The organism is Micromonospora sp. CPCC 206061 (assembly GCF_036906915.1).
Lineage (GTDB): Bacteria > Actinomycetota > Actinomycetes > Mycobacteriales > Micromonosporaceae > Phytohabitans.
On record NZ_JBAKHX010000021.1, the window covers coordinates 57,672 to 104,384 of the forward strand.

Annotated in this window: 50 protein-coding genes and 1 riboswitch (1 of these 51 cut by a window edge); of the genes, 30 read left to right on the plus strand and 20 right to left on the minus strand. The window is 70.3% G+C overall.

Annotated elements, in window-relative coordinates:
* Together V6V89_RS16910 and shbA are read right to left on the minus strand one after the other, a co-directional pair.
* On the minus strand, window positions 1–498 hold the 5' portion of the coding sequence (locus V6V89_RS16910) for a hypothetical protein (protein WP_334620085.1). 288 nt of this gene lie to the left of the window's left edge; the window shows 498 of its 786 coding nt (coding positions 1–498); it begins with the start codon at window positions 496–498; the stop codon falls past the left edge of the window.
* A complete protein-coding gene (gene shbA / locus V6V89_RS16915; protein WP_334620086.1) occupies window positions 495–1,076 on the minus strand; it encodes an RNA polymerase sigma factor ShbA in 582 nt (193 codons plus the stop codon). Before shbA ends, V6V89_RS16910 begins: the two co-directional genes overlap by 4 nt.
* Window positions 1,077–1,232: 156 nt before the next feature.
* Here shbA and V6V89_RS16920 point away from each other — a divergent pair, with 156 nt between their 5' ends.
* The 12 genes from V6V89_RS16920 to V6V89_RS16975 are packed head-to-tail and all read left to right on the plus strand — an operon-like array spanning window position 1,233 to window position 12,217.
* On the plus strand, window positions 1,233–2,165 hold the full coding sequence (locus V6V89_RS16920; protein WP_334620087.1) for an ABC transporter ATP-binding protein: 933 nt from the start codon (window positions 1,233–1,235) through the stop codon (window positions 2,163–2,165).
* Window positions 2,162–2,914: an MlaE family ABC transporter permease gene (locus V6V89_RS16925; RefSeq protein ID WP_442935156.1), complete on the plus strand. Its 753-nt coding sequence runs from the start codon at window positions 2,162–2,164 to the stop codon at window positions 2,912–2,914. Before V6V89_RS16920 ends, V6V89_RS16925 begins: the two co-directional genes overlap by 4 nt.
* A gap of 1 nt (window position 2,915) precedes the next feature.
* Window positions 2,916–3,704 carry an MlaE family ABC transporter permease gene (locus V6V89_RS16930; protein WP_334620088.1) on the plus strand — a complete coding sequence of 263 codons (789 nt, stop codon included), beginning with the start codon at window positions 2,916–2,918 and terminating at the stop codon, window positions 3,702–3,704.
* A gap of 4 nt (window positions 3,705–3,708) precedes the next feature.
* The gene (locus V6V89_RS16935; protein WP_334620089.1) at window positions 3,709–4,983 is read left to right on the plus strand and encodes an MCE family protein; all 1,275 of its coding nucleotides are present in this window, start codon (window positions 3,709–3,711) and stop codon (window positions 4,981–4,983) included.
* Entirely contained in the window at window positions 4,980–6,008 is a 1,029-nt protein-coding gene (locus V6V89_RS16940) for an MCE family protein (RefSeq protein WP_334620090.1), read from the plus strand. The genes V6V89_RS16935 and V6V89_RS16940 overlap by 4 nt, the downstream gene beginning before the upstream one ends.
* Window positions 6,009–6,022: 14 nt before the next feature.
* Window positions 6,023–7,042 (plus strand): MCE family protein, encoded by a 1,020-nt coding sequence (locus V6V89_RS16945; protein WP_334620091.1) that lies wholly within the window; start codon window positions 6,023–6,025, stop codon window positions 7,040–7,042.
* Window positions 7,043–7,074: 32 nt separating this feature from the next.
* Window positions 7,075–8,250 (plus strand): MCE family protein, encoded by a 1,176-nt coding sequence (locus V6V89_RS16950; protein WP_334620092.1) that lies wholly within the window; start codon window positions 7,075–7,077, stop codon window positions 8,248–8,250.
* A complete protein-coding gene (locus V6V89_RS16955; protein ID WP_334620093.1) occupies window positions 8,247–9,593 on the plus strand; it encodes an MCE family protein in 1,347 nt (448 codons plus the stop codon). Before V6V89_RS16950 ends, V6V89_RS16955 begins: the two co-directional genes overlap by 4 nt.
* Complete coding sequence (locus tag V6V89_RS16960) at window positions 9,590–10,756, plus strand: MCE family protein (protein ID WP_334620094.1); 1,167 nt, start codon at window positions 9,590–9,592, stop codon at window positions 10,754–10,756. Before V6V89_RS16955 ends, V6V89_RS16960 begins: the two co-directional genes overlap by 4 nt.
* 23 nt (window positions 10,757–10,779) lie before the next feature.
* Window positions 10,780–11,436: a hypothetical protein gene (locus V6V89_RS16965; protein ID WP_334620095.1), complete on the plus strand. Its 657-nt coding sequence runs from the start codon at window positions 10,780–10,782 to the stop codon at window positions 11,434–11,436.
* 11 nt (window positions 11,437–11,447) lie between these two features.
* Window positions 11,448–11,921, plus strand: coding sequence for a hypothetical protein (locus tag V6V89_RS16970; protein ID WP_334620096.1), 474 nt, complete (start codon window positions 11,448–11,450; stop codon window positions 11,919–11,921).
* Between the two features lie 20 nt (window positions 11,922–11,941).
* On the plus strand, window positions 11,942–12,217 hold the full coding sequence (locus tag V6V89_RS16975) for a DUF2087 domain-containing protein (protein ID WP_334620097.1): 276 nt from the start codon (window positions 11,942–11,944) through the stop codon (window positions 12,215–12,217).
* Between the two features lie 117 nt (window positions 12,218–12,334).
* Here the strand turns inward: V6V89_RS16975 and V6V89_RS16980 are convergent, their stop codons facing one another.
* Window positions 12,335–13,375, minus strand: a complete 1,041-nt coding sequence (locus tag V6V89_RS16980; RefSeq protein ID WP_334620098.1) for a glycosyl hydrolase — start codon at window positions 13,373–13,375, stop codon at window positions 12,335–12,337.
* A gap of 187 nt (window positions 13,376–13,562) precedes the next feature.
* On the opposite strand from V6V89_RS16980, the gene V6V89_RS16985 reads away from it, so the two are divergent.
* From V6V89_RS16985 to V6V89_RS16995, 3 genes are all read left to right on the plus strand, one after another.
* Window positions 13,563–13,739, plus strand: a complete 177-nt coding sequence (locus V6V89_RS16985; protein ID WP_334620099.1) for a hypothetical protein — start codon at window positions 13,563–13,565, stop codon at window positions 13,737–13,739.
* A gap of 4 nt (window positions 13,740–13,743) precedes the next feature.
* Window positions 13,744–14,877 (plus strand): aminotransferase-like domain-containing protein, encoded by a 1,134-nt coding sequence (locus V6V89_RS16990; protein ID WP_334620100.1) that lies wholly within the window; start codon window positions 13,744–13,746, stop codon window positions 14,875–14,877.
* 286 nt (window positions 14,878–15,163) lie between these two features.
* Window positions 15,164–16,381, plus strand: a complete 1,218-nt coding sequence (locus V6V89_RS16995) for an MFS transporter (RefSeq protein ID WP_334620101.1) — start codon at window positions 15,164–15,166, stop codon at window positions 16,379–16,381.
* Here the strand turns inward: V6V89_RS16995 and V6V89_RS17000 are convergent, their stop codons facing one another.
* Window positions 16,382–17,569, minus strand: coding sequence for a phosphotransferase family protein (locus V6V89_RS17000; protein WP_334620102.1), 1,188 nt, complete (start codon window positions 17,567–17,569; stop codon window positions 16,382–16,384).
* A 46-nt stretch (window positions 17,570–17,615) separates the two neighbouring features.
* Complete coding sequence (locus V6V89_RS17005; RefSeq protein ID WP_334620103.1) at window positions 17,616–18,221, minus strand: alpha/beta fold hydrolase; 606 nt, start codon at window positions 18,219–18,221, stop codon at window positions 17,616–17,618.
* A 343-nt stretch (window positions 18,222–18,564) separates the two neighbouring features.
* On the opposite strand from V6V89_RS17005, the gene V6V89_RS17010 reads away from it, so the two are divergent.
* Both V6V89_RS17010 and V6V89_RS17015 read left to right on the plus strand, forming a co-directional pair.
* Window positions 18,565–18,957, plus strand: a complete 393-nt coding sequence (locus V6V89_RS17010) for a RidA family protein (protein WP_334620104.1) — start codon at window positions 18,565–18,567, stop codon at window positions 18,955–18,957.
* A 180-nt stretch (window positions 18,958–19,137) separates the two neighbouring features.
* A complete protein-coding gene (locus V6V89_RS17015) occupies window positions 19,138–19,404 on the plus strand; it encodes a hypothetical protein (protein WP_334620105.1) in 267 nt (88 codons plus the stop codon).
* 157 nt (window positions 19,405–19,561) lie between these two features.
* On the opposite strand, the gene V6V89_RS17020 is transcribed toward V6V89_RS17015, so the two are convergent.
* From V6V89_RS17020 to ppdK, 6 genes are all read right to left on the minus strand, one after another.
* Window positions 19,562–20,212 carry a DivIVA domain-containing protein gene (locus tag V6V89_RS17020; protein WP_334620106.1) on the minus strand — a complete coding sequence of 217 codons (651 nt, stop codon included), beginning with the start codon at window positions 20,210–20,212 and terminating at the stop codon, window positions 19,562–19,564.
* A gap of 172 nt (window positions 20,213–20,384) precedes the next feature.
* Window positions 20,385–21,617 carry an NAD(P)/FAD-dependent oxidoreductase gene (locus V6V89_RS17025; protein ID WP_334620107.1) on the minus strand — a complete coding sequence of 411 codons (1,233 nt, stop codon included), beginning with the start codon at window positions 21,615–21,617 and terminating at the stop codon, window positions 20,385–20,387.
* 1 nt (window position 21,618) lies between these two features.
* Window positions 21,619–22,854, minus strand: coding sequence for a deoxyguanosinetriphosphate triphosphohydrolase (locus tag V6V89_RS17030; protein ID WP_334620108.1), 1,236 nt, complete (start codon window positions 22,852–22,854; stop codon window positions 21,619–21,621).
* A 37-nt stretch (window positions 22,855–22,891) separates the two neighbouring features.
* A complete protein-coding gene (locus V6V89_RS17035; RefSeq protein WP_334620109.1) occupies window positions 22,892–23,995 on the minus strand; it encodes a mannose-1-phosphate guanylyltransferase in 1,104 nt (367 codons plus the stop codon).
* 63 nt (window positions 23,996–24,058) lie between these two features.
* A complete protein-coding gene (locus V6V89_RS17040; RefSeq protein WP_334620110.1) occupies window positions 24,059–24,412 on the minus strand; it encodes a VOC family protein in 354 nt (117 codons plus the stop codon).
* A 465-nt stretch (window positions 24,413–24,877) separates the two neighbouring features.
* Window positions 24,878–27,565, minus strand: coding sequence for a pyruvate, phosphate dikinase (gene ppdK / locus V6V89_RS17045; protein WP_334620131.1), 2,688 nt, complete (start codon window positions 27,563–27,565; stop codon window positions 24,878–24,880).
* 233 nt (window positions 27,566–27,798) lie between these two features.
* On the opposite strand from ppdK, the gene V6V89_RS17050 reads away from it, so the two are divergent.
* The gene (locus tag V6V89_RS17050; RefSeq protein ID WP_334620111.1) at window positions 27,799–29,616 is read left to right on the plus strand and encodes a hypothetical protein; all 1,818 of its coding nucleotides are present in this window, start codon (window positions 27,799–27,801) and stop codon (window positions 29,614–29,616) included.
* Here V6V89_RS17050 and dusB read toward each other — a convergent pair.
* Window positions 29,613–30,740, minus strand: a complete 1,128-nt coding sequence (gene dusB / locus V6V89_RS17055) for a tRNA dihydrouridine synthase DusB (RefSeq protein ID WP_334620112.1) — start codon at window positions 30,738–30,740, stop codon at window positions 29,613–29,615. The two genes, V6V89_RS17050 and dusB, sit on opposite strands and share 4 nt — an antisense overlap.
* A 24-nt stretch (window positions 30,741–30,764) precedes the next feature.
* Between dusB and V6V89_RS17060 the strand changes: the two genes are divergently transcribed.
* Both V6V89_RS17060 and V6V89_RS17065 read left to right on the plus strand, forming a co-directional pair.
* Window positions 30,765–31,244, plus strand: a complete 480-nt coding sequence (locus V6V89_RS17060) for an XdhC family protein (RefSeq protein WP_334620113.1) — start codon at window positions 30,765–30,767, stop codon at window positions 31,242–31,244.
* Between the two features lie 38 nt (window positions 31,245–31,282).
* Window positions 31,283–32,245 carry a GNAT family N-acetyltransferase gene (locus V6V89_RS17065; protein WP_334620114.1) on the plus strand — a complete coding sequence of 321 codons (963 nt, stop codon included), beginning with the start codon at window positions 31,283–31,285 and terminating at the stop codon, window positions 32,243–32,245.
* Here V6V89_RS17065 and V6V89_RS17070 read toward each other — a convergent pair.
* The 3 genes from V6V89_RS17070 to V6V89_RS17080 form a co-directional block, all read right to left on the minus strand.
* Complete coding sequence (locus tag V6V89_RS17070) at window positions 32,242–33,621, minus strand: glycine--tRNA ligase (RefSeq protein WP_334620115.1); 1,380 nt, start codon at window positions 33,619–33,621, stop codon at window positions 32,242–32,244. The genes V6V89_RS17065 and V6V89_RS17070 overlap by 4 nt on opposite strands.
* Before the next feature lie 106 nt (window positions 33,622–33,727).
* Window positions 33,728–34,204, minus strand: a complete 477-nt coding sequence (locus V6V89_RS17075; protein ID WP_334620116.1) for a hypothetical protein — start codon at window positions 34,202–34,204, stop codon at window positions 33,728–33,730.
* Between the two features lie 25 nt (window positions 34,205–34,229).
* Window positions 34,230–34,568, minus strand: a complete 339-nt coding sequence (locus V6V89_RS17080) for an antibiotic biosynthesis monooxygenase family protein (protein WP_334620117.1) — start codon at window positions 34,566–34,568, stop codon at window positions 34,230–34,232.
* A 23-nt stretch (window positions 34,569–34,591) separates the two neighbouring features.
* Here V6V89_RS17080 and V6V89_RS17085 point away from each other — a divergent pair, with 23 nt between their 5' ends.
* Genes V6V89_RS17085 through V6V89_RS17115 form a run of 7 tightly spaced genes read left to right on the plus strand, consistent with a single transcriptional unit; the run spans window position 34,592 to window position 38,822 of the window.
* Window positions 34,592–34,822 carry a hypothetical protein gene (locus tag V6V89_RS17085; RefSeq protein WP_334620118.1) on the plus strand — a complete coding sequence of 77 codons (231 nt, stop codon included), beginning with the start codon at window positions 34,592–34,594 and terminating at the stop codon, window positions 34,820–34,822.
* 54 nt (window positions 34,823–34,876) lie between these two features.
* Window positions 34,877–35,830, plus strand: coding sequence for a metal ABC transporter substrate-binding protein (locus tag V6V89_RS17090; RefSeq protein ID WP_334620119.1), 954 nt, complete (start codon window positions 34,877–34,879; stop codon window positions 35,828–35,830).
* The gene (locus V6V89_RS17095; RefSeq protein WP_334620120.1) at window positions 35,827–36,591 is read left to right on the plus strand and encodes a metal ABC transporter ATP-binding protein; all 765 of its coding nucleotides are present in this window, start codon (window positions 35,827–35,829) and stop codon (window positions 36,589–36,591) included. Before V6V89_RS17090 ends, V6V89_RS17095 begins: the two co-directional genes overlap by 4 nt.
* Window positions 36,588–37,457: a metal ABC transporter permease gene (locus V6V89_RS17100; protein ID WP_334620121.1), complete on the plus strand. Its 870-nt coding sequence runs from the start codon at window positions 36,588–36,590 to the stop codon at window positions 37,455–37,457. The genes V6V89_RS17095 and V6V89_RS17100 overlap by 4 nt, the downstream gene beginning before the upstream one ends.
* A 29-nt stretch (window positions 37,458–37,486) precedes the next feature.
* Complete coding sequence (locus V6V89_RS17105; RefSeq protein WP_265249529.1) at window positions 37,487–37,786, plus strand: ArsR/SmtB family transcription factor; 300 nt, start codon at window positions 37,487–37,489, stop codon at window positions 37,784–37,786.
* Window positions 37,786–38,187 (plus strand): Fur family transcriptional regulator, encoded by a 402-nt coding sequence (locus tag V6V89_RS17110; RefSeq protein WP_334620122.1) that lies wholly within the window; start codon window positions 37,786–37,788, stop codon window positions 38,185–38,187. The genes V6V89_RS17105 and V6V89_RS17110 overlap by 1 nt, the downstream gene beginning before the upstream one ends.
* A gap of 38 nt (window positions 38,188–38,225) precedes the next feature.
* Complete coding sequence (locus V6V89_RS17115) at window positions 38,226–38,822, plus strand: hypothetical protein (protein WP_334620123.1); 597 nt, start codon at window positions 38,226–38,228, stop codon at window positions 38,820–38,822.
* Here the strand turns inward: V6V89_RS17115 and V6V89_RS17120 are convergent.
* From V6V89_RS17120 to V6V89_RS17140, 5 genes are read right to left on the minus strand one after another with little or no spacing between them, the layout of a single operon-like run.
* Window positions 38,819–40,693 (minus strand): acyl-CoA dehydrogenase family protein, encoded by a 1,875-nt coding sequence (locus tag V6V89_RS17120; protein ID WP_334620124.1) that lies wholly within the window; start codon window positions 40,691–40,693, stop codon window positions 38,819–38,821. The two genes, V6V89_RS17115 and V6V89_RS17120, sit on opposite strands and share 4 nt — an antisense overlap.
* A gap of 39 nt (window positions 40,694–40,732) precedes the next feature.
* Complete coding sequence (locus V6V89_RS17125; protein WP_334620125.1) at window positions 40,733–41,218, minus strand: DUF6328 family protein; 486 nt, start codon at window positions 41,216–41,218, stop codon at window positions 40,733–40,735.
* 36 nt (window positions 41,219–41,254) lie between these two features.
* Window positions 41,255–42,004 carry an SIS domain-containing protein gene (locus tag V6V89_RS17130; protein ID WP_334620126.1) on the minus strand — a complete coding sequence of 250 codons (750 nt, stop codon included), beginning with the start codon at window positions 42,002–42,004 and terminating at the stop codon, window positions 41,255–41,257.
* 7 nt (window positions 42,005–42,011) lie between these two features.
* Window positions 42,012–42,737 (minus strand): TIGR03943 family putative permease subunit, encoded by a 726-nt coding sequence (locus V6V89_RS17135; RefSeq protein ID WP_334620127.1) that lies wholly within the window; start codon window positions 42,735–42,737, stop codon window positions 42,012–42,014.
* A complete protein-coding gene (locus V6V89_RS17140) occupies window positions 42,734–43,750 on the minus strand; it encodes a permease (protein WP_442935157.1) in 1,017 nt (338 codons plus the stop codon). The genes V6V89_RS17135 and V6V89_RS17140 overlap by 4 nt, the downstream gene beginning before the upstream one ends.
* 75 nt (window positions 43,751–43,825) lie before the next feature.
* Window positions 43,826–43,938, plus strand: a riboswitch (TPP riboswitch).
* Between V6V89_RS17140 and V6V89_RS17145 the strand changes: the two genes are divergently transcribed.
* From V6V89_RS17145 to V6V89_RS17155, 3 genes are all read left to right on the plus strand, one after another.
* On the plus strand, window positions 43,938–44,510 hold the full coding sequence (locus V6V89_RS17145; RefSeq protein WP_334620128.1) for an ECF transporter S component: 573 nt from the start codon (window positions 43,938–43,940) through the stop codon (window positions 44,508–44,510). (Overlaps the previous riboswitch by 1 nt.)
* A gap of 9 nt (window positions 44,511–44,519) precedes the next feature.
* The gene (locus V6V89_RS17150) at window positions 44,520–45,866 is read left to right on the plus strand and encodes an ABC transporter ATP-binding protein (RefSeq protein WP_334620133.1); all 1,347 of its coding nucleotides are present in this window, start codon (window positions 44,520–44,522) and stop codon (window positions 45,864–45,866) included.
* Complete coding sequence (locus tag V6V89_RS17155) at window positions 45,863–46,633, plus strand: energy-coupling factor transporter transmembrane component T family protein (RefSeq protein WP_334620129.1); 771 nt, start codon at window positions 45,863–45,865, stop codon at window positions 46,631–46,633. Before V6V89_RS17150 ends, V6V89_RS17155 begins: the two co-directional genes overlap by 4 nt.
* Window positions 46,634–46,713 lie beyond the last annotated feature (80 nt).

Sequence of the window (46,713 nt, forward strand, 5' to 3'; positions counted from 1 at the left end):
CACGTGGGCGTCGGCCTCATCGAGCTGACGCGCCGCCGCGTCGTGCTTGCCGGCGGCCAGCGCCGCGCGGGCGAGCGCGATCGCGTTCTCGGCGGCGCGGATCTCGGCCTGCTGGGGGTACACGACCTCGGTGATGGGCCACAGTGGACCGCCGGGTTCGGACTGGTATGTGGCGACGCCGAGGCCGGTCAGCAGGATGGCGCCCGCCGCGGCGCCCATCACGGCGCGGGCGAGCCGGCGCGGCCGGAGAACGACAACGGTCGCCGCGCTGCCGGCACCGGCTTCGGGGGCGTCGACCGCGACGCCGGGGCCGGCGGCGGCACGGCCCACAACCGTGATGTCATCGGGAGCGTCGGGGTCGAGGTCGGCGCGCCATGCGAACAGCATCTCGGCGACCGGGTCCGCGTCGGCGGGGAGTGAGCCCTGGCCGAGCGCGTCGAGCAGCGCGTCGTCGGCCGCGATGGTGGGCAGGCCGTCGGGCGGGTTGATCGTGCTCATGCCGCCGTCACCTCGTCGAGTGCGCTCCCAGCCAGGGTACGCAGCCGGGCGAGGCCGCGGGACTGCGCGACCCGTACCGCCGCCGCCGACATGCCCATCACGACGCCAACCTCCTCGGCGGACAGGCCGACCGCGACGCGCAACAGGACGATCTCCCGCTGGGCTTCGGGGAGGCGGCTGAGCAGAGCGGACAGGCGGCGGGCCAGGTCGGTGGCGACCGCCTGCTGCTCGGGTCCGGGGGCGCCGTCGGGCCGGTCGAGCACCGCCTCGGTGGGCGTTACAGCCGAGTCGCGGATGGCGGCGCGCTGGGCGTCGGCCACCTTGTGGGCCGCGATGGCGTACACGAACGCGGCGAACGGCCGGCCCTCGTCACGGTACTGGGGCAGCGCCCGAAGGACGGCGATGCAGACCTCCTGCGCGACGTCGTCGGCGGTGGTGTACGCGCCGCCGATCCGGCCGAGCCGCGCCCGGCAGTACCGCACCAAACCAGGACGAAGTTCGGCAAGTAGGGCGGATGTCGCGCGCGGGTCGCGCTGTGCGGCCCGCCGGACCAGTTCCGGCTCTATCGCTGCGGTCATGTCATCGCTGCGGTCATGTCGCGTTCGGCGCATCCTCGTTACTCACCAGTTAACTTCCGCACCGTACCGGTGAGCAGCCGAAACCGCTACCGGGAAAAATCTGGTGTAACACCCGGACGCCGTACCCCGATATCTACCGCAGAGGGAGGGCGGCGGATGGGTGTCGAGGTACGCGTCGAAGGGCTGACGAAGTCGTTCGGCGCTCACGCGGTCTGGTCAGACGTGACCCTGACCCTGCCCGCGGGCGAGATCTCGGTACTGCTGGGCCCGTCCGGTACCGGCAAATCGGTCTTTCTCAAGACCCTGGTCGGGCTGCTCAAGCCCGACCGGGGCTCGATCTGGATCGCGGACAACGACCTGCCACGCCTGTCCGAGCGCGCGCTGTACGAGGTCCGCAAGCTGTTCGGCGTCCTCTTCCAGGACGGGGCGCTCTTCGGCTCGATGAACCTCTATGACAATGTTGCTTTCCCACTGCGCGAGCACACCCGGCGTCCTGAGTCGGAGATCAAGAAAATCGTCTTCGAGAAGCTCGAGATGGTCGGCCTCGTGGGTGCGGAGGGGAAACTCCCGGGCGAGATCTCTGGGGGCATGCGCAAGCGTGCTGGTCTCGCCCGGGCTCTCGTCCTGGATCCCGAAATCATCCTCTTCGACGAGCCGGACTCCGGGCTCGACCCGGTGCGCACCGCCTACCTGAACCAGCTCATCATCGACCTCAACCAGCAGACCGGCGCGACGTTCCTCATCGTCACGCACGACATCAACACCGCGCGCACCGTCCCGGACAACATCGGGCTCATCTACCACGGGCACCTGGCGATGTTCGGGCCGCGCGAGATGCTGCTGTCGAGCACCGAGCCGGTGGTGCGGCAGTTCCTCAACGCGCAACGGATCGGCCCGATCGGCATGGCCGAGGAGAAGGACGCCGACGAGCTCCAGGCCGAGGCGGACTCCGGTGTGGAGCTTGCGCCACTGCCACCGATACCGCTTCAGCTGCGGCCGTCCGACGGCGCTCCGCGCCGCGCGGAGCACACGCCGGGGCTCTGGTGCCGGGAAAACGGGGTCACGCCACCGCCGGGGTCGTTCTCGTGATCAGGCAGTCGGGGCACTTCATCGCGTTCTCTCTGGACACGCTGCGCGGTATGGCGCGGCGTCCGTTTCAGGTGCGCGAGTTCATTCAGCAGGCGTGGTTCATCAGCTCGGTCTCCATCCTGCCGGCCGCGCTGGTCGCCATCCCATTCGGCGCGGTGATCGCGCTGCAGCTGGGTTCTCTGGTACGCCAGCTCGGCGCGCAGTCGTTCACCGGTGCCGCCTCGGTACTGGCGGTGGTGCGCGAGGCGGGACCGATCGTGACCGCGCTCATCATCGCGGGTGCGGGCGGCTCGGCGATCTGTGCCGACCTGGGCGCCCGGAAGATTCGCGAAGAGCTGGACGCCATGCAGGTGCTCGGCATCGACCCGATCCAGCGGCTGGTCGTGCCGCGCGTGGTCGCCGCGATGCTGGTGGCTGTTCTGCTCAACGGTGTCGTGAGCGTCGTCGGCGTCTCGGGCGGCTACCTGTTCAACGTGGTGCTCCAGGACGGCACTCCGGGCGCGTACCTGGCCAGCTTTCAGGCGCTGGGCCAACTGCCCGACCTCATCGTTGGCGAGGTCAAGGCGCTGCTGTTCGGTGCCGTGGCGGCGCTGGTGGCCTCGTACAAGGGGATGAACGCCAAGGGCGGTCCGAAAGGCGTCGGCGACGCGGTGAACCAGAGCGTCGTCATCACGTTCATGTTGCTTTTCGCCCTGAACTTCGTCGTCACTGCCCTGTACTTCCAGCTCGTGCCGCAGAAGGGGTCCTGAGATGCTGCAGAGCCTCGGTGGGCAGCTGGCCTTCTACCTGCGGGCGTTCGCGTGGACCCCGCGCGCGGTGCGGCGGTACAAGCGCGAGGTGGCCCGGCTGCTGGCCGAGGTCAGCTTCGGCCGCGGCGCGCTCGCGGTGGCCGGCGGCACGGTCGGCGTGATCTGCTTCCTGACCTTCTTCACGGGTACGGAGGTCGGCCTCCAGGGCTACCAGGCGCTGAACCAGATCGGCAGCAGCGCGTTCACCGGCTTCGTGTCGGCGTACTTCAACACCCGCGAGATCGCCCCGCTGGTGGCCGCGCTGGCTCTCTCGGCAACCGTCGGGTGTGGATTCACCGCGCAGCTCGGCGCGATGCGCATCTCGGAGGAGGTCGACGCCCTCGAGGTGATGGGCATACCGTCCCTGCCGTTCCTGGTGACCACCCGGATGATCGCGGCGTTCGTCGCCATCATCCCGCTGTACGTGATCGGCCTGCTCTCCAGCTACCTGGCGACACGCACGATCGCGGTCTTCTACTTCGGACAGTCGGCCGGCACCTACGACTACTACTTCGACCTGTTCCTGCCGCCGGTCGACGTGCTGTGGTCGTTCGGCAAGGTGCTGGTGTTCAGCGTGATCGTCGTGCTCGTGCACTGCTACTACGGGTACACGGCGACGGGTGGACCGGCCGGTGTGGGCGTGGCGGTCGGCCGTGCGGTGCGAACGGCGATCGTCTCCGTCAACATCGTCGACTTCTTCCTGTCGCTCGCCATCTGGGGCGCGACCACGACGGTACGGATCGCGGGGTGACGGCGTGAAGCATCGGGTACTCGGCATCGTCTTCATCGCGTTGCTCACGGCGGCTCTGTCGGCGGCGGTCCTCCAGTACAACAAGGCGTTCACCTCCGTCGCCTGGGTGACGCTCCTCGCCGACCGCAGCGGCATGCAGCTCAGCCGCGGCGCCGAGGTGAAGCTGCGCGGCGTCGTCGTTGGTGACGTGCGGTCGATCAGCAGCGACGGCAGCGGCGCGAGGCTGCGGCTGGCCCTCGACCCCGAGGTGACTTCGCAGATCCCGGCCGACGTGACCGCGCGGCTGCTGCCCAAGACGCTCTTCGGCGAGCGGTACGTGGCGCTGGCCGCGCCGGACGGCACGAGCGCCGCGCCGATCCGTGATGGTGCGACCATCACGCAGGACCGCACGCGCAACGGCATCGAGCTGGAGCGGGTGCTCGACGACGCGCTGCCGCTGCTCCAGTCGATCCGCCCGGACCGGCTGGCCGCCACGCTGAGCGCGCTCGCCACGGCGCTGGAGGGGCGCGGCGACCAGGTCGGCGACAACCTGGTGCTGCTGGATGCGTACCTGAAGGCGCTGAACCCCCAGATGCCGGTGATCGCCGAAGACGTGCGCAAGCTGGCCGCGGTGGTCGACGCGTACGACGCGGCGCTGCCGGACCTGATGTCGATCCTGCGCGACGTGACCGTGACCGCCACGACCGTGTACGACCAGCGCACCCAGCTCGCCGCGCTGCTCGCCAGCACGACCGGTGCCGCCGATGTGTCGCGCATCTTCCTGGACCGGCACGGTGACCAGCTGATCCGGCTGGGCGACGTGAGCCGGCCGGTGCTGGAACTGCTCGCCGCCTACGCACCCGAGTACCCGTGCCTGCTGAAGGGTCTGGTCGCACTGGAGCCGCGCGTCGCGGAGTCGTTCGAGAACGGGCGGTTCCACATCACGCTGGAGGTGACCAGGGACGGTGGGAAGTACGTGTCCGGGCGGGACGATCCGGTGTACGGCGCGGACGACGGTCCACTGTGTCACGGACTGCCGAACCCGAAGCGGCCGGCGCCCGGATACCCCATCGCCGACGGATACGACTACGGGGCGAACCGGTCCCCCGTGAAGCTGCCCATCGGCCTGCCGAGCGTGACGCAGAGCCCCGACATGGGCGTCGCCGGCACGACCGAGGAGAAGGACGTGCTCAAGCCGATCGTCGGCGCGGCCACCGGCACGCTGCCGGTGGAGGTGCCCGACATCGCGGTGCTCCTGTGGGGCCCGCTGCTGCGCGGAGCGGTGGTGAACACGCCGTGAAGACCGGAAAACCGCTGCTGAAGCTGCTCATCTTCGCGACCGTCACGGTGCTGCTGACCGGTGCGCTCGCCCAGACGCTCGGGTCGTTCGACTTCGGCGGCACCACCTACCGGGCCCGGTTCACCGACGTCACCGGGCTGCTCGGCGGCGACGACGTGCGCATCGCCGGCGTGCGGGTGGGCCAGGTGCGCGACATCCGGGTGGTCGACAACTCGGTCGCCGAGGTGACGTTCACGGTGGACGACGACGTCCCGGTCGCCGCGAGCGTGCTGGCGAAGATCCGGTACCGAAATCTCGTCGGCCAGCGGTACATCGCGCTGAGCGAAGGCCCTGGCGACGGCGGGCCGCTGCGCCCGCGCGGCCTGATCCCGCTCTCCCAGACGGCGCCCGCACTCGACCTGACCGCGCTGTTCAACGGGTTCCGTCCGCTGTTCACCGCGCTCACGCCGGACGACGTCAACAAGCTGGCGTACGAGATCATCCAGGTGCTGCAGGGTGAGGGCGGCACCGTGGCCAGCCTGCTGCGGCGCACCGCCTCGGTGACGAACACGCTCGCCGACCGCGACGCGGTGATCGGGCGCGTGGTCACCAACCTCAACCAGGTGCTGTCCACTCTGGCCAGTCGCGACCAGGAGCTGGACCAGACCATCGGGTCGCTCCAGCAGTTCGTCAGCGGGCTCGCGGCGGACCGGGTGGCCATCGGCAACGCGGTAGACAGCCTCGCCGACCTCACCGGGGCGACCGCCGATCTGCTGCACGACGCCCGGCCGGCCATCGCCGCCGACGTGGCGTCGCTCGACACGCTCGCCGGCACGCTGAACCGCAACTCAGCCGTCATCGACGAGACGCTCGCTGAGCTGCCGGGGCGGTACGAGGCGCTGACCCGGGTGGCGTCGTACGGCTCGTGGTTCAACTTCTATCTCTGCGACTTCGACGGCCGGGTGACCGTGGGCAGTCAGAGCCTGAACCCGGCGACTTTCAGCTCGCCGGCCGCCCGCTGCGCCGCGCCAGGGGGTGCGCGATGATGCACCCCAGGAAAATGCTCCGCTTCGCTCCACGGTTCCGCAGGGGACCCCGCAAGCCGTTCCGGGAGCGGAACCCGGTCGTGGTCGGCGCGATCGGGCTCGCGGTGCTGGTCGGGGCGGTCGTCACCGCGTTCCGCATCGACGAGATCGCGGCGCTCAGCGCACGCGGCTACCAGGCGGCCTTCCGTGACGCGAGCGGCCTCGCGCCGGGCAACGAGGTGCGCGTCGCGGGGGTGCGCGTCGGCAAGGTGACCGATGTGGACCTGGGCCGGCAGGGCGGCGCCATGTACGTGCGGGTCAGCTTCCGGGTCGAGGACGACGGCATCCGTCTGGGTACGCGGACCGCCGCCACCATCCGCATCAAGACCGTGCTGGGCCAGAAGTACCTGGCGCTGGCACCGGCGGGCGACGGGCGGATGCGGGAGGGCGACGAGATCCCGCTCGACCGCACCGCGTCACCGTTCGACGTGCTGCAGGCGGTGACCGGACTCGCCGACACCGTCGATCAGATCGACAGCCAGCAGCTCGCGACCGCGTTCACCACGCTCTCCCAGGCGTTCGCGGACACACCGTCGAGCGTGGAGTCGTCGCTCGACGGGCTCTCCCGGCTTTCTCAGACGATCGCGAGCCGCGACGCCGAGCTGCGCCAGCTGCTCGACCGGGCGCGCACGGTCACGCAGGTGCTGGCCGAGCGCGATGAGGAGTTCCGCAAGCTGGTAGCCGACGGCGACGCGCTGCTGCGCGAGGTGAGCCGGCGCCGCGACGCCATCCACGAGCTGCTGGTCGGCACCAACGAGCTGGCGGTGCAGCTGTCTGGCCTGGTCGCCGACAACCGCGCGCAGCTTGAGCCGGCGCTCAAGCAGTTGCGCGGCGTCGTCGGGATTCTCCAGCGCAACCGCGACAACCTGGAGCAGTCGATCGAGAAGATGAGCCCGTTCCTCGACGCGTTCGCCAACGTGGTCGGAAACGGCCGCTGGTTCGACTCGTACGTCAGCGGGCTGCTCCAGCCGTACACGCCGACGGGAGGCCGCTGATGCGAGGGCTTCGGTCGAAGGTAGCGGGTGCCGTGGCGCTCCTCGTTGCCGCCGCGGGCGCGACAGCCGTACTGGCCAACGGTGAGCCGCAGCGGCGGCTGGTCGCGCACTTCACCCGCGTGGTGGGTGTCCACGAAGGCTCCGACCTGCGGGTGCTGGGTGTACGGATCGGCGAGGTGACCGCCGTGGTACCGGAGGGGCGCACGGTGCGGGTCGAGATGCGGTACGCCCGCGAGTACGACATCCCAGCGACCGCCCAGGCGGTCATCGTGCCGCCCAGCGTGGTCAGCGACCGGTACGTCCAGCTCACGCCGGCGTACTCGGGCGGGCCCACGCTCGCGGACGGGGCCGAGCTGCCGGTCAGCCGGACGGCGGCTCCCATGGAGATCGACGAGATCTACCGCTCGCTGGACGAGTTCAACAAGGCGCTCGGCCCGGACGGCGCCAACAAGGACGGCGCGCTGCGCGACCTGGTGGCCACCGGCCGGGCCAACCTGGAGGGCAACGGCGAGAACCTGCACGAGACGCTCGACGGACTCTCCCAAGCGCTCGACACCCTCGCCGACGGCCGGCAGGACCTCTTCGGCACCGTCGGCAATCTCCAGCGATTCACGACCGCGCTGGCCCAGAGCGACGCGCAGGTGCGCTCGTTCAACCAGCAGCTCGCCGGAGTGTCCGAGCAGCTCGCCGCGGAGGGCGACGAGCTGACCGCCGCGCTGCGCAGCCTCGCGACCGCGCTCGCCGACGTCACCACGTTTCTCAAGCAGAACCGCACCGAGCTGGTGTCGAACGTGGACGCTCTCGCGGACATCACCGGTGTGCTGGTGCGCCAGCAGCAGGCGGTCATCAACATCCTAGACGTCGCGCCGCTTGCACTGTCCAACCTGAACCTGGCGTACAACCCGCGCTCGGGCACCCTGGACACCCGCGACAACGTGATGGGTCCGTACGACCCGGCGAGCTTCGTCTGCTCTTTGATGGTCGACCTGCTCCCCGCCGCCAAGGTGTCAGACAAGTGCTTCGCGCTCGCGCAGACCCTCAACGCCAAGAAGCTGCCCATGACAGACCAGCTCCGCAAGCTCCTCAAACTGCCGGCCGGCGCCCCTCCACGGAGTACGGTCCCTACTCCGGAGGCCTCCCCAGCGCCGGCCGGTTCCGACCTGGCACCAGACCTCACCCTCGGCGGCATCCTGCGAGGTGGGCGATGAAGGCCCTGATCGCCGCCGCGGCGGTCCTGCTCGCCAGCGGCTGCACCGTTCTCAACATGTCCGATGGCTACCGGGTCACCGTCGAGTTCAACGACGTCCTCGACCTCGTTCCACGAGCGTCGGTCAAAGTGGACGACGTCACCGTCGGCAGTGTCGAGAAGATCTCGCTGTCCGGGTGGACCGCGCGGGTGCGCGTGCGCCTCGACCGGAAGGTGCGGCTGCCCGCGAACGCCACCGCCGCCGTGCGCCAGACCAGCCTGCTCGGCGAGAAGTACGTCGAGGTGGCCGCCCCGACCACCGAGGCGGCGCGCGGCAGGCTGGCAGACGGCGGGGTGATCCCACTGACCCGCACCCGCCGCTCCGCCGAGGTCGAGGAGGTGCTGGCCGCGCTCGGCCTCGTGCTGAACGGCGGCGGACTCGCCCAGCTGAAGACCATCAACCAGGAGCTCGCCACCGCGTTCGACGGCCGCGAGCCCGCCGCGCGCGACGCGCTGCGTCAGCTCGACGAGTTCATGGGCGGGCTGGAGGCGCAGAAGGCAGACCTGGTGCGGGCCATCGAGGCGCTCGACCGGCTCACCGGCCGGCTGGTGCAGCAGCGCGCTGTCATCGGCGATGCTCTCGACGCTCTCGGCCCTGGCATCACCGTGCTGGCCGACCAGAGCGCCCAGCTCACCGGCGCGGTCAAGGCCCTGGGCGAGCTGGGCGAGGTCGGCACCAAGGTGGTCACCGAAAGCAAGGCCGACACGGTCGCCAGCCTGCGCGCATTGCAACCCATTCTCGACCAGCTCGTGAAGGCCGGCGACGACCTGCCACAGTCGCTGGATTTCCTGCTGTCGTATCCGTTCCCGCCGAACGTGACCGGTGCGATCGTCGGCGACTACGTCAACCTCGCCGTCACCGCCGACCTCGACGCCGCGTCCATCCTCGCGAACCTCGTCGCGGCCGGGCCTCGGGTGGGCCAGGCCGGTAGGACGGGAACGACCGCGCCGCGCGACACCACGAAGACCCCGAAGCCGGGGACGGTCGCGCCCTCGCTCCCGGGTCAGCTGCCGCTGGAGTGCCTGCCGCTCGACGGCATCCTGCCGCCTGAATGGGTGCCGCCCAAGGAGTGCAAGCTGCCCGACGGCTGCAAGCTGCTGGCACCTGGCTCAAAGATGCCGCTGGGCGGGCTCCTCATTCCCGCCGACGGCCTGGTGCCCGCCGGCACCGTCTTCCCCGCCGGCACCAAGCTGCCCAAGGGCACCATCCTCACCGCACAGTGCCTGCTCGGCGCCGTCACCGGCGCGGTCGATGGAGTAGTCGGCGGCCTCACCGACGTGCTGACCGGAGGGCTGACGCCGTGATCCGAGCGGGTACCAAGCTTCAGCTCCTCGCCTTTCTCCTGGTGAGCGTGCTCGGCGTCGCCTACGTCGCGGTGCGCTACGTCGGGCTCGGCGGCGGCGGGTACATCGTGCACGCCGACTTCACCGACGCGGGCGGCATCTTCGCCAACGCTCCCGTCACCTACCGGGGTACGCCCGTCGGGCGGGTCACCGGCGTCCGGCTGCACGACGGCGGCGTCCGCGCGGACCTGCGGCTGGATCAAGGGGTACGGGTTCCGAGCGACCTGCGCGCGGTGGTAGCCCAGCGGTCCGCGGTCGGCGAGCAGTACCTGGACCTGCGACCGAACCAGGACAGCGGGCCGTACCTGAGCGACGGCTCGGTGATCCCGCGCGACCGCACCGGCACGCCGATCGCCGCCGAGACCCTGCTGTCCAACCTGGACGCCCTGGTGAAGTCGGTCGACCCCGACGACCTGGCGGTGGTGATCGACGAGCTGGGCATCGCGTTCGAGGGCAACGAGGCGGCGCTGCGCACCATCTTCGACGCCAGCGACGCGCTGCTAACCGACGCCGTTGCCAAGCTGCCGCAGACGGTGGCGCTGATCCGTGACAGCCGCACCGTGCTCACCACTCAGGCGGAGTCTGCGGCTGCGATCCGCCGCTGGGCCAAGGGACTCGCCGACCTTTCCGCCACGCTGAAGGCCGCCGATCCCGACCTGCGCAAGCTCCTCACGACGGCACCGCCCGCGGCCACCGAGCTCGTGGCGCTGCTGCGCGATCTCGAACCCACCGTCGGCACGCTACTCGGCAACCTCGTGACCACGGGCGGCATCGCCGCCCGCCGGCTGCCCGGCATCGAGCAGATCCTCGTCGTGTACCCGCTCGCCGTGGCCGGCGGTTTCACGGTCACGCCCGGCGACGGCACCGCCCACCTTGGACTGGTCGTCAACGCGGGCGACCCGCCCTCGTGCAAGTACCAGGGGTCCACGCGGTGCGACAGCGTGCGCGGTGCCGACAACGCACCACGCCCCGGCGGGAGGGAGCCCGCGCAGCCCGACCCCGAGACCGGTGTCGTCATCGCAGACAGCGGCGCTCCACTGTGGTTCGGGGGCACCGGTGGCCAGTACCAGATCGCGGGCGACCAATCCTGGAAGCAGCTTCTCCTCGCGGGCCTGGCCCCGTGAGTACCAAGAATCCGGAGGCGACCATGCCGACGACACGCGACCAGCGCATGCTGCGTCTCGTCAAGGGAACGGACGCTGCCGCCGTGCGGCAGCGGCGGGCCATCGTCCGCCGGCTCCCTCGCGTGCAGGACGACCCGGTCGCGCTCCTCGCGCACCTTGACGAGGAGCCGGTATCGGACGAGTCGCCACCGAAGCGGCGCTGGAGACTCCCCCTGATCGGCGCCGCTGTCGCGCTCGCGCTGGCACTCGCCGCCGCGGTCGTTTCCGGCTATCACTGGAACCAGGACCGGGCGCTCGACGAGGCGCACCAGCAGGCCCTCGCGGCGGCCAAGCAGACGTCCGTCAACTTCGTGTCGGTCAGCGCCTCCAGTGTGGACCGGGACCTGCAGCGGATCGTCGCGGGCGCCACCGGTGACTTCAAGGACGAGTTCGTGCGCGGGCAGGCTCAGGTGCGCACCGCCGTCGTGGAGAACAAGGTGGAATCGCGCGGCACCGTGCTGCGGGCCGGCCTGGTCTCCGGCGACCGTCGCTCGGCCGTCGTGCTGGTGGCCATCGACGCCACCGTCAAGAACGTGAAGGCGCCGGACGGCCGCGCCTCGCACTACCGCATCCAGGTCGATGTCACGCGGGACGGCAAGTCCGGCGCGTGGCTCGTGTCAAAGCTCCAGTTCGTCGGATGAGGAGGTACGCCGTGCGCGTCCGCATAGTTCCCGCACTCGCCGTGGCGGCTGTGCTCGCCGCGGGTGCCGCGGTCGCCGGCTGGGTCGGCCACCACCGCGCCGACGACCGGTCCGCGGCGGTCAGGCAGTCGCTCGCCGCCGCACCGGCCGCCGCCAAGGCCATCTTCTCGTACGACTACCGCACCTTCGACGCGAGCGTGGCCAACGGAAAGCTCTTCGTCACCGGCACGTTCGCCGACGAGTACGCCGAGACGACGGCCGCGTTGAAGAAGACCGCCACCTCGGAGCAGGCGGTCGTGCTGGCCGAGGTGTCCGCCACGGGCGTCGTGAACGCCGACAGCGACAAGGTGGAGCTGCTTCTCTACCTCAATCAGTACCGGCGCAACGTGAACACGTCGGGCGAGAAGGTCGACCAGAATCGAGTGGTGCTCACGATGGTGCCCGTCGGCGGCGAGTGGAAGGTATCCCAGGCCGCCGCCATCTGATGTGCCGGTAGCGTGAAATGGTGAACGCGGATCAGGACAAGGTGCTGCGAACGTTCCTGCGAGACGGGCGGCTCGTGTCGATACCGGCGAAGGCGAGCAAGCGGCGGGTGCTGCTGGAGCACATCGCCCGCGCCTTCGAGCCGGGCGTCAAGCTGCCCGAGCGCGAGGTCGACGCGGTCCTGCGCGCCTTCTACGAACCGGACTGGGTGTCGCTGCGCCGGTACCTCATCGACGAGGGCCTGATGAGCCGCGAGGGCGGCCTGTACTGGCGCACCGGCGGCCCGGTCGACGTCTAGCTCAAGCCTCCTCGGGGTCGCGGCCTAGGGCGGACCGGCCCAGCCGATCGCGGCTGGGCCGAGCTCGATGGCCACCACGGTTTCTTCGGCGCCCAGCATAGGAACGCGCCATGTCGTTCAGCCTTGCGCGAAGGCCTCCGAGTTGGCGAACTTCCGGTAGGCGTTCTGCTCGGCCGTGTCGGACCTGCCCGCGTCGTCGTACCGGATGCGCAGCCCGCCCTGGTCGTGCGTGCCCGGCGAGTCGAAGATCATGTACGCCTTGAGGCGCGGGAACCGATTTGCCGCGAGCGCGGCCGCCGCCTGCCCGTAGTAGGCGATCGCCGTCGACTGGGGGGCGTCGTGCACGCCCCACTCCACGATGCCCCACGGCTTGGACACCAGGTTACGGTCCGCCGTGGACAGCGAGGTTAGCAGCTTGTAGAACCGGTCGACGTCGGTGACGAAGTTGGCCTTGCTCCCGGAGCCGTACCCGTTGAACATGATCCAGTCCACATAGGCGTCGCCCGGGTAGAGCTGCGGCACCAGACAGTCCCAGCGCTTGTAGTTCATGTAGTCCATCACCCACACGACGTTGCCGACACCCTTGGCGTCGAACCGCGCGCGCACGTTCTTCCACATCTGCCGGTACTCAGCGGCGGTGCCCCCGCTGGCGCCTGACTTGGTGTCGCACGAGCCGGCCGACGTCACGTCGTTCTCGGGCTCGTGGTGCAGGGTCAGGAAAATCTTCTTGGCGCCCAGTGACTTGACGGCGTCGGCCGCCTTGTCGATGAAGGCGTTCGCCTTCGCGTTGCCGCCACCGGCGTCCTTCCACCGGCTGACCGGCTTCCAGTTCTGGTACAGGTAGGTGTCCGCGCGCAGCGCGAAGTACTTGTCGCTGGAGCTCGACAGCGGCAGCTTCCCGACCGGGGCGAAGGTGTGCACGATGTCGACGCGCCGGCCGATCCGCTCCTCGTGGTACTGGAGTTGGGCCTTCATGTCCGACGACACGTCGGGGTAGTCGTTGGCGCGGGCACCGAGCCACGGACGACACGAGTTGACCAAGTTGTCGTCGACCGTGCAGGAGGCGGTTGCCGCGTGGGTGGTCAGAGGCACGGCCGCGCAGGCCGCGGCGGTCGCGAGGACCAGCAACGGACGGGTGAAACGGGGGAACGATGCCATGGGCGTGGACCGTATGGATCACAAGGCACGGCGCACCAGACCGCCAGGGTGACCACCGAACAACAGCCCGTAACCGACTACTCGACGCTTACCGATCTTGCACACATAGTGGCCAGATCGGACACTTCAGTCACATCGGACCCATGGGCCACCGATCGATGCCCCGTGAGATAGGTCACAATGCCTCATGACTGACGAGTCCTACGAGGTTCGGCCCATCGGGCGCGTGGAATCGACCCTTATCGAACGGGCTCTGGCGCCGCGCCAGGGCGACGAGGGTGCGCCGGACGCCTGGATCGTTTTCGACCCTGGTGTCCGGGAAGCGATGCGCGACCTGCACGTCGACCCCATCGCGGACCGGTGACCGCGTGAGGCTGCCCGTCATCCAATACACCGGCACCGAAGGCGTGCTCGACCTCGGTTGGGGCCACCCCGATCCCACGCTGCTGCCCGTCGAGGCGTGGGCGGCGTCGACCTCGGAGGCCGTGCCCGCCGCCGGCTGGACCGCGCTCACCTACGGGTACGCGGCAGGGCCCGGCCAACTGCTGGAGTGGCTGACCGTCCACATCGGCGCGATCGACGGGCGAGCGCCGGAGCCAGCCGAGCTCTTCGTGACAGCCGGCGCCTCGCAGGGCCTCGAACTCGTCTCCTCCGTCCTGACCCGGCCGGGCGACGTCGTACTGGTCGACTCACCCACGTACCACCTGGCGCTGCGCATCCTCGCCGACCGCGGTGTCGAGTTGCGGGCCGCGCCCACCGACGAGCAGGGCATCGACCCGGCGGCCACGGCGCGGCTCGTCGGCGACCTGCGCGCCGAGGGGCGGCGGGTGCCCATGCTGTACGCGGTGGCGACGTTCAACAATCCGTCGGGCGCCTCGATGCCGATGCCCCGCCGGCGCGAACTGATCCGCGCGCTCGAAGGTGTCACGATCGTCGAGGACGACACCTACCGCGAGTTGGCTTACGAAGGCCCCGTCCCGGCGTCACTGTGGAGTCTCGCCTCGGCAGGCGTAGTCCGGTTGGGCTCGTTCTCCAAGACGGTCGCGCCGGGCCTGCGGCTCGGCTACCTGACCGCGGACGCGGCATTCGTGCGCCGGCTCGCCAGCCGCGGGTACGTCGACAGTGGAGGCTGCGTCAACCACACGTCGGCGATGGTGCTGGCGCACTTCGCGACCACGGGCAGGTACGAGGCGCATGTGTCGGTGCTCCGCGACGCGTACCGGCGGCGGCGGGACACGCTGGTCACCGCGCTGCGCAGCGCCGCGCCCGGCGTCGAGTTCGCGGTGCCGGGGGGCGGGTGGTTCCTGTGGCTGCGCGTGCCGGACGCGGCGTCGCTGGCACGGCGTGCTCTGGAGCGGGGCGTCGGACTGTCCACCGGCGAACGCTTCCATGTGGGCGGTGGCGGCGGTCACCACCTGCGTGCGTCCTTCTCGATGTACAGCCCGGCCGACCTGGAGGAGGCCGCCCACCGCTTCGCCCAAGCGCTTCCCCCGCCCCCCTGATCCCGGGCGGTTCGCAACCACGCTGGACGGCTCATTCGTTCTCCCCAGGGCACCGCCGACATTGTTGATCTACGATGGCTGGGTTCGCCGCCGGCCGGAAGGCGGCGGCGCGGCCTCTTCACGTCAATGGCGGCAAGTGGCCACGGGAGGAGCCGGATGGTGCAAGCGTGGGAGCGGACCGGCGCGCGCTTGGCGTCCTACCCGCACCGCGCCGCGCCGCCGGAGCTGAGAGGAGAAGATCATCGCCACCGCGAGGTCGGTCCGGTACACGTACTACACGCTCCAGTTGGGAAACACCCTGGCTGCGTCGCTCATCTGGGGGATCAACACGATCTTCCTGCTGGACGCGGGGCTGTCGAACCTGGAGGCGTTCGCGGCCAACGCTTTCTTCACCGCCGGCATGGTGATTTTCGAGGTGCCGACGGGTGTGGTCGCCGACGTGTGGGGGCGGCGGGCGTCCTTCCTGCTTGGCACGGTCACACTCGCCGCATCCACAGGGCTGTACGTGCTGCTCTGGCAGGTGCATGGCCCGTTCTGGCAATGGGCCGTCGTGTCGCTGCTGCTGGGGCTCGGGTTCACGTTCTTCTCCGGCGCCGTCGAGGCATGGCTGGTCGACGCGCTAACCGCGACCGGATACACCGGGCCGCTGGAGTCCGTATTCGCGCGCGGACAGGTCATCAGCGGGACGGGGATGCTGGCCGGGTCGGTGGCCGGTGGATACATCGCGCAGCTCACCAACCTGGGCGTGCCGTTCGTGCTCCGGGCGGCCGTGCTGCTGGTGATGTTCGTGGTGGCTCTGGTGCTTATGCGCGACATCGGGTTCACACCGAGCCGGGGCGCCGGACCGATCGGCGAGGTGCGAAACATCGTGGCCAACTCGATGCGGTACGGATGGCGGGTGCCGGCGGTGCGGTACCTGATGCTCGCCGCGCCGTTCACCGGTGGCGTCAGCATCTACGTCTTCTACGCGCTCCAGCCGTACCTGCTGGAGTTGTGGGGTGACCCGCGGGCGTACGGCATCGCCGGCCTCGCCGCGGCCATCGTCGCCGGCGCGCAGATCCTCGGCGGGCTTCTGACGCCGCAGGTCGCCCGGCTCTTCACGCGCCGCACCACCGCCCTGCTGGTCGTCGAGGCGATCGCAGCCCTGGCCATACTGCTCATCGGCCTGGTCACGAACTTCTGGTCGGTCATCGCGCTGATCGTGGTGTGGGCGCTGCTGTTCGCCGCCGTCACGCCGGTGCGCCAGGCGTACATCAACGGGATGATCCCTTCTGCGCAGCGCGCCACGATCCTGTCGTTCGACTCGCTGATGTCGTCGAGCGGTGGCATCGCGGCCCAGCCCGTGCTGGGCCGGGTGGCCGACGTGTGGGGCTACCCGGCCTCGTACCTCATCTCGGGTGTCCTGTCCGCGCTGGCGCTCCCGTTCGTCGCTCGGGCCCGACGCGAAAACGCTCCAGCTGACTTCCGCACCACCGTCCCGGAGCCGCCGCGTCCTCTTTCGTGATCAGGGCGGACTTCGTCGAGCCTGGTCGACAGCGGCCCTGAGACAGGCGGGGACATCGGCTACGTGGTACGGATGCTCTGACGGCTCGATGTTGTCGAGGAAGTTGGCGTACACGGCGGCGCTCCGCAGGGCCTCGACCGGCCGGAGCAGCTCGACCGTCCTCTCTGGAGCGCAGCCGGGCACGGCGGCCCGCCAGCGCGCCGCCCAGGCATCGATGAGCTGGGCGGCGGCGGCCGGGGGCGCGTCTTCGGTCAACCGCAGGATGTCGAACGCCGGGTGCCCGATGAACGAGTCACCCCAGTCGATGAGCGCACGCCGCTCGCTGGTGCCGCGCACGTTGCCCGGGTGGAGGTCACCGTGCACGAGCGTGTCGGGCAGGCCACAGGACTCCACTGTAGACAAGCGTTCGGGGAGTCCGTCGACGAGCGCGTGCAGAGCCGGCTCGCCGCCGCCGTAACGGGCGACGACGTCTGCTGTCCACTCGAGCAGCGAAACAGCGCGACGATCTGGCACGCCAGCACGGATCAGCTCGACCTCTTTGTCGCGTGTGGCGAGTTGGATGCGGTGCATGTCGGCGGCGATGGCGTCGCGAGTGGCGAGATCGGCACCGTACAGGTCGTCGCCTTCGACGTGCGCCAGCAGCATGCGCCCATCGTCGCCGGCCGCGAGCAGCGGCGGCACGAGCCGCTCCCCCGCGACCCGGTCCGCGATCCAGGCGAGAACGGTCGCCTCATGTGTGAAGAACCGGGGCACCTGCTTGAGCCACACCGGACCACGTGCGGTGCCAAGCCGCCAGATCGCCGACAGGTTCCACGTGCGCTGCTGCTCCACATCGGACACCACGCCGTGACCCAACTCCGCCAGCACATCGCTGGCCCAGCGCAGGCTCGCCGCGGGACCACCCGGCCACGCGTAGGGGGCACGGTGCGGGTGCACGGCAGGGTCCACCCGGCGTCGACCGCCGACGTCGCCCACCTGCGCGAGGTAGGTGACGGACCCGCCGTGCGGTGCCGGCCGTTCGGCGGCGAGCAGGCGCAGGACGGTCACGTCGACGCCGTACCGCTCCCGGGCACCGCGGACCACGCACGAGACCTCCTGCCAGTACGGGAGGTCGACGTCAAAGGGCGGCAGTGCGCCTGCCGGCGCTCCATCGCCATCGACGAGGATCAGCGAGACGGTACGGGACACAAACGACGACGGTAGCGCGGACGCAGCGTCGTGGCTTGGGGTTTTCCTATGCCGCCGCCGCCGTCCGCGCCGGCTGGTCGTGGCTGGCGGGCGGGCTCCGGTACGGCAGGTCGTGGAGGGGGCGGTCGCCGAAGAAGCGGAGCATCAGGTCGACGAACTCGTCCGCCCGCTCCAGCGGCATCAGGTGGTCGGCCTGCCGCACGGTCAGGAACCGCGCGTCGGGACAGCGCGCGGCCGTCGCCCGACACATCGACGCGGTGGTCAGCGAGTCGTGCTCGCCGGTGACCACCAGCGTCGGGATCGCCGGTGGCGGCCCGGCGGGCAGCGGCGCGGCGAGCACCCGTTCGGTGTTGGCGAGGTATTTTCGGATTTCTTCCGGGCTCAACGCGCGGAGCTGCCGCTCCAGCAGCCGAGCCACCGCCGCCTGGCGGCGGATCTCACGGTCGGGATCCTGACACAGGAAGAGCGCGAGCGTGGCCCGCGCGAAGTCGTCGATCGCCCCGCGGCGCAGCAGCGTGACAGTGTGCGCGGCGCGCGCCCGGGTCGCGTCGGGTACGTCCAACGCTGTACCGCACAGCGGCAACCGGCGCACGTCGCCCGGATGGCGCTGCGCCAACCGGCACGCGACCGCGCCCCCGTAGGAGCCACCCATCACGTTCAGCGCCCGGCAGATCCTCCTCGACGATCATGTGGTGCAGGGCGTCCGCGAGGAACTCCAGCCCGTACCCCGCCGGCAGGTAGTCGGCGCCGCCCGCGCCCGGCAGGTCGACGGTCAACACCGAGGCGAGCGACCCGATCAGCGCCTCGTGCCGCAACCAGGACCGCTTGTCCTGAAACGCGCCCCCGAGCAGCAGGGATCGGCGCCAGCGCCGGTTCCGGGCGGGTCACGACCCGGCACTCGTACTTGAACCCGCCGAAAGCCAGCGGCGTAACGCGTTCCACAAGTGTGATCAACGCGATTGCGACCGGTGGAGAAACGGCTACGGTTACGTCGCATGGGAGAGCGGCGCGCGATCTTGAGTGGTTCGACGTTCGAGGAGCAGATCGGATACGCGCGGGCCGTCGTCGACGGCGACCGGGTACACGTGTCGGGCACGACCGGTTTCGACTACTCCACGATGACGATCTCGGACGACGTCGTCGAGCAGGTCGAGCAGTGCCTGCGCAACGTGGGCGCGGCGCTGGCCGAGGCCGGCTGCACGTTCGCCGACGTGGTCCGCGTGCGGTACATCCTGCCCAACCGCGACGACTTCGAGCCGTGCTGGCCGACACTGCGCCGGTACTTCGGCGAGGTCCGACCGGCGGCGACCATGCTGATGTGCGGCCTGGCCGACCCCCGCATGAAGTTCGAAATCGAAGTAGACGCCCGCCGCCCCGCGCCAATGTAGGTGCATTGGTCGGCGATACGCCCGGAGCTGCGCGAATTCCTCGCTTCGCTGACCCCTACGGGGTGGAGGGGTGGGCTGCGCTTGCGGACGTAAGCGGGATGTCGCTGCCAGACGGACGGCAGATCGAGGCTGCTGGCGGACGCTTCACATATCCAAGGGGAACGAGCCAAGGAGATTGTGATGCTGGCAGAACTCACGACCTACGCGTACGCGCATCCGCACCCGGGCTGGGACGGTACCGGCGGCGGACCGGGCTGGTGGCTGGTGTTTCCGGCCGCGTTCTGGGCGCTGGTGCTGGCCACGGCCGGCTACCTGGTCTACCGGCGGTCGCCCGGCCGCATGGCGCGCGCCGCCGCGGAGCGGGTGCTCGCTGAGCGGTACGCCCGGGGCGAGATCAGCGCCGACGAGCTGGGCGAGCGGCGCGCGGGCCTACGCCGGCGCTCGTAGCCGGCACGCTGCGACGGCGGGTGACGCTTCGACCAAGGAAGAGTCCAACGATCAAGGGCGAATGCACGTGGTTTTGAGATCGAACCACGTGCGTTTGCCCTTGATCGACAGGGAGAGGAGAGGGGAGGCGAGGGGGGCGTGCTGGCGCGCGGTGGGTCTAGGCGGGGGCGGAGGTGCGTTGGGCGGGGAGGGCGCCGGCGGGGGTCAGGTCGGGGTCCGGGTGGTCGGCCGGGGGCTCGATGGCCTCGGCGTTCACCTGGGGCTGGTCGACCCAGAGGGCGCGGAGCTGGTTCTGCATGAACGTGGTGAGGCGCGTCCGATACTCCTGGTCGAAGCCCTCCAGCGCCTCGATCTGGCGCTGCAGCGCCTCCCGCCTGGCGGCCAGGCTGCCGACGACGTCCTCGTACTTCTGCTCGGCCTGGTGCTTGAGCTCGTCGGCGGACGCCTGGGCGTGCTTGGCCATGTCGTCGGCCTTGGTGCGCGCCTCGGAGAGGATCGTCTCCGCCTCGTGTTGTGCCTTGTCGAAGCGTGCCTGGGCGTCCCGGGCGATCTGAGCCGCCGAGGCGTGCGCGGCGGACAACGCCTTCTCGGCCTCCTGATGGAGACCCTGAGCGTTCGCCTGCGCCTCGCGGATGATCTGATCCGCGCTGGCCTGGGCCTCCGCGCGGATCCGGTCGACCTCGCGCCGGGCGCTGGCGACGTGCTCCTCGGCGGTGCGCTGCGCCAGCGTGAGCACCTGCAGGGCCTGGTGCTGCTGCGCGGCCGGGTCGGCGGCGGCGACCGCCATCTGCTCCAGAGGCTCGCTCATTCCAGATGGCCCTCCGAGTAGTCCCTTGACACGACCCTTCATGCCACTGTCAGACACGAGATGACCTCCCATGTGTCGATGCAGCCGTAGCCGTGAGTCGGCGGCAGACTACCAAGCTCACGCCAGCCCCGGGAGAGGGAAATCCGCACTGTAGCCGCATCAATTCACTAGGTCACGGGAGCAAATCGGGTAGAGGGACCGAGTCGTCGGCCAACCGGGACAGGTCTACCGCCTGGCCGGCGAAACCGGCCTTGACCAGAGCCTGGATTTCGTCCTGGACGTCCCAGATGTTGACATTCATGCCGGCGAGGACGCGACCGCCCTTGACCCAGAACGCCAGGAACTCGCGCGCCGCCACGTCGCCCCGGAACACCACGGAGTCGTACGAGCCCTGGGGTGCCCAGCCCGCGTACTCCATGCCGAGGTCGTACTGGTCGGTGAAGAAGTACGGCACGCGGTCGTACCGGACCTGCTGGCCGAGCATCGAGCGGGCGGCGGCCGGGCCACCGTTGAGGGCGTTCGACCAGTGCTCGACCCGGATCCGCTCGCCGATCAGCGGGTGCTCGAAGGAGGCGACGTCTCCGCAGGCGTACACGTCGGGATGGGCGGTGCGTAGCGCGGCGTCGGTCACCACGCCGTTGTCGACCGCCAGCCCAGCGGCTTCGGCGAGCTCGGTGGCGGGCCGGATGCCGACGCCAGCCACGACGAGGTCGGCGGGCACCTCGGTGTCGTCGTCGAGCACCGCGTGCGTGAGGCGGCCGCCCACGGTGCCGAACTCGCGCACCCCGGCACCGAACCGGAACTCGACGCCGTGCGCCACGTGCAGGTCGCGGAAGACGGCCGCCACCTCGTCACCGATCACACGGCGCAGCGGCAGCGAGTCTGCCTCGACCACGGTGACCGAGCAGCCATGCTCGCGGGCGGCGGCCGCCACCTCCAGGCCGATCCAGCCGGCGCCGACGACGAGCACCCGACCACCGGCGCGCAGCCGTTCGAGCAGCACGTCGGCTTCATCGAATGTGCGCAGGTATCGCACGTCGCTCAGCTCCGCGCCCGGCACGGAGAGCGTGCGCACCCGGGAGCCGGTGGCGAGCAGCAACTTGTCGTACGTCAGCTTGGCGACCCCGTCGAGGGTCACGGTGTGCGCGGCGGCATCGAGGTTGGTGGCGCGGCGGCCCAGCATCAGCTCCACGTCGTGCTCGGCGTACCAGGACTCGTCGTGCACGAACGCCTTGTCGCGCGGGTCCTTGCCGAGCATGTACCCCTTGGACAGTGGCGGCCGCTCGTAGGGCCGCTCGATCTCCTCGCCGACGAGCACGATGCGCCCGTCGAAGCCCTCGGCGCGCAGCGTCTCGGCCGCCTTCGCGCCCGCCAGGGACGCACCGATGATCACAAACGTGGACATGTCAGCCTCCCGTCAACCGCTGATGCCAGGCTACGGCCGCCGGGTCGGTCAGGGAGGCCACCTGGTCGACAACCACGCGAAGCCGCGCGGCGTCGTCAGGGGCGGCCTTCCAGAGCGGCGCGAAGACCGGATCGAGTCCGTCCGGCGCCCTGATCGTAAGCGCCCGGACCAGATCCGTGAGGATCTCGCGCTGCTCGATGTATCGACCCTCGGCGTGCGGCCGGCGCATCACATATCGCAGCGCCATTCCCTTGAGCAGCGCGGACTGCGCGCGTACGGCCCGCGGCACGACCAGATCGGCCGCGTACCGCCGCAGTGGACCGTCGCCGAACCGCTCCTGTGTCGCCTCGACCGCCCCCGCCACGAACCGGCCGATGAGGACGCTCGTGACGCCCTTGAGCGCCGCCAGCGCACCGTGGCTGCCGTCGTACCGGGACAACGGCGCGAGCACCGGGTCGCCGAGCAGGTCGACCAGTGCCTCTTCGAGGTCGGCGGCGGACTCGGCAGAGTACGCGGCGGCCACGTCGACGCACAGGGCGGCCCGCTCGTCGCGGTCCGCCAGCAGCCCGCCGAACGCGATGTAGCCGCCGTGCACGCCATCTTCGACGTCGTGCACCGAGTAGGCCACGTCGTCGGCCCAGTCCATCACCTGGGACTCCAGGCAGCGCGCGTCGCCCGGCGCGCCGGCGCGCAGCCACTCGAAGACCACGGCGTCGTCGGCGTAGACCCCGAACTTGCGCTGGCCGGGCCGGCGCGGCCACGGGTACTTGCAGGTGGCGTCGAGGGAGGCCCGCGTCAGGTTGAGGCCGGCACCGTCCACCTTGGCCTCCAGCCGGGCGAGTACCCGGAGGGTCTGCGCGTTGCCCTCGAACCCGCCACACTCCCGGGCGGCCTCGTCCAGGGCGTCTTCGCCGTTGTGCCCGAACGGCGGGTGACCCAGGTCGTGCGCCAGTCCCGCCGTGTCGACCAGGTCGGGGTCACAGCCGAGCCGGGCCCCCATCTCGCGCGCGATCTGCGCCACTTCGAGGGAGTGGGTGAGCCGGGTACGCAGGAAGTCGTCCGCCCCGGCACGGCCGGCGGAGCCGGCCAGACCGGCACTGTGGACCTGGGTCTTGGCGGCGAGCCGCCGGAAGGCCGCGGAGTGCAGTACCCGGGCGCGGTCGCGCTCGTACGGGGTGCGCCCGTACCCGGTGTCCTTCGGCGGCTCGAAGACGAGCCGCTCGGAATCCCGACTCACCCCAGGAGCCTAGTCCCGTTACCGGAGCGTAGTCCCGTCAACAGTAGGCGGGTGCCACCTCTGCCAGGTGCTCGACCACCTGGCGGATGTCCTGGATCTGCGCCCTCCCGGCGACCAGCAGGCCGTCGTCGAGGTCGACGACCACGCTGTCGCGGACGCCGACCAGGGCGATCGGTCGCGGGGTGGCCTGGAGCACGAGGTTGTCGGAGGCGTCGATGCCGATGATCAGCTCGGGGCGCGGGCTTACCACCACGGTGCCGTCCGGCTCGGCCCAGCCGTCGGCGAGCACCGCGTACAGCTCGTTCCAGTTGCCGACGTCGCTCCACCGGAAGTCGGCCGGCAGCACGTAGATGTTGGACGCCTTCTCGGTCATCGCGGTGTCGACCGGCGCGGCCTCTACCGCGGCGTACACCTGGGCAATAGCGGACGCACCGGCGGTGCCGCGCAGCGGGGCGAGCGCGCGGTACAGGCTGGGGGCGTACTCAGCGAGGCTGGCGAGGAACGTGTCGACGTGGAACGTGTAGTAGTTGGCGTTCCACAGGTACCGTCCAGAGTCGACGAACGCGCGAGCGGTGGCGGCGTCCGGCTTTTCGGTGAACCGAGCCACCTCCAGCAGCGTCCGGTCGCCGACCTCGATGCGGTCGGCACCCACCTCGATGTATCCGAGTCCGGTGTTGGCGAACGTGGGCGGCACGCCGAGCACCGCGACCACCGGGTGGTCGTACGCAGCCTCGGCGGCGGTGAGCAGCGCGGCGCGGAAGCGTTCCCCGTCAGCGACGTAGTGGTCGGCCGGGATGTTGACGACGACGGCGTCCGGGCAGCGTGCGGAGACCAGCTCGGCGGCGACGCCCATGGCTGGCGCGGTGTCGCGGCCGCACGGCTCCGCGATGATGTTTTCCAGTGCCAGGTCGGGCAGTTGGGCGGCGACGTCGGCGGCGAACCGCTCGGTCGTGACGACCAGGACGCGGTCGAGCGGGATGATGTCGACGACCCGGTCGACGGCCTGCTGTAGCAGTGACCGCCCGCCGCCGAGCAGGTCGATGAACTGCTTGGGGCGGCCTTGCCGCGACAGCGGCCAGAGCCGGGTGCCGAACCCACCCGCGAGCACCACGCCGTAGAGGTTCTGTGGATCGAAGCCCACTATGTCCGCCTTACCCTTAATTGCGCCGTTTGCGCAGGGTAACACGAAACATCACTATATGTACTAGCCGCGCTGGCGCAGCACGCAGAACTCGTTGCCCTCGGGATCGGCCAGCACGACCCAGCTCACGTCGTCACCTTGGCCCACGTCCACGTGCCGCGCGCCCATATTGACCAGACGCTCCACCTCGGCCTCCTGATCGGCCGGGCGCAGGTCGATGTGCAGGCGGTTCTTGACGGTCTTGTTTTCGGGCACCGGTACGAAAATCAGGCCCGGCAGCGCGTCAGCCGTGCGGCGGATCTCCACCTCGTCGGGCTTTTCGTAGGTGATCTGGTAGCCGAGCGCCTCGGCCCACCAGCGCGCCAGTCGCGGGGGGTCCTGAGAGTCAACCACCAGGTTCTCCCACTGGCTGCCCATGGGTCGCACCTCCGTTGTCACCGTAGCGGCGAAGTCAAAGTGACGCTTAGGTTACGCCGGGCTGCCCTTTCCCGCCGGACACACAACAGCCGATCAGCCGATACTTGCTGGCCGATCGCCGACCGTGGCGGCTATGGAATTGACCAATAGCGTCGACTACAGCTCTGGCTTCGCCCTCGGCACCGCCGGTACACACGCAGTTCGACAGCCGGTTGGTGCTCGCACCCGCTCGGCGGGGTGTGCCGGGTGGACCCGGCGGTGCTCGGCCGGGAGGTGACCCGGCGGCGCACCACACCGCCCTCAAGCAGGCGATGCAGATCGACGGCTCGATCGGCGTGGCGCTGGTCGACTCGGGCCAACCTCGCGATGGCGCGTCACCACCTGCGCCAGATCGAGGAAGACCTGGACGTCTGAACGCGGTGCGACCGCCCCCGCCGTTCCAGACGACCGGCGGGGGCGTGCCGTTCAGCGGCTGTCGGAGCCGTCGGAGTGCACGGCCGCGCGTCCTGCCTCCAGCCGGGCCACCGGCACCCGGAAGGGCGAGCACGACACGTAGTCGAGGCCCGCGTCTTCGAAGAAGTGCACGGATTCGGGGTCACCGCCGTGCTCACCGCAGACGCCGATCTTGAGGTCCGGACGCGCGGTGCGGCCCTCGTCGACAGCGATCCGCACGAGCCGCCCGATCCCGTCGCGGTCGATCGACTCGAACGGCGACACACCGAAGATGCCCAGCTCAAGGTATCGGGGGAAGAACGCACCCTCGACGTCGTCGCGGGAGAACCCCCAGCCCATCTGGGTGAGGTCGTTGGTGCCGAACGAGAAGAAGTCGGCCGCCTCGGCGATCTGGTCAGCCGTGAGGGCCGCCCGCGGCACCTCGATCATCGTGCCGATCGGGATGCCGGACACGCCCGCTTCGGCGACGATCCGCTCCGCCTCGGCGCGTACCGTCTCCAGCTCCTGGACGGCGCCCACGAGCGGCACCATGATCTCCGGCCGCGGCGTGCCGCCCTGGCGCGCGCACTCGGCGGCGGCCTCGGCGATCGCGCGGACCTGCATGGCGAACAGGCCAGGGATCACCAGGCCGAGCCGGACGCCGCGCAGGCCGAGCATCGGGTTCTGCTCGTGCATGCGGCGGACGGCCGCCAGCAGCGCCTCGTCCTTGCCCGCGTCTTCGCCGCGCTCGTGCGCGACCGCCACACGCACGGCCAGGTCTTCCAGCGCCGGCAGGAACTCGTGCAGCGGCGGGTCGATCAGCCGCACGGTGACCGGCAGGCCGTCCATTGCCTGGAAGATCTCGACGAAGTCCGCGCGCTGCAACGGCATCAGCCCGTCGAGCGCCGCCTGCCGCTCCTCGTCCGTGCGGGCCAGGATCAGCCGCTCGACGAGCTCGCGCCGGTCGCCCAGGAACATGTGCTCGGTGCGGCACAGGCCGATCCCCTCGGCCCCGAACCGCCGCGCACGCGCCGCGTCTTCCCCGGTGTCGGCGTTCGCTCGGACGCGCAGGCGCCGCGCTGCGTCAGCGTGCGTGACGAGCCTGTGTACCGCTGCCACGAGCGCGTCGTCGTCTGGTGAGACGTCGCCCTCGAAGTACCGCACCACTAGCGACGGCCGCACCGGCACCTCACCGAGATAGACGCAGCCGCTGGTGCCGTCGATCGAGATGACGTCGCCCTCGTCGACGGTGCGACCGTCCACAGTGAACTTCCCGCTGACGACGTCGACCTCGAGGTCGTCGGCGCCGCAAACGCACGTCTTGCCCATTCCCCGGGCCACCACGGCGGCGTGGCTGGTCTTCCCGCCGCGGCTGGTCAGGATTCCCTGCGCGGCGATCATGCCCGGCAGGTCATCGGGGTTGGTCTCGCGCCGGACCAGGATCACCGGCTCGCCGCCGGCGGCCACCTCGGCGGCCCGCGCGGAGTCGAAGACCGCTTTGCCGTACGCCGCACCCGGCGACGCGGCGATGCCCTTGGCGAGCGCTTCCGGCTCGCCCGACAGGTCGAAGCGCGGGAACGTGAGCTGGGCGAGCTGGGCACCGTTGACGCGCTGGAGCGCCTCGTCGAGGTCGATCAACCCCTCGTCGACGAGCTGGCTGGCGATGATGAACGCCGCGGCGGCCGTGCGCTTACCAACCCGGGTCTGGAGCATCCACAGCTTGCCGCGCTCGATCGTGAACTCGATGTCGCACAGGTCGCGGTAGTGGCCCTCCAGCCTCGCCATGATCGACATGAGCTCGTCGTACGAGGCCTTGTCGAGCCGTTCCAGGTCTTGCAGGGGCACGGTGTTGCGGATGCCGGCCACCACGTCTTCGCCCTGCGCGTTGGCGAGGTAGTCGCCGTACACGCCCGGCGCGCCCGTCGCCGGGTCGCGGGTGAACGCCACGCCGGTGCCTGAGTCGGAGCCCAGGTTGCCGAAGACCATCGCCACCACGTTGACGGCGGTGCCGAGGTCGGCGGGGATGCGCTCCTGGCGGCGGTAAAGCACGGCGCGGTCGGCGTTCCACGACTCGAAGACCGCGCGGATCGCCAGGTCGAGCTGGTCGCGCGGCTCCTGCGGGAACTCGCGGCCGGTGTGCTTGGCGAAGAGCGTCTTGAACACGTCGACCAGCTGGCGCAGGTCGCTGGCGTCGAGATCGAGGTCGCTCGTCGCCTGTTTTGCCTTCTTCGCCTCTTCGAGCGCGTGCTCGAACTCCTCGCCGGGCACGTCGCACACCGTCTTGCCGAACATCTGGATCAGGCGACGGTACGAGTCCCAGGCGAAGCGCTCGTTGCCGCTCTGCTGGGCGAGCCCGTCGACGCTCCGGTCGTTGAGACCGACGTTGAGCACCGTCTCCATCATCCCGGGCATCGAGAACTTGGCGCCCGAGCGCACCGAGACCAGCAGGGGGTCGGAAGGGTCGCCGAGCCGCTTGCCCATGCTGGACTCCAGCCGGGCCAGGCTGTCGGCGATCTGCTCCGGCAGCCCTTCGGGCTCCTCGCCGGTGGCGAGGTACGCCTTGCACGCCTCAGTGGTGATCGTGAACCCGGGCGGCACCGGCAGCCCGAGGTTGGTCATCTCGGCAAGGTTGGCTCCCTTGCCGCCGAGCAGGTCCTTGAGATCTTTGTTTCCCTCAGTGAACTCGTACACGTATTTGTTCACAGAACCTCCCGCACCCAGCGATTCGGCGTTGAACGATGGGTCAGTACCCAATGGTGGGCGAACACTAAGCGAGACAGAAAGCCCTAAGGGAGAGTTCGGTGACTATCGGCACACCGGCCGGCAATTTTCGGTTCACGAACGCTCTTGGGAACGCTTCCATGGGCAGATTCGCGCAAATCTTGATTATCGGCTTGATCGGTCTCTTCGCTTGGCCGTCGCCCGCGCACGCTGATCTCGACGATGAGGCGGAGTTGGCTTCGAGGTATGCGCCCGTGGTGCGGCTCGTCGCGCAGGAGGAGGAGTGCGGGTACGGCGAGCCGTATCTCCCGCTCGACGTCGACCGGCTCTTCGACCAGCCGACCGTGGCACTGCGTGGCCCATGGGCGCCGACCGATCTGGTGAAGATCGGACCCAGTGCGGACGATCTCGCCGAGGGGCGTTATGAATATCACCTCGACTTCCCCGGAGATCCGCTGAACCCCGGTTGCGGATACGAGCGTTGGGGTGATCGGATAACCGGCACGTCCCGCCCGACGGTGTACGCACACGTCGCCACAGATCCGGGCGTGCCCGGGAAACTCGCCCTCCAGTACTGGTTCTTCTACGTATTCAACGACTACAACAACAAGCACGAGGGCGACTGGGAAATGATCCAGTTGATCTTCGACGCTTCTTCCGTGGCGGCTGCCCTGACTGTCGACCCCGTGTCGGTCGGGTACAGCCAGCACGAGGGTGCCGAGCGCGCCGCGTGGGACTCCTCCGCCTCCGGGGATGGCAAGCTCGAGCTCGTCGATGGCACTCACCCAGTCGTACACCCGGCGGCCGGCTCACACGCCAACCACTACGAGGACGCGCTCTACCTCGGCAGCTCCGCCTCCGAAGGCGTGGGCTGCGACGACTCCACCAGACCGTCCGTCGAGGTGCGGCCGGTCGTGCGCACCATCCCGCAGGACCCGGCCCTCGCGCGCGCCTCGTTTCCGTGGATCGGGTACGAAGGCCGGTGGGGCGAGCTCCAGCAGGCCTTCTACAACGGACCGACCGGGCCGGCGATGAAGCGCCAGTGGAGCGAGCCGATCACCTGGTCCCAGGACAGCTGGCGCGACGAGGCGTTCGCCGTACCGGCCGGCGGGCTGCTCGGCACCGGCGCCACCGACTTCTTCTGCGAGTCCGTGCGCACCGGCTCCGACGCGCTCCGCCGGGTCGTGAGCGACCCATCCACCATGCTGATGCTGATCGCGGTGCTCGTGGCCCTGGTGCTGTACATCGCCAGCCGCACCACCTGGCACCCCGCCGACCCGCTGCCCATGGCGCGCCGGCGCGCCTGGGGCCAGACGCTGGTCGCCGCCGCACGCATGTACCGCCGGCACTGGCCACTCTTCGCCGGAATCGGGCTGATCTTCCTGCCGATCACGGTGCTGGGTGCGGCGTTGGAGAGCGCCTTGGCGGGCCTCGCCTGGGTCGGCGCCGCCCTCACCCTCGCCGGCGTCGGGCTCGTCATGGCGGTCACCGCCACCGCCCTGGTCGAAGTCGACGCCGGCCGCGACATCGGGCCTCTGCGGGCGTACCGGATGGGGGTGGCCCGGTACCCGAAGCTGCTCGGCGCGCTGGCGATCGCGATCGCGGTCGTGATCGCGCTCAGCCTCAGCCTGGCCCTGGTGCCGCTCGGCGTGTGGCTCGCCGGGCGGTGGGCGTTGCTGGCGCCGGTGGCCGCCCTGGAAGATCCGCCGCCCGGCCCGGTGCGGACGTTGCGGCGCAGCTCCGAGCTGGTGCGCGGGCGGTGGCTCAAGGTGACGACGCTGTCGGTGGTGGCCATCGCTCTGGCGCTCGCTCTGGGGCCGGTACTGGGCACTGTCCTGATCCTGTTCACCGACGCGCCGTTCGCGCTGCTGAACGTGGTATCCGGCGCCGTCTACGCCCTGGCCATGCCGTTGGCAGCCCTAACCACCGCCTACACCTACGCCGACACCACCACCGAGCCGGTCGGCACCGCGCCCGCCCTTCCCCCCACCGCCCCGCCCGCCCCTCCTCCCGTCGCGCCACGAGAGGAGCGGGCCTGGCACGGGAGTTAGCCGCCGGAGTCGTCTAGTTCGGCGCCTTGGGGGACGGTCTCGTCGTCGCGGGTCGTCAGCCAGCCGTCAGGGAGGGCGACCTTGCCCGGCGAGTTGGTGCGGCCACGAGGTTGGCCCAGCGTGTGCGTGGGGAATGGCTCGGCCGGGTCCAAGCGGGACAGCAGGTCGTCGAGTTCGGCCAGTGTGCTCACCATCGCGAGCGCCCGCCGCAGTTCGGCGCCCACCGGGAAGCCCTTCAGGTACCAGGCCACGTGCTTGCGAAAGTCGGTGCAGCCGTCGCGTTCGGACCCCATTGCCGACGTCAGCAGCTCAGCGTGCCGGCGCATGGTCGCGGCGACCTCGCCCAGTGTTGGCAGGACCCGCTCGGGACGACCGGCGAACGCGGCGGCGAGGTCGGCGAAGAGCCATGGCCGGCCGAGGCAGCCGCGCCCAACAACCACACCGTCGACGCCGGTGTGCGCGACCATCCGCAGCGCGTCGTCGGCCTCCCAGATGTCGCCGTTGCCGAGCACCGGCACGTCGAGGCGGTCTTTGAGGTCGGCGATGGCGTCCCAGTCTGCGGTGCCGGAGTACCGCTGGGCGGCGGTGCGCCCGTGCAGTGCGACCGCGGCGACTCCCGCGTCCTGGGCGGTCAGCCCCGCCTCGGCGTACGTCAGATGGTCGTCGTCGATGCCCTTGCGCATCTTGATCGTGACCGGGACCCCGGCGGGCGCCGCCGCCTCGACCGCGCCGCGCACGATTCTCTCGAACAGCCGGCGCCGCCAGGGCAGGGCCGACCCACCGCCCTTGCGGGTGACCTTGGGCACGGGGCAGCCGAAGTTGAGGTCGATATGGTCGGCGAGGCCTTCGTCGACGATCATCTCGACGGCCTTGCGGGTGATCGTCGGGTCGACGCCGTAGAGCTGGAGGCTGCGGGGCCGCTCCCCCTCGGCAAACGCGATCATGCGTAGGGTCTTCGGGTTGCGCTCGACGAGGGCGCGGGTGGTGACCATCTCGCAGACGTACAGGCCGGCGCCGTGCTCGCGGCAGAGCTGCCGGAACGCCACGTTGGTGATGCCGGCCATGGGTGCCAGCACCACCGGCGGGTCGACCGGGTGCGGCCCGAATACCAGTGCGCCACTCACGGTCACAAGGATAGTGTCGTACCCGTGACCACCGATCCGGCGTGCGAGACCGCGCACGGAGGCCTGCCACCTGAGCCGAGCAGGCGCACGCTGGTGGCGGTGTTCGAGTCGCCGGTCGCCGATTACCTGCTGAAGTTCGCGGCCGACGTGGGATACCGCACGGTGCTGGTGGATCCGGCGCAGGGCGGCACCGTCAAGGCCGCCGGCCTCGACTCCGACACCGACGTGGTCGTGACCGACCATGACAGGCCCGAGTTGGGTGAGGTCCTTCGCGACGCGCTCGCCGAGACGACCCGGTGGATCGGCGTGATGGGCAGCCCGCGGCACGCCCCACCGCACATCGAGGCGCTGCGGGCGCTCGGCGTCACCGAGGCGGAGATCGACCGGGTGCACCGCCCGATCGGGCTCAACATCGGCTCGAAGGCGCCGGCCGAGATCGCGATCGCCACACTCGCCGGGCTCATCGCCGACCGGAATGGCCGTCCCGGCGGTTTCGACTTCTGATGGGCGGGCCCGTCGTGCGTCCGTACACGGACGCCGACATGCCGCGCCTTCAGGACGGGATGGCCGGGTGGATCGCCGAGGCGGGGCGCTGCGGGTACGACCACATCGGTGAACTGCCGCACCGCATCTATGAAAACCTCCGCGGCCGGCGCCCGGTGGGCGAGGTCGTGCAGGTGTGGGAGGACGGCGGCGAGATCGCCGGGCTGGCGATCAACGGCCGGTTCGGCGAGGCGTTCGACGTGTTGGCCGCGCCGGCCCTGCGCGGCACGGACGCCGAGCGCGAGATGCTGCGCACCGCCGCGGTGACCACGGCCGCCCTCACGACCGGCCAGTACGTGGCCACCGACCTCTTCGAGTGCGACGCCACCCGCATCCGGCTGCTCACCGCGCTGGGCTTCACGCACTTCCGCACCTGGGATCACGTCAACGAGGTCGACCTGACGGCACCGGTGCCGGAGCCGCGGGTGCCTGACGGATACGCGGTGCGCGCGGCTCGGATGAGCGACGCCGACGGGCTGGCCGAGGCGCGCAACGAGTCGTTCGGCGACGACTGGACGGGCGAGCGATACCGCTCCGAGTTCATGATGAAGCCGGGCTACGACCCCGACCAGGAGATCGTCGTGGAGGCGCCAGACGGGCGGATCGCCGCGTTCACGATCTGCTGGGTCGACCCGCGCAACCGGTCGGGGCACTTCGAGCCGGTCGGCACGCACCGCGACTTCCAGCGCCGAGGGCTGGCGCGGGCCGCGATGCTGTGGGGCATGCGCCGGATGGCGGAACGGGGCATCACGATGGCGTCCGTCAACCACAACGCCGAAAATGTGCCTGCTCGCAAGCTGTACGAGTCGATCGGGTTCACACGGCGGTTCGAGACCTACGGCTTCCGCCGCGAGACGGCGGCGATCAAGGCCGATTGCACCGATCAAGGGCAAACGCACGCGGATCAGAGATCAAACCACGTGCGCTTGCCCTTGATCGACGGAAAAGGGGGTGAGCGCTAGCAGCCGGGGAGGCGGTCCAACAGGTACCGCTCGACGGCGTCGAGGGCTACGCGCTCCTGCTTCATCGTGTCGCGGTCCCGGATCGTCACCGCGTCGTCCTGGAGCGTGTCGAAGTCGACGGTCACGCAGAACGGGGTGCCGATCTCGTCCTGCCGGCGGTACCGGCGGCCGATCGCCTGCGAGTCGTCGAACTCGACGATCCACCGCTTGCGGAGCGTGGCCGCCAGGCCGCGGGCCTTCGGCGACAGGTCGGTGTTGCGCGACAGGGGCAGCACCGCAACCTTGACCGGCGACAGCCGCGGGTCGAACCGCATCACCGTGCGCTTGTCGACACCGCCCTTGGTGTTGGGCGCCTCGTCCTCGTCGTACGCCTCCAGCAGGAAAGCCAGCACCGCGCGGGTGAGGCCGGCCGCCGGCTCGATCACGTACGGCACCCACCGCTCCTGCTTCTCCTGGTCGAAGTACGACAGGTCGACGCCGGAGTGCTTGCTGTGCGTGGAGAGGTCGAAGTCGGTGCGGTTGGCGATGCCCTCAAGCTCGGAGAACTCGGTGCCGCCGAACCGGAAGCGGTACTCGATGTCGACCGTCCGCTTCGAGTAGTGCGACAGCTTCTCCTTCGGGTGCTCGAAGTACCGCAGGTTGTCGGGCGACAGGCCGAGGTCGAGGTACCAGTTCCAGCGCTCCTGGAGCCAGTACTCGTGCCACTGCTCATCGGTGCCCGGCTCGACGAAGAACTCCATCTCCATCTGCTCGAACTCGCGGGTCCGGAAGATGAAGTTGCCCGGGGTGATCTCGTTGCGGAACGACTTGCCGACCTGTGCGATGCCGAACGGCGGCTTCTTGCGGGCCGAGGTCTCGACGTTGCGGTAGTTGACGAAGATGCCCTGCGCGGTCTCGGGCCGCAGATAGTGCAGGCCCTCCTCGCTCTCGACCGGGCCGAGGAAGGTCTTCATGAGGCCGTTGAACATGCGTGGCTCGGTGAAGGTGCCCTTGTTGCCGCAGTTCGGGCAGTTGAGCTCGGCGAGGTCGGCCGGCGGGCGGCCGTGCTTGGCCTCGTACGCCTCTTCGAGGTGGTCGGCGCGGAACCGCTTGTGGCAGGACTGGCACTCGGTCAGCGGGTCGACGAACGCGTCGAGATGGCCCGAGGCTGCCCACACGTCCTTGGCAAGGATCACCGCGGAGTCGAGGCCGACGATGTCGTCGCGCTGCTGGACCATCGAGCGCCACCACTGCCGACGGACGTTCTCCTTCAACTCCACGCCGAGCGGGCCGTAGTCCCAGGCCGAGCGGGTGCCCCCGTAGATCTCGCTGGAGGGGAAGACGAAGCCTCGGCGCTTGGCGAGGCTGACAACGGCGTCGATGCGATCGGCTGGCATGGGTTTCCTCCTACGCCGGCTGGCGGTCGGCGGGGATGGGCGGGTGGACGAGATGAACAACGGATGTCACCACCGTACGGTTACCGGCGGCGCAAACCCCAGCAGATTACTCCGCGAAGCCGCACACCCTGAACTCGCCGCTGCCGGTGTCCTGGTCCATGGCCACCCGCACCGTGTCGCGATCACCACTCGCGTAGGTGAGGTCGGTGGGCAGCGTGAGGTCGACGAGATCGACATCGCCGAAGGAGTACGAGGCGATCCGCGGCTCGCGGGACATGCGGGAGCTGAACTGCTCGGGCGTCTCGTCGTTACGAATCTCGTCGCAGAGCAGGTCGTACGCCTCGTTGTACTGCTGCTCGCGCAGGGCGTCGAAGTAGTCTCCGGCCACGGTCTGGACCTGCTCGTTCACCGCCTCGGTACCGGTGATGATGAACCCGACCAGAGCGGTGCCGCCCGCGCCGCAGCACAGCAGCGTGGCGAGGCCGGCCACGCCCAGCGCCATCCAGAGCCGGAACGAGCGCCCCTCGGTCGGTGGCGCCGCGAAGGGCGGCGTGACCCCCGGACCGGGTGGCGGCGACGTCATGACGGCAAGCGTAATGTGCGAGCGCTCAGGGGAAGTCGGGGGCGCGGTCGCTCGCCGTCGCCACCACCTGGCCGCCGGGCTCGGCGGCCGCGAGCGCCTCGTACGCGGACGGCTCGTCGAGCGACTCCGCGAGCAGTGGCGTGGCGTACACCTTGACGTCGAAGTGGCCGAGGGCCCGCCGATACGTGCCGACCGACTCCCACTCGGTCACCAGGCACCAGTGGCTCGGCTCGTCGAGCGAGCGGGTGAGCTGGCCACGCACGTAGCCGGGGCGGGCGGCCAGGGCGGCGAGGGCGGCGTGTGCCCGTTCGGTGAACGCGGCCGCCGCGTTTTCGTCGACCAGGAACCGGTTCAGAACCAACACGAGCCACTCCCTACAGTGATCCGATGAAGCTTACGCGGCTGAGTCCCACCGCCGTGTTCCTCGCCACGCTGGCGCTGGCGCTGGTGGCGCTGTTCACTCCCGGCGTGGTCGGCGGACTGTTGATGCTGCTCCTCGCTGGCGCGCTCATCTACCTGATGACCATGAGCTGGCCTGTGCAGACGCCCGGCAACCGCGCCGTCCGGCTCGTGATCCTCACACTCCTGATCGCTGTCGGCCTCGCCAAGATTATGTGAGCCAGACTCATGCGCTTTTGACAATCATTATCATTGAGGCGGAGAGTTGGGGTCATGCGTAACCGCACCACCCCCCGCACCCTGCTCGCCACGGGCGCCGCGGCGCTCGCGCTGACCGGCCTCACGGCCTGCGGCGACGACAACGCCAGCTCCGCCAGCGCCAGCAAGCTGGACGTCGTGGCCGCCTTCTACCCGCTGCAGTTCGTCGCCGAGCGGGTCGGTGGCGACGCCGTCTCTGTGACAAACCTGGTCAAGCCCGGCGCGGAGCCGCACGACCTGGAGCTGAACCCCGACCAGGTGGCGCAGCTCACCGACGCGAAGTTCGTCGTCTACCTCAAGGGGTTCCAGCCCGCCGTCGACGAGGCGGTCACCCAGCAGGCCAGCGACAAGGCGTTCGACGTCACCACGGCGGTGCCGCTCATCGACGGCGCGGCGCACGAACACGAGGGCGAGGAAGCTCCGGAGGAGGAGCACGAGGAGGAGACCGGCGGCAAGGACCCGCACGTCTGGCTCGATCCCACCCGCCTGGCCACCATCGGCGACGCGGTCGCCAAGCGGCTCGGCGAGACCGATCCGGACCGCGCCGCCGACTACACGGCCCGCGCGGCCACCTTGCGCTCCGACCTCGCAAAGCTCGACGAGGAGTACGACGCCGGCCTCAAGACCTGCCAGCGCCGGGAGATCGTCACCAGCCACAGCGCGTTCGGGTACCTGGCCGACCGGTACAAGCTGGAGCAGATCGGCATCACCGGGCTCACGCCCGAGGACGAGCCCTCGCCGCAGCGGCTGGCACACGTCACCGAGGAGGCCAAGGAGCACAAGGCCACCACGATCTTCTTCGAGACCTTGGTCAGCCCGAAGGTCGCCGACACCATCGCCAAGGAGGTCGGCGCCCAGACAGCGGTGCTCGATCCGCTGGAAGGGCTGCAGCAGGGCAGCAGCGAGGACTACTTTTCGGTCATGCGGAAAAACCTGTCCACCCTGCGCCCGGCGCTGGGGTGTTCGTGACGGCTGAGCCAGCCGTTGACATCGCGCACGGGGTGGTCGGTTACGCCGACCGCCCCGTGCTTCATGACGTGTCCCTGTCGGTACCGGCCGGCGAGGTGGTGGCGATCCTCGGTGCCAACGGCTCCGGCAAGTCCACTCTGGTGCGCGCCATCCTCGGGCTTGTGCCGCTGCGGGGCGGCACCGTGCGACTCTTCGGCACACCACTCAAGCGGTTCCGGCAGTGGCGACGGGTCGGGTACGTGCCGCAGCGGATGGGCGCCGGCAGCGGGGTACCGGCCACCGTGGCCGAGGTCGTCGCATCGGGACGCCTGGCCCGCCGGGGCATCCTGCGTCCACCGGGCCCGGCCGACCGGACAGCCGTGACCGCGGCACTGACCGCCGTGGGCCTCGCCGACCGCGCCGCCGAGCCGGTCGCCACCCTCTCCGGCGGCCAGCAGCAGCGCACCCTCATCGCCCGGGCGCTCGCCGGCGAGCCCGAACTGCTCGTGCTCGACGAGCCCACCGCCGGCGTCGACGCCGGCAGCCAGACCGCGTTCGCCGACGCGCTGCGGGGCTTCGTCGACACCGGCGGTACCGTGCTGCTGGTGGCACACGAGCTCGGACCGCTCCAGCCGCTGATCAACCGGGCTGTCGTGGTACACGATGGCAAGATCGCGCACGACGGCGCCGCACCGGCGCCGGCCGGTCACCACGCCGCGCCGGACCACGACCACGTGCACCCGCACGCGCCCGAGGACCCACCAGGTGCCTGGCTGACATGAACCTGTTCCAGTACGACTTCATGATCCGCGCGCTGATCGGCGCGCTGGTCATCGGTCTCGCCGCGCCCGCGCTGGGCATCTACCTGGTGCAGCGCAAGATGTCGCTGATCGGCGACGGCATCGGCCACGTGGCACTTACCGGCGTCGGCGTCGGGCTGCTGCTCGACCGCTCCCCCGTGATCACCGCGGTGATCGTCGCGGCTGCCGGCGCGGTGGCGATCGAACTGCTGCGCGAGCGCGGCCGCACCTCCGGTGACCTGGCCCTCGCGCTGCTCTTCTACGGCGGCATCGCGGGCGGCGTCATGCTCGTCGGCCTGTCCAGCAACCGGAGCAACGCCAGCCTGATGGCGTACCTCTTCGGCTCCCTGACCACGACCTCGCGCACCGACCTCGTGGTCATCGGCGTCCTGGGCGTCGTGGTCCTCGCCGCGATGCTGCTGCTGCGCCCGGCGCTCTTCGCGATCTGCCACGACGAGGAGTACGCCCGGGTGTCCGGGTTGCCGGTGCGCGCGCTGAACATCCTGATCGCGATCGCCGCCGCGGTGACCGTGACGATCGCGATGCGCACCGTCGGCCTGCTGCTGGTCAGCGCGCTCATGGTGGTGCCGGTGGCGGCGGCGCAGCAGGTGACCCGCGGCTTCCGCAGCACGATGGCCGCCGCGATGGCACTCGGCGTGCTCTGCGCCGGGCTGGGCGTGTGGCTGGCCGGCGAGATCGACACGGCGGTGGGTGCCACGATCGTGGTGCTGGCGATCGCCGGGTTCCTGACGGTGGCGGTCTGCGCCGCGGCCTGGCGGGCGATCCGGCGGCGGCCGTTCACCCGTACCGCTGAGGTTGAACCGCCGGACGTGATCCTGGAGCGCTGAGCCGACCAGACATTGGTTACCGTTGCAAGGTGACCACGACGACCGGCTACGAGGCGTACGAGGGTGCGGGCGAGCTGCTGCGCGCCCTGTCGGCGCCGATCCGCGTGGCGATCGTCACGGAACTCGCCGACGGGGAACGCTGCGTGCATGAGCTCGTCGACAAGCTCGGCGCGCCGCAGCCGCTCGTCTCCCAGCACCTGCGGGTGCTGCGCGGAGCCGGGGTCGTCCGTGGAGCCCGGCGCGGTCGCGAGATCGCGTACACGCTGGTCGACGAGCACATCGCCCATATCGTCGCCGACGCGGTCAGCCACGCCCGGGAGGCAAGATGATGACCGAGGACGGGGCCGGAACGGTCCGCAACACCCGGCAGCGCACGGCGGTCAGCGCCCTGCTGCGCGAGGTGGAGGGGTTCCACAGCGCCCAGGAGTTGCACGCCATGCTGCGCGACCGGGGCGAGCGGGTCGGCCTGACCACGGTCTACCGCACGCTCCAGGGGCTCGCGGACAGCGGCGAGGTCGACGTGATGCGCCCACCGGGCGGCGAGCACCTGTACCGGCGGTGCAGCGAAGGGCACCACCATCACCTCGTCTGCCGCTCCTGCGGCCGTACGGTCGAGGTGGAGGGGCCCACCGTGGAGGCGTGGGCCGAGCGAGTCGCGTCGCAGCACGGGTACGCGGGCGTCTCGCACACGTTGGAGATCTTCGGCACGTGCCCGTCATGCGCGCGCTGACTCGGTGATCTTGGCGGTCGTGCCCGACGCTTGACGGTGTGAAGATTTACGCCGATCGCGTCCCGACCGCTCTCCGCCAACTCGTCACCGACTTGCTCGTCGTCGCCTGGGTGTACGCGTCGATCCGGGTCGCGATGTGGGTGTACGACCTGATCGAAAAGCTCGCCGTGCCCGGGCAGAAACTGGAAGGCGCCGGCACCGGCATCGCCGACAACCTCTCCGACGTCAGCGGCAAGGTCGGCCGGATACCGGTGGTAGGCGACGACCTGACCGAGCCGTTCGAGAGCGCCGCCAATGCCGCCCGCTCATTGTCCGACGCCGGTCAGGGCCAGCAGGACGTGGTGGCCGACCTGGCGTGGGCGCTGTCGCTGGGGCTGCTGGTGTTTCCGCTCGGGCTCGTGCTGTTCTTGTGGCTGCCGCTGCGCGTCCGCTGGATGCGCCGTGCCGGCGCAGCGGCCACCCTGCGCAAGGGGCCCGCCGGGCGCGACCTGCTCGCGCTGCGGGCGCTGGCCAACCAGCCGCTGCGCAAACTGACGCGCATCGACCCGGACGTGGCCGAGGCCTGGCGCCGAGGCGACGACGACGTCGTCGACGCCCTCGCGGCGCTCGAACTGCGCGCGTTGGGCCTGCGCTAGCGGGGGATGCGACGGCGGGCGTCCTCCGATGTGGACGGGCCGGGCTCCCAATGGGCTACCCATGGGAGGTCGGCCGGTGGGATCACGACGCCCTCCTCCAGCCAGGCGTAGCGGCCGTCCAGGATGCGCTTCGCCGCCACCGCGTCGCGGCTGTCGGTGTTGTCCCACAGCCCGTCGAAGAGCGCCTCGGCACGCAGCCGCGCCTGTCGGCAGAAGAGGTCGGCCAGTTCGACGCCCTCGGGCCGGTCGCCCCGCTGGGCGCGGGCCCGTACGCACACGGCGGACATCGCGAACAGCTCGGCTCCGATGTCGACGATCCGCGCGAGGAAGCCCTGCTTTCGCTCCAGCTTTCCCTGCCAGCGGGACATCGCGTAGAACGTCGACCTGGCCAGCTTGCGGGACGCCCGTTCCACGTACCGCAAGTGCGTGGCGAGCGGCCCGAACTCACCGTACCCGGTGGGCACCTGCCCCTTACCGACCGTGAGGGTCGGCAGCCACCGGGCGTAGAACGCGCCCGCCTTTGCCCCGGCGCGCGCCTTGCGCCCCAGATTGGCGTCCGGGTCGATGATGTCGCCGGCCACGGACAGGTGCGCGTCGACCGCTTCGCGGGCGATGAGAAGGTGCATGATCTCGGTGGAGCCTTCGAAGATCCGGTTGATGCGCAGGTCACGCAGGATCTGCTCGACCTCGGCGGGGCGCTCGCCCCGGGCGACCAGCGACTCGGCGGTCTCATACCCCCGCCCGCCCCGGATCTGGATCAGCTCGTCGGCGACCTGCCAGGCCATCTCACTGGCGTACAGCTTGACCAGCGCCGCCTCGATCCGGATGTCGTTGCGGTCGTCATCGGCGATCATGCAGCAGAGGTCCAACATGGACTCCATCGCGTACGTGGTCGCGGCGATGAACGCGAGCTTCTTGGCGACCGCCTCGTGCTGCCCGACCGCCCGGCCCCACTGCACCCGATCGGCGGCCCACAGGCGGGCCACGTTGAGCGACCACTTGCCGGCGCCGACACACATCGCAGGCAGCGAGAGCCGCCCGGTGTTGAGCGTGGTCAGTGCGATCTTGAGCCCCTTGCCGAGGCCACCGATGACGTTCTGTTCCGGGACGAAGACGTCGTGGAACCGGGTCACGCTGTTTTCCAGGCCGCGCAGGCCGAGGAACGCGTTGCGCCGCTCGATCGTGATGCCCGGTGAGTCGCCCTCGACGACGAACGCGGTGATGCCCTTGTCGGGGACCCGGGCCATGACGACGAGCAGCGTCGCGACCGTGCCGTTGGTGGCCCACAGCTTGACGCCGTTGAGCTTGTAGCCGCCCTCGACCGGCTCGGCGATGGTGGCGAGGCGCGCCGGGTCTGAGCCGACGTCCGGCTCGGTCAGGAGGAAGGCGGATACCTCGCCGGACGCGAGCCGGGGCAGGAACGCCTTCTTCTGCTCGGGGGTGCCGAAGAGCTTGAGCGGCTGCGGCACGCCGATGGACTGATGTGCGGAGAGCAGCGCGCCGATCGACGGGTTCACGGAGCCGACGAGCGTCAGCGCCTTGCAGTAGTGCAGGTGGGAGAGGCCGAGCCCGCCGTACTCCTTGTCGATCTTCATGCCGAAGGCGCCGAGTGCGGCGAGGCCCTGGAAGACCTCGTCGGGGATACGCGCCTCCCGCTCGATGCGGGCGCCGTCCACTTCGGAGCGCACGTAGGCGTCGAGCTTGCCGAGGAAATCGGGCTCGGGCTCCGGCTCCGGCCACGGATCGATCAGGTCGAGGCGAAATCGGCCGAGAAAGAGCTCCTTGCCGAAGCTCGGCTTGCGCCAGTCCGACTCGCGAGCCGCCTCGGCGACCTGACGGGCCTGCTTTTCCGAAACGTTTGTCCCGGTCACGGCGTACCCCCTTGCCCCAGTGCTGTGACGTGTCCCACGCTACCGGCGAGTATTACCGTGTGGTAGGGGTTCATCGGTCCAGTTCCGGCGCAGGAACGGAAGGAACGCCCAGAATGTGAGGAACCACAGCGCGGTCGCCCCGCTGAGTATCAGCGCGATCGGGCGGGCCAGCAGGAAGTCGGTGATCAGCAGAACCGAGGCCACCATCGCCACCAGGGTGAAGGCCAACCCGCCGGTCGCCATGCTGTGTGCGAAGCGCACCAGCTCCGGCTTGCGGCCGAGCCGGAAGAGCGCCCGGTGAAACGCCACCGGCGAGATGATCAGCGCTGCCGAGCCAGCCGCGGCGAGCAGCGCGACGATGTACACATCCCGCTGGAAACCGCTCGCCTTCGGAAACTCCGCGCTGAACGGCAGTATCAGCAGGAAGGCGAAGAGGATCTGCACTCCGGTCTGCGCGACACGCAACTCCTGCAGCAGATCGGCGAAGTTACGGTCCCAGCGCTGTTTTTCGGTCTCCTCCTCCACGATCCAGAGATCTGCCCGAAAACGGCGATGATCAAACTATCCGCCGCGGCGGATGCGCCCCGCGTACCGGGCCTCCAACGCGGTGTTGTGGTCGTCGCCGCCGGGGATGTTCGCCGACAGGTACACCGGAGGCCGCTCCCCCGCCTCGACCAGCCGCCGCACCACCTCGACCACGACCTGCTGGGCGAGCAGCGCGGCGGTGATCGACGAGACCGCGCCCACCGCGCCGCCACCGGGCAGCGGCAGGGTCGCGTCACCGTACGGCGCGCCGTTGTCGAGCACCACGTCGGCCACGTCTGCGAGCTTGCGGCCCGACGGATGACGGGACTGCACGCGCTCCGAGTGCTCCCGCGACGTGATCGCGATCAGGCCGTGTCCGCGCTCCTTGACGAGGATCGCGAACTCCACCATCGCCCCGTTGACGCCGGAGTTCGACGCCAGCACGAAGACGTCAGCTGGCTCGATGGGCGCCAGCGCGTACAGCTTGTGCGCCACCGTGAGGTCGCGCTCCAGGAACGGGCTGAGGATGCTTGCCGGCTCGCCGCCCCTCAGCACCAGGTCGCGCAGCGCGATCCGGTTGGTGGGCACGAGGCCGCCGGCCCGTCCGGCGATCTCCATCGCCAGGGCCTCGGAGTGCCCGGTGCCGAACGCCTGCACCACGCCGTCCGTGCGCAACGCCGCCACGATCAGGTCGGCGGCACGGCCCACCTCGTCGCGCTGGCCGCTGGCGACCCGGTCGATGGTCTCGGTGACGATCTTCAGGTAGCCGTCGGCACTCAAACTCATCTATGCCCTACTCGTACTGCTGCTTCGGCGGATCGATCTGCCGCCACGACTCGACCTCGATGAACGGGATGGAGTCGTCGTTCACGGGGTCGGTGGCGGTGCGGTCGGTGTACGTGCCGACGACCTCGACCCAGGTGTCGGTCGCCAGACCGCTGGGCGCGTCACCCGACATGCCCACCTTGATCGGCCGGCCGTCTGCGGCGCAGCAGGACAGGATTATGCGCGCGAGGATCGGCTGGCCATCGGCGCCCTGCGCGATGAAGCCGGTGAGCTGCACCCGGCGGTCACCGATCGAGGCGCCCTTGTCGAAGACCGCCCGCGACGCGTAGTCGAGCACGGTGATCGGCGCCGGATCACCCTCGGGAAGCGGCGGGTAGTCGGACATCTGCTGCTGGTTGGACAGCGCCGTACCCGCCTGGCCGGCCGCGTACGAGCCGAGGGCCGGCGGGGCCACGAGCAGCAGGCCGAGCACGGGCAGGATCAAGAACCAGCCAACTCGCGGCTCGCGGTGCGGCTTACCGTCGCCATGGTCGTGGTCGTGACCGCTTGCAGCCGGCTTTCGCAGGTCGTAGAAGAGCGTCATCACGGCCGCTGCGATCAGCAGCACGCCCGCCGCGATCAGGAACGGCCGCAGTCCCTCCTTGACGTACCGGAGGTACATGTCGGTGACGCTGGCCTTCACCACCGCGCCGCCGAACAGCAGCATCACGACCGCCTGCGCCTGTCTGTTCACAGCAGCACCGCCCCTACCGCCACGGCGATCAGGACGCACACCGCGAACGTCGTCGGGGCGAACCGGAAGGCGAACCGCCGCCCGAACACCCCGGCCTGCATCGAGATCAGCTTGAGGTCGACCATCGGGCCCACGACCAGGAACACCAGCCGGGAGGTCAGCGAGAACTGCGACAGGGACGCCGCCACGAACGCGTCAGCCTCCGAGCAGATCGACAGCAGCACGGCCAGTACCGCCAGCGCGATGATCGAAAGAATCGGGTTGTCAGCGAGCGTCTGGAGCCACCGCTCGGGCACCACGACGTTGATGGTCGCGGCCGCCATCGCACCCACCACCAGGAACCCGCCCGCGTGCACCACGTCGTGCCGGACCGCCGCCCAGAACGCCTGCCCGCGCGGCACCCCGTCGAGGTCGGGCCTATGGGGCAGGCGGATCCACTCGGCGCGGCCGAGCCTCAGCCACAGCCAGCCCATGATCATGGCGACGATGAGACTGGCGACGCCCCGGCCGACGACCATCTCCGGGTTGTTGGGAAACGCGACCGCCGTCGCGGCGAGCACGATCGGGTTGATAGCGGGCGCGGCCAGCAGGAACGCCAGCGCCGCCGCCGGGGTGACCCCACGGCGGATCAGCGACCCGGCGATCGGCACCGCGCCGCACTCGCAGCCGGGCAGGATCATGCCCGCGCCGCTCGCTACGGGGACTGCGAGAGCCGGGTGTTTGGGGAGCGCCTTGGACCAGAACGAGCGAGGGACGTACACCGCGATCACGGCCGACAGTGCGACGCCGAAGACCAGGAACGGCACGGCCTGCACCATCACGGAGACGAACACCGTGGTCCAGGTCTGCAGCCGGGGGTTGGAGATCGCGTCCGCCAGCGGGTTACGGAAGAGCACCAGCAGGACGAGCAGGACCGCGAGCACCTCGACCGAGCCGATGCGGTCGCCAAACAGCCGTCGCGGCGGCGGAGAGTCGTGCGTCTCCTGCGCGGTCCCGGGGTCGACAGCGGTCACGACAGGACGATCCCTTTCACAGGCGACGGGCCGCCCCAGAGTAACGCACGTGGCCTGCGGTGTAACGTTGATGAGAACAACCGACAGGGGAGCGCACAGCGCTGAGAGTGCGGCCGCGATGACGCGGCACGCAGACCCTCGAACCTGATCTGGGTAATGCCAGCGCAGGGAGTCCGGAGGACGTTACATGTCACCTACTCGATGGCGCACCGTCGACATCGTCGTCGCTGCCGTGCTCGGCGTCGCGTTCGGCGTGATCTTCTGGGCCTGGGGTCTGCTCTGGGAAGGCCCGGCCAACGCCATACCGCTGCCGGGCCGCGCGCTCATCTACGGCGTCTGGCTGCTGCCCGCGGTACTTGGCCCGCTGGTCATCCGCAAGCCGGGCGCCGGCATCTTCACCGAGCTGGTCGCCGCCCTCGTCTCCACGCTCCTCGGCTCGCCGTGGGGCCTGCTCACCGTGCTGTACGGCCTGTTCCAGGGGGCGGCCGGCGAGTTCGCGTTCGCCGCCACCGGATACCGGCAGTGGCGCCTGCCGACCGCGATCGTCGGCGGCGCGCTGGCCGGTGGCGCGGCCACGCTCCTCGACCTCATCAACTACTACCCCGACACCTCGACGGGCTGGAAGTGGGCGTACGGCGCGCTCGTCGTGCTCAGCTCCGCGGTCATCGCCGGTGGCGGCGCCTGGGCGCTGACCCGCGCGCTGGCGCAGACCGGCGTGCTGGACCGCTTCCCCGCGGGCCGCGACCGCGTCACGGTCTAGGCACGGGTGATCAAGCTCAGCGCGTTCGGGTGGCGGCACGCCGGCCGGAAACGGTGGGCGCTGCGCGACCTCGACCTGCGGGTCGAGCGCGGCGAGCGGGTGCTCCTGCTCGGGCCCTCGGGCGCCGGCAAGAGCACGCTGCTCGCCGCGCTCGCCGGCCTGCTCGCCGCCGACTCCGGTGAACGCGAAGGCACCGTCGACGTCGACGGGCGGGCCGGCATCCTCTTCCAGGACCCCGAGACGCAGCTCGTCATGGCGCGCTCCGGCGATGACGTGGCGTTCGGGCCCGAAAACCTCGGCGTACCGCCGGACCAGATCTGGCCGCGCGTCGACGAGGCGCTGCGGCGGGTCGGCTTCCCCTATGGCCGAGACCGCCCCACCGCGGCCCTGTCCGGCGGCGAACAGCAGCGCCTCGCGCTCGCCGGCGCCCTCGCGCTCCGCCCCGACGTGCTGCTGCTCGACGAGCCCACCGCCAACCTCGACCCCGAAGGCGCCGACCTTGTGCGCGGCGCGCTTGCCCGGGCCCTCGACCCCGACAGCACGCTGATCCTCGTCGAGCACCGGGTCGCCGAGGCGCTGCCGCTCGTCGACCGGGTCGTCGTGCTGGAGCCGGGCGGCGGCGTGCGCGCGGACGGCCCCCCCGAGAAGGTGTTCGCAGAGCACGGCGACCGGCTCGCCGAAGCGGGTGTGTGGGTGCCGGGCCATCCAGTGCCGCCGCGGCGCGCCGTCCGCGCGCCGGGAAAGGCGCTGCTGTGCGCGGAAAAGGTCGCCCTTCGCGATCGCTTGGCCGCCACCGATCTGACGGTACTGGAGAACGAGGCGCTCGCGGTCCTCGGGCCGAACGGCGCCGGCAAGTCCACATTGGCCCTCATATTGGGTGGCCTTCTCAAGCCCACCGAGGGCCGGGTGCGCGCGACCGAGGCGTTGGCCGGCAGCGAGGCGGCAACTCCCCCGCACCGCTGGCGGGCGCGCGCACTGGCACGGCGGATCGGTTCGGTCTTCCAGGATCCCGAGCACCAGTTCGTCACCGCACGGGTCCGCGACGAACTCGCCATCGGCGCCGATCCATCCACTGTGGACGTACTATTGGGACGGTTGCATTTGGACCGGCTGGCCGGTGCCAACCCGTACACCTTGTCAGGTGGCGAGGCGCGGCGGCTGAGCGTCGCGACGGCGCTGGCGGCGGCGCCACGCCTGCTGATTCTGGACGAGCCCACGTTCGGCCAGGACCGGCGCACGTGGATCGAGCTGGTCGACCTGCTGGCCGACCTGCGCGACGCCGGCCACGGCGTCGTCGCCGTCACCCACGACCGCGACTTCGTCGAGGCCCTCGCCGACCGCACGGTGACGTTATGAACGGGATACTCGCGCGCCGCAACCCAGTCGCCAAGCTGGCCGCGGCACTGGTCTTCACACTCGCGCTCGTCGTGACGCTCGACCCGCTGACCCCTGCCATCGCGATCGGGATCGAATTGGCGGTGGTCCCGCTGTTCGGGCTGAGCTACCGCACACTGGCCCGGCGCGCGTGGCCGCTGCTACTGAGCGCTCTCGGCGTGGTGGTGACGATCGTGCTGTTCGCGGCCGACCGCAGCGGTGACCGGCTTTTCGACATCGGCCCGGTGGTCGTCACGACCGGGGTCCTCACCGCGGCGCTGGGCCTGGCCCTGCGCGTCGTGGCGATCGCCCTGCCCGGCGTGCTGGTCTTCGCGTCCACCGACCCGACCGACCTCGCCGACGCGCTGGTGCAGAACGCCCGCGCACCGCACCGATTCGCGATCGGGGCGCTGGCGGCATTCCGGCTGGCGCCGCTGATGCGGCAGGAGTGGCAGGAGCTGACCATGGCCCGGCGCGCCCGCGGGATCGACGCCGGCCGCAACCCGGTGGCCGCGCTGCGCCTCTTCGCGTCGACGTCGTTCGCGCTGCTGGTAGGCGCGATCAGGCGCGGCACCCGGCTGGCGACCGCCATGGACGCGCGCGGCTTCGACTCGGGCACACCCCGCACATACGCCCGCGTCCAACACTTCCGCCTGGCGGATGCCGCCTTGATCGCCGCCGCGATGGCGGTAGCGACCGCCACTCTGGCAATCTCCGTAGCCGCCAACACCTTCCGCCCCCTCCTCTAACCACCCCCGCCCGCACGCCCCCGCCCGCACGCCCCCGCCCGCACGCCCCCGCCCGCACGCCCCCGCCCGCACGCCCCCGC

Bases quoted from the DNA above. Each gene is read 5' to 3' on its own strand.
- V6V89_RS17075 (WP_334620116.1), bottom strand. From the start codon at position 34,204: ATGACGTCGCCGCCACCCGGTCCGGGGGTCACGCCGCCCTTCGCGGCG.
- V6V89_RS17040 (WP_334620110.1), bottom strand. From the start codon at position 24,412: ATGGGCAGCCAGTGGGAGAACCTGGTGGTTGACTCTCAGGACCCCCCG.
- V6V89_RS16955 (WP_334620093.1), top strand. From the start codon at position 8,247: ATGAAGGCCCTGATCGCCGCCGCGGCGGTCCTGCTCGCCAGCGGCTGC.
- V6V89_RS17110 (WP_334620122.1), top strand. From the start codon at position 37,786: ATGACCGAGGACGGGGCCGGAACGGTCCGCAACACCCGGCAGCGCACG.
- V6V89_RS17065 (WP_334620114.1), top strand. From the start codon at position 31,283: ATGCCGCGCCTTCAGGACGGGATGGCCGGGTGGATCGCCGAGGCGGGG.
- V6V89_RS17085 (WP_334620118.1), top strand. From the start codon at position 34,592: ATGAAGCTTACGCGGCTGAGTCCCACCGCCGTGTTCCTCGCCACGCTG.
- V6V89_RS17100 (WP_334620121.1), top strand. From the start codon at position 36,588: ATGAACCTGTTCCAGTACGACTTCATGATCCGCGCGCTGATCGGCGCG.
- V6V89_RS17070 (WP_334620115.1), bottom strand. From the start codon at position 33,621: ATGCCAGCCGATCGCATCGACGCCGTTGTCAGCCTCGCCAAGCGCCGA.
- V6V89_RS17005 (WP_334620103.1), bottom strand. From the start codon at position 18,221: ATGGGTGGCTCCTACGGGGGCGCGGTCGCGTGCCGGTTGGCGCAGCGC.
- V6V89_RS16965 (WP_334620095.1), top strand. From the start codon at position 10,780: ATGCCGACGACACGCGACCAGCGCATGCTGCGTCTCGTCAAGGGAACG.
- V6V89_RS17155 (WP_334620129.1), top strand. From the start codon at position 45,863: ATGAACGGGATACTCGCGCGCCGCAACCCAGTCGCCAAGCTGGCCGCG.
- V6V89_RS17020 (WP_334620106.1), bottom strand. From the start codon at position 20,212: ATGAGCGAGCCTCTGGAGCAGATGGCGGTCGCCGCCGCCGACCCGGCC.
- V6V89_RS16985 (WP_334620099.1), top strand. From the start codon at position 13,563: ATGACTGACGAGTCCTACGAGGTTCGGCCCATCGGGCGCGTGGAATCG.
- V6V89_RS17010 (WP_334620104.1), top strand. From the start codon at position 18,565: ATGGGAGAGCGGCGCGCGATCTTGAGTGGTTCGACGTTCGAGGAGCAG.
- V6V89_RS17130 (WP_334620126.1), bottom strand. From the start codon at position 42,004: ATGAGTTTGAGTGCCGACGGCTACCTGAAGATCGTCACCGAGACCATC.
- V6V89_RS17025 (WP_334620107.1), bottom strand. From the start codon at position 21,617: ATGTCCACGTTTGTGATCATCGGTGCGTCCCTGGCGGGCGCGAAGGCG.
- V6V89_RS16980 (WP_334620098.1), bottom strand. From the start codon at position 13,375: ATGGCATCGTTCCCCCGTTTCACCCGTCCGTTGCTGGTCCTCGCGACC.
- V6V89_RS17145 (WP_334620128.1), top strand. From the start codon at position 43,938: ATGTCACCTACTCGATGGCGCACCGTCGACATCGTCGTCGCTGCCGTG.
- V6V89_RS16930 (WP_334620088.1), top strand. From the start codon at position 2,916: ATGCTGCAGAGCCTCGGTGGGCAGCTGGCCTTCTACCTGCGGGCGTTC.
- V6V89_RS17090 (WP_334620119.1), top strand. From the start codon at position 34,877: ATGCGTAACCGCACCACCCCCCGCACCCTGCTCGCCACGGGCGCCGCG.
- V6V89_RS16945 (WP_334620091.1), top strand. From the start codon at position 6,023: ATGCTCCGCTTCGCTCCACGGTTCCGCAGGGGACCCCGCAAGCCGTTC.
- V6V89_RS17015 (WP_334620105.1), top strand. From the start codon at position 19,138: ATGCTGGCAGAACTCACGACCTACGCGTACGCGCATCCGCACCCGGGC.
- V6V89_RS16920 (WP_334620087.1), top strand. From the start codon at position 1,233: ATGGGTGTCGAGGTACGCGTCGAAGGGCTGACGAAGTCGTTCGGCGCT.
- shbA (WP_334620086.1), bottom strand. From the start codon at position 1,076: ATGACCGCAGCGATAGAGCCGGAACTGGTCCGGCGGGCCGCACAGCGC.